This window comes from Streptomyces xanthochromogenes (assembly GCF_014650455.1).
GTDB lineage: Bacteria > Actinomycetota > Actinomycetes > Streptomycetales > Streptomycetaceae > Streptomyces > Streptomyces xanthochromogenes.
This window is the reverse complement of sequence record NZ_BMUZ01000002.1, coordinates 30,125-86,914: the sequence shown is the minus strand read 5'-3', so window position 1 is coordinate 86,914 and position 56,790 is coordinate 30,125. Positions and strand designations below refer to the sequence as shown.

51 protein-coding genes and 3 tRNA genes (1 of these 54 running past the window's edge) are annotated in these 56,790 nt (G+C 71.6%); 27 read left to right on the top strand and 27 right to left on the bottom strand.

The features are described from left to right. Nucleotides 1-621, bottom strand: partial view of an MFS transporter gene (locus IE267_RS04230; protein WP_161252045.1) — the 5' portion only. Its footprint begins 618 nt before the window's first position; only the first 621 of its 1,239 coding nucleotides appear in the window; its start codon is at nt 619-621; its stop codon lies off the left edge, out of view. Between the two features lie 443 nt (nt 622-1,064). On the opposite strand from IE267_RS04230, the gene IE267_RS04225 reads away from it, so the two are divergent. Continuing rightward, nucleotides 1,065-1,244, top strand: coding sequence for a hypothetical protein (locus tag IE267_RS04225; RefSeq protein WP_189762212.1), 180 nt, complete (start codon nt 1,065-1,067; stop codon nt 1,242-1,244). 729 nt (nt 1,245-1,973) lie between these two features. On the opposite strand, the gene IE267_RS04220 is transcribed toward IE267_RS04225, so the two are convergent. The 3 genes from IE267_RS04220 to IE267_RS04210 form a co-directional block, all read right to left on the bottom strand. After that, nucleotides 1,974-2,047 (bottom strand) — tRNA-Ile (locus IE267_RS04220). Nucleotides 2,048-2,212: 165 nt separating this feature from the next. After that, a tRNA-Asn gene (locus IE267_RS04215) sits at nt 2,213-2,285 on the bottom strand. Nucleotides 2,286-2,290: 5 nt separating this feature from the next. Beyond that, nucleotides 2,291-2,363, bottom strand: a tRNA-Asn gene (locus IE267_RS04210). Between the two features lie 171 nt (nt 2,364-2,534). Here IE267_RS04210 and IE267_RS04205 point away from each other — a divergent pair. From IE267_RS04205 to IE267_RS04190, 4 genes are all read left to right on the top strand, one after another. Continuing rightward, nucleotides 2,535-2,834, top strand: coding sequence for a YtxH domain-containing protein (locus IE267_RS04205; RefSeq protein ID WP_161249030.1), 300 nt, complete (start codon nt 2,535-2,537; stop codon nt 2,832-2,834). Nucleotides 2,835-2,991: 157 nt separating this feature from the next. Then, entirely contained in the window at nt 2,992-4,437 is a 1,446-nt protein-coding gene (locus tag IE267_RS04200) for an FGGY family carbohydrate kinase (protein WP_189762211.1), read from the top strand. A 129-nt stretch (nt 4,438-4,566) separates the two neighbouring features. After that, nucleotides 4,567-6,300 (top strand): ABC transporter ATP-binding protein, encoded by a 1,734-nt coding sequence (locus tag IE267_RS04195; RefSeq protein ID WP_161249024.1) that lies wholly within the window; start codon nt 4,567-4,569, stop codon nt 6,298-6,300. Next, complete coding sequence (locus tag IE267_RS04190) at nt 6,297-8,231, top strand: ABC transporter ATP-binding protein (RefSeq protein WP_161249022.1); 1,935 nt, start codon at nt 6,297-6,299, stop codon at nt 8,229-8,231. The genes IE267_RS04195 and IE267_RS04190 overlap by 4 nt, the downstream gene beginning before the upstream one ends. A gap of 52 nt (nt 8,232-8,283) precedes the next feature. On the opposite strand, the gene IE267_RS04185 is transcribed toward IE267_RS04190, so the two are convergent. From IE267_RS04185 to IE267_RS04165, 5 genes are all read right to left on the bottom strand, one after another. Then, a complete protein-coding gene (locus IE267_RS04185; RefSeq protein ID WP_161249020.1) occupies nt 8,284-9,534 on the bottom strand; it encodes an RNA polymerase sigma factor in 1,251 nt (416 codons plus the stop codon). A gap of 130 nt (nt 9,535-9,664) precedes the next feature. Continuing rightward, entirely contained in the window at nt 9,665-11,560 is a 1,896-nt protein-coding gene (gene dnaG / locus IE267_RS04180) for a DNA primase (protein WP_189762210.1), read from the bottom strand. Nucleotides 11,561-11,589: 29 nt separating this feature from the next. Continuing rightward, complete coding sequence (locus IE267_RS04175) at nt 11,590-12,852, bottom strand: NAD(P)/FAD-dependent oxidoreductase (RefSeq protein WP_189762209.1); 1,263 nt, start codon at nt 12,850-12,852, stop codon at nt 11,590-11,592. A 109-nt stretch (nt 12,853-12,961) separates the two neighbouring features. Next, nucleotides 12,962-14,242, bottom strand: coding sequence for a deoxyguanosinetriphosphate triphosphohydrolase (locus IE267_RS04170; RefSeq protein WP_167153424.1), 1,281 nt, complete (start codon nt 14,240-14,242; stop codon nt 12,962-12,964). A gap of 58 nt (nt 14,243-14,300) precedes the next feature. After that, entirely contained in the window at nt 14,301-15,089 is a 789-nt protein-coding gene (locus IE267_RS04165; protein WP_229860694.1) for a sirohydrochlorin chelatase, read from the bottom strand. Nucleotides 15,090-15,153: 64 nt separating this feature from the next. Here IE267_RS04165 and IE267_RS39410 point away from each other — a divergent pair, with 64 nt between their 5' ends. The 3 genes from IE267_RS39410 (at nt 15,154) to IE267_RS04155 (ending at nt 17,104) form a co-directional block, all read left to right on the top strand. Continuing rightward, entirely contained in the window at nt 15,154-15,438 is a 285-nt protein-coding gene (locus IE267_RS39410) for a hypothetical protein (RefSeq protein WP_229860692.1), read from the top strand. 196 nt (nt 15,439-15,634) lie between these two features. Continuing rightward, nucleotides 15,635-16,303, top strand: coding sequence for a nucleotidyltransferase domain-containing protein (locus IE267_RS04160; protein WP_229860691.1), 669 nt, complete (start codon nt 15,635-15,637; stop codon nt 16,301-16,303). 114 nt (nt 16,304-16,417) lie between these two features. After that, nucleotides 16,418-17,104: a SanA/YdcF family protein gene (locus tag IE267_RS04155; protein WP_167153420.1), complete on the top strand. Its 687-nt coding sequence runs from the start codon at nt 16,418-16,420 to the stop codon at nt 17,102-17,104. A gap of 26 nt (nt 17,105-17,130) precedes the next feature. On the opposite strand, the gene IE267_RS04150 is transcribed toward IE267_RS04155, so the two are convergent. After that, on the bottom strand, nt 17,131-17,586 hold the full coding sequence (locus IE267_RS04150; protein ID WP_189762207.1) for a gamma-glutamylcyclotransferase family protein: 456 nt from the start codon (nt 17,584-17,586) through the stop codon (nt 17,131-17,133). Further along, nucleotides 17,583-17,912 carry a divalent-cation tolerance protein CutA gene (cutA, locus tag IE267_RS04145; protein WP_189762206.1) on the bottom strand — a complete coding sequence of 110 codons (330 nt, stop codon included), beginning with the start codon at nt 17,910-17,912 and terminating at the stop codon, nt 17,583-17,585. The genes IE267_RS04150 and cutA overlap by 4 nt, the downstream gene beginning before the upstream one ends. Nucleotides 17,913-18,113: 201 nt before the next feature. Here cutA and IE267_RS04140 point away from each other — a divergent pair, with 201 nt between their 5' ends. Together IE267_RS04140 and IE267_RS04135 are read left to right on the top strand one after the other, a co-directional pair. Beyond that, nucleotides 18,114-18,854 (top strand): hypothetical protein, encoded by a 741-nt coding sequence (locus IE267_RS04140; RefSeq protein ID WP_189762205.1) that lies wholly within the window; start codon nt 18,114-18,116, stop codon nt 18,852-18,854. Further along, nucleotides 18,851-20,314: an ATP-binding protein gene (locus tag IE267_RS04135; protein ID WP_229860689.1), complete on the top strand. Its 1,464-nt coding sequence runs from the start codon at nt 18,851-18,853 to the stop codon at nt 20,312-20,314. Before IE267_RS04140 ends, IE267_RS04135 begins: the two co-directional genes overlap by 4 nt. 85 nt (nt 20,315-20,399) lie before the next feature. Here the strand turns inward: IE267_RS04135 and IE267_RS04130 are convergent, their stop codons facing one another. Next, nucleotides 20,400-20,999 carry an NADPH-dependent FMN reductase gene (locus IE267_RS04130; protein WP_167153416.1) on the bottom strand — a complete coding sequence of 200 codons (600 nt, stop codon included), beginning with the start codon at nt 20,997-20,999 and terminating at the stop codon, nt 20,400-20,402. 147 nt (nt 21,000-21,146) lie between these two features. Here IE267_RS04130 and IE267_RS04125 point away from each other — a divergent pair, with 147 nt between their 5' ends. The 3 genes from IE267_RS04125 (at nt 21,147) to IE267_RS04115 (ending at nt 23,509) form a co-directional block, all read left to right on the top strand. Further along, a complete protein-coding gene (locus IE267_RS04125) occupies nt 21,147-21,935 on the top strand; it encodes an aminotransferase class IV (protein WP_229860687.1) in 789 nt (262 codons plus the stop codon). A gap of 173 nt (nt 21,936-22,108) precedes the next feature. Further along, nucleotides 22,109-22,819, top strand: coding sequence for a GVDTG sorting domain-containing protein (locus tag IE267_RS04120; protein ID WP_189762203.1), 711 nt, complete (start codon nt 22,109-22,111; stop codon nt 22,817-22,819). A 45-nt stretch (nt 22,820-22,864) separates the two neighbouring features. Beyond that, nucleotides 22,865-23,509: a class F sortase gene (locus tag IE267_RS04115; RefSeq protein ID WP_189762478.1), complete on the top strand. Its 645-nt coding sequence runs from the start codon at nt 22,865-22,867 to the stop codon at nt 23,507-23,509. 230 nt (nt 23,510-23,739) lie between these two features. Here IE267_RS04115 and IE267_RS04110 read toward each other — a convergent pair whose 3' ends face one another. From IE267_RS04110 to IE267_RS04085, 6 genes are all read right to left on the bottom strand, one after another. Beyond that, complete coding sequence (locus IE267_RS04110) at nt 23,740-24,519, bottom strand: sulfite exporter TauE/SafE family protein (RefSeq protein WP_189762202.1); 780 nt, start codon at nt 24,517-24,519, stop codon at nt 23,740-23,742. Nucleotides 24,520-24,556: 37 nt separating this feature from the next. Next, the gene (locus tag IE267_RS04105; protein ID WP_161249518.1) at nt 24,557-24,751 is read right to left on the bottom strand and encodes a hypothetical protein; all 195 of its coding nucleotides are present in this window, start codon (nt 24,749-24,751) and stop codon (nt 24,557-24,559) included. 110 nt (nt 24,752-24,861) lie between these two features. Next, nucleotides 24,862-26,505 carry a ferredoxin reductase family protein gene (locus IE267_RS04100; RefSeq protein WP_229860686.1) on the bottom strand — a complete coding sequence of 548 codons (1,644 nt, stop codon included), beginning with the start codon at nt 26,503-26,505 and terminating at the stop codon, nt 24,862-24,864. A gap of 138 nt (nt 26,506-26,643) precedes the next feature. Further along, on the bottom strand, nt 26,644-27,297 hold the full coding sequence (locus tag IE267_RS04095; protein ID WP_189762201.1) for a response regulator: 654 nt from the start codon (nt 27,295-27,297) through the stop codon (nt 26,644-26,646). Between the two features lie 90 nt (nt 27,298-27,387). Beyond that, nucleotides 27,388-28,686 carry a sensor histidine kinase gene (locus IE267_RS04090; protein ID WP_189762200.1) on the bottom strand — a complete coding sequence of 433 codons (1,299 nt, stop codon included), beginning with the start codon at nt 28,684-28,686 and terminating at the stop codon, nt 27,388-27,390. A 26-nt stretch (nt 28,687-28,712) separates the two neighbouring features. Next, entirely contained in the window at nt 28,713-29,456 is a 744-nt protein-coding gene (locus IE267_RS04085) for a sensor domain-containing protein (RefSeq protein WP_189762199.1), read from the bottom strand. 374 nt (nt 29,457-29,830) lie between these two features. On the opposite strand from IE267_RS04085, the gene nirB reads away from it, so the two are divergent. The 5 genes from nirB to IE267_RS04060 all read left to right on the top strand — a co-directional run bounded on the left by nirB (nt 29,831) and on the right by IE267_RS04060 (nt 35,179). After that, nucleotides 29,831-32,299, top strand: a complete 2,469-nt coding sequence (gene nirB, locus IE267_RS04080) for a nitrite reductase large subunit NirB (protein ID WP_229860800.1) — start codon at nt 29,831-29,833, stop codon at nt 32,297-32,299. Further along, nucleotides 32,296-32,634 (top strand): nitrite reductase small subunit NirD, encoded by a 339-nt coding sequence (nirD, locus tag IE267_RS04075; RefSeq protein ID WP_167153402.1) that lies wholly within the window; start codon nt 32,296-32,298, stop codon nt 32,632-32,634. The genes nirB and nirD overlap by 4 nt, the downstream gene beginning before the upstream one ends. Nucleotides 32,635-32,643: 9 nt before the next feature. Next, nucleotides 32,644-33,228: a TetR/AcrR family transcriptional regulator gene (locus IE267_RS04070; RefSeq protein WP_189762197.1), complete on the top strand. Its 585-nt coding sequence runs from the start codon at nt 32,644-32,646 to the stop codon at nt 33,226-33,228. Between the two features lie 215 nt (nt 33,229-33,443). Next, entirely contained in the window at nt 33,444-34,208 is a 765-nt protein-coding gene (locus IE267_RS04065; protein WP_189762196.1) for an SDR family NAD(P)-dependent oxidoreductase, read from the top strand. A gap of 47 nt (nt 34,209-34,255) precedes the next feature. Further along, entirely contained in the window at nt 34,256-35,179 is a 924-nt protein-coding gene (locus IE267_RS04060; RefSeq protein WP_189762195.1) for an oxidoreductase, read from the top strand. 134 nt (nt 35,180-35,313) lie between these two features. Here the strand turns inward: IE267_RS04060 and IE267_RS04055 are convergent, their stop codons facing one another. Continuing rightward, nucleotides 35,314-35,718 (bottom strand): VOC family protein, encoded by a 405-nt coding sequence (locus tag IE267_RS04055; RefSeq protein WP_161247907.1) that lies wholly within the window; start codon nt 35,716-35,718, stop codon nt 35,314-35,316. Between the two features lie 234 nt (nt 35,719-35,952). Between IE267_RS04055 and IE267_RS04050 the strand changes: the two genes are divergently transcribed. The 4 genes from IE267_RS04050 (at nt 35,953) to IE267_RS04035 (ending at nt 41,048) form a co-directional block, all read left to right on the top strand. Further along, nucleotides 35,953-37,818: an APC family permease gene (locus tag IE267_RS04050; protein ID WP_189762194.1), complete on the top strand. Its 1,866-nt coding sequence runs from the start codon at nt 35,953-35,955 to the stop codon at nt 37,816-37,818. A gap of 184 nt (nt 37,819-38,002) precedes the next feature. After that, nucleotides 38,003-39,256 (top strand): ABC transporter substrate-binding protein, encoded by a 1,254-nt coding sequence (locus tag IE267_RS04045; RefSeq protein ID WP_189762193.1) that lies wholly within the window; start codon nt 38,003-38,005, stop codon nt 39,254-39,256. A gap of 5 nt (nt 39,257-39,261) precedes the next feature. Continuing rightward, nucleotides 39,262-40,170: a carbohydrate ABC transporter permease gene (locus IE267_RS04040; RefSeq protein WP_229860684.1), complete on the top strand. Its 909-nt coding sequence runs from the start codon at nt 39,262-39,264 to the stop codon at nt 40,168-40,170. Further along, nucleotides 40,170-41,048 (top strand): carbohydrate ABC transporter permease, encoded by an 879-nt coding sequence (locus tag IE267_RS04035; protein ID WP_167153389.1) that lies wholly within the window; start codon nt 40,170-40,172, stop codon nt 41,046-41,048. Before IE267_RS04040 ends, IE267_RS04035 begins: the two co-directional genes overlap by 1 nt. Here IE267_RS04035 and IE267_RS04030 read toward each other — a convergent pair. From IE267_RS04030 to dusB, 3 genes are all read right to left on the bottom strand, one after another. Continuing rightward, the gene (locus IE267_RS04030) at nt 41,006-42,046 is read right to left on the bottom strand and encodes an ArsR/SmtB family transcription factor (protein WP_161247913.1); all 1,041 of its coding nucleotides are present in this window, start codon (nt 42,044-42,046) and stop codon (nt 41,006-41,008) included. The genes IE267_RS04035 and IE267_RS04030 overlap by 43 nt on opposite strands. A gap of 556 nt (nt 42,047-42,602) precedes the next feature. Beyond that, nucleotides 42,603-45,326, bottom strand: a complete 2,724-nt coding sequence (gene ppdK / locus IE267_RS04025; protein WP_189762192.1) for a pyruvate, phosphate dikinase — start codon at nt 45,324-45,326, stop codon at nt 42,603-42,605. 420 nt (nt 45,327-45,746) lie between these two features. Next, on the bottom strand, nt 45,747-46,892 hold the full coding sequence (gene dusB / locus IE267_RS04020; protein ID WP_161247917.1) for a tRNA dihydrouridine synthase DusB: 1,146 nt from the start codon (nt 46,890-46,892) through the stop codon (nt 45,747-45,749). A 125-nt stretch (nt 46,893-47,017) separates the two neighbouring features. Between dusB and IE267_RS04015 the strand changes: the two genes are divergently transcribed. Next, on the top strand, nt 47,018-48,478 hold the full coding sequence (locus tag IE267_RS04015) for an MFS transporter (RefSeq protein WP_189762191.1): 1,461 nt from the start codon (nt 47,018-47,020) through the stop codon (nt 48,476-48,478). Nucleotides 48,479-48,540: 62 nt separating this feature from the next. Here IE267_RS04015 and IE267_RS04010 read toward each other — a convergent pair whose 3' ends face one another. Further along, nucleotides 48,541-49,416: an MmyB family transcriptional regulator gene (locus tag IE267_RS04010; RefSeq protein WP_161247919.1), complete on the bottom strand. Its 876-nt coding sequence runs from the start codon at nt 49,414-49,416 to the stop codon at nt 48,541-48,543. Between the two features lie 111 nt (nt 49,417-49,527). On the opposite strand from IE267_RS04010, the gene IE267_RS04005 reads away from it, so the two are divergent. Then, nucleotides 49,528-50,991, top strand: coding sequence for an MFS transporter (locus IE267_RS04005; protein WP_229860682.1), 1,464 nt, complete (start codon nt 49,528-49,530; stop codon nt 50,989-50,991). A gap of 93 nt (nt 50,992-51,084) precedes the next feature. Here the strand turns inward: IE267_RS04005 and IE267_RS04000 are convergent, their stop codons facing one another. Continuing rightward, complete coding sequence (locus IE267_RS04000; RefSeq protein ID WP_161247923.1) at nt 51,085-51,273, bottom strand: DUF6243 family protein; 189 nt, start codon at nt 51,271-51,273, stop codon at nt 51,085-51,087. A gap of 180 nt (nt 51,274-51,453) precedes the next feature. On the opposite strand from IE267_RS04000, the gene IE267_RS03995 reads away from it, so the two are divergent. Together IE267_RS03995 and IE267_RS03990 are read left to right on the top strand one after the other, a co-directional pair. Further along, nucleotides 51,454-52,470, top strand: a complete 1,017-nt coding sequence (locus tag IE267_RS03995) for an aldo/keto reductase (RefSeq protein WP_189762189.1) — start codon at nt 51,454-51,456, stop codon at nt 52,468-52,470. 101 nt (nt 52,471-52,571) lie between these two features. Beyond that, entirely contained in the window at nt 52,572-53,165 is a 594-nt protein-coding gene (locus IE267_RS03990) for a TetR/AcrR family transcriptional regulator (protein WP_161255382.1), read from the top strand. A 46-nt stretch (nt 53,166-53,211) separates the two neighbouring features. Here the strand turns inward: IE267_RS03990 and IE267_RS03985 are convergent, their stop codons facing one another. The 3 genes from IE267_RS03985 to IE267_RS03975 are packed head-to-tail and all read right to left on the bottom strand — an operon-like array spanning nt 53,212 to nt 56,047. Further along, the gene (locus IE267_RS03985; protein ID WP_189762188.1) at nt 53,212-54,159 is read right to left on the bottom strand and encodes a DUF4097 family beta strand repeat-containing protein; all 948 of its coding nucleotides are present in this window, start codon (nt 54,157-54,159) and stop codon (nt 53,212-53,214) included. After that, the gene (locus tag IE267_RS03980; protein ID WP_229860681.1) at nt 54,156-54,812 is read right to left on the bottom strand and encodes a response regulator; all 657 of its coding nucleotides are present in this window, start codon (nt 54,810-54,812) and stop codon (nt 54,156-54,158) included. The genes IE267_RS03985 and IE267_RS03980 overlap by 4 nt, the downstream gene beginning before the upstream one ends. After that, nucleotides 54,800-56,047: a sensor histidine kinase gene (locus tag IE267_RS03975; protein WP_167153377.1), complete on the bottom strand. Its 1,248-nt coding sequence runs from the start codon at nt 56,045-56,047 to the stop codon at nt 54,800-54,802. Before IE267_RS03975 ends, IE267_RS03980 begins: the two co-directional genes overlap by 13 nt. Nucleotides 56,048-56,225: 178 nt before the next feature. Between IE267_RS03975 and IE267_RS03970 the strand changes: the two genes are divergently transcribed. Continuing rightward, on the top strand, nt 56,226-56,657 hold the full coding sequence (locus IE267_RS03970) for a hypothetical protein (RefSeq protein ID WP_189762187.1): 432 nt from the start codon (nt 56,226-56,228) through the stop codon (nt 56,655-56,657). Nucleotides 56,658-56,790: the final 133 nt, after the last annotated feature.

Sequence of the window (56,790 nt, the reverse complement as noted above, 5' to 3'; positions counted from 1 at the left end):
GCCGGCGCTCCGCTCGGGCAGCATCGCGGGCAGCCGCCACATCGCGTACAGGGAGGCGGCGAAGGTGACCGCGTCGATGAGGTACGCCGTCTTGTACCCGGCGAAGCCGACGACGAGGCCGCCCAGCATGGGTCCGACGAGCGTGCCGGTCGTCATGACCATGGAGTTGAGCGCGTTGGCCGCGGGCAGGTGCTCGGGCGGCAGCAGCCTGGGGATCATGGCCGAGCGGGCGGGGCCGTTGAGCGCCTGGCAGACGGACTGGAGCGCGATGACCGCGTACAGGAACCACACGTTCGCGACCCCGGCGAACGTCCCGGCCGAGAGCGCGGCGGAGAGTACGGCCGAGCCGAGCGCGCTGTACAGGCCGAGCTTGCGGCGGTCGACGGTGTCGGCGATGGCGCCGCCGTAGAGACCGAACGCGACCAGCGGTACGAGGGTGAAGATGCCGACCAGGCCGACGTAGAAGCTGGAGCCGGTGAGGTCGTAGACCTGGAGGGATATCGCCAGGGCCGTCATGGCGCTGCCGACCCACGAGACCATGTTGCCGAACCAGAGCCTGCGGTAGTCCGCCGATATCCGGAACGGCGTGAGGTCGGCGAATATGCGGCGCCGCACGGCCATTCCCCCGGCGGTCCCGGCTCCGGTGGTGGGGGTGGCGGGGACGGGTGCCGCGGGGGTGTCGGTGGGCTGCTCGGCTTGTTCGGTCACGCGGGATGCTAACCCCCGCCGAGAGCACCGAGGTAGGGGCCACCTCACAGCGGGGCCGGGCCCGGCCGGAGGGGGCGTGCGGGGCGTCCGTCCCCCGGGCGGGTCAATGGGCCGGACAACAGTTTCGGTACCAATGCCCGGCGGCTCGAAACCGGCCACGGAGCGAGCGCGCACCCATCGCCTCAGGTCGGAGGCGTGGGGGCCGAAACCGGTTGCGGTGGCCACCTTTACGCCACGCCTACATGCGCGCGCCGAAGCCCCCGGGCGCCGCTACGCTTCCCCCGATCAGTAAGCGTCGTCGCCGCCCCCGCCTTCATCAGGCGGGGGCGGCGACGCATCTCGCCGAAAGGCCCACCATGAACACCCTGATCTCCGCCGCCGCCCGCAGCACCGCCACCCCGACGTCCACCCGACGCGTCCCGCTCGCCGCCCGCGCGGCGGCCCAGCACGCCGGCCGCGTCCCCACCGCCCTCGAACGCGTCACCACGGCCGCCGCCAACGTCCCCAGCGCATCGGCGTTCCAGTCCGCCCTGTGAAGGCCTCGTAGGCCACGGTCCCAACCCGGAAGACCCCCGGCAGCCGCACGCCTCGTGCTTGCCACCGGGGGCCTTCGTCCGTGCGCGGCCCACCGGGACCATCACATATGTGCTCGTCCCGCAGTCGGCCCGGACGTGAACTCGTGTCCCCATAGGCTCAGTTGACCAGCGACGTCAGGTCAACCGGCAGGAAGCTCCGGACATTCACGCCCGGAAACGGGTCGGGCATCCACCAAAACACCCACGACGGGCGGCAGTCGATACCCCTGGAAATCTCAACCAGCGACGCCGACTTCACCCGTCCGCCACGAAGTGGGCTCCTTCTCCGGACGCCCCTGCCGCTGCCCCCGGCGAGAGCGAGTCCGGTCGGCCCGGGCCACTCGACCAGTCGCGGTGGTCCCCCGCCCCGGGCGCGTCGCCGCCTTCGACGAACTCCGCCCCGAAGGTGCCGAGGGACGGCCGGCGGAGGCGCCGCGGGCGGCGGTGACGACGGGGATGCCGGCGGCACCCAGGACCCCGCCAGGCCGTCGACACGGATCGCGCAGACCCCCTCTGCGCCCGCGCCGCGACACGCACGCCAGGGTCAACAGGGCCGTGCGGGTGATCACTCGAAGGAGGTCGGCGGACAGGTGGCCGAGGCCGGTTCGGCCGGGCGGGGCCGCACCCGGCGCGCACCTGCGGAAACGCCAAAGGCGCAGGCCAGATCGTTTCTGCACCTGCGCCTCGTAGTGGGGCGGGTGGGACTCGAACCCACGGCCGACGGATTATGAGTCCGCTGCTCTAACCGGCTGAGCTACCGCCCCTAACGGCGCGTCGCGCACATTTGTGCGCGCCGTCTGCCGCAGCATAGCCGCTCATACGATCTCCTGCCTCGGATGGTCGGCATCGCACGCCCATGAGGACTTCGCGGGGATCTCCGCGGTTCCACCGGATACGAAAAAGGACCCCGAAGGGTCCTCTTCCGCTTGCTCTCCCGACTGGACTCGAACCAGTAACCTGCCGGTTAACAGCCGGCTGCTCTGCCAATTGAGCTACAGGAGACCGAGCTCCCCCGACTGGACTCGAACCAGTAACCTGCCGATTAACAGTCGGCTGCTCTGCCAATTGAGCTACAGGGGAATGTCTCGTTGCGTCGAACGTACCCACCTGGGGTGCTCCCGGGCGGCGTGCGTTCGCTGCGACACATACATTAGCGCAAGCAGGGGGGTGCTCCGCCAATCGGTTCCGCCCTGGGTGATCACAGGGCCGCGCGGGTAGGCGCGGCACACACGCTAGGGAAGGGTGACCACCATGCGATACCGGCTCACGTTCGTCGCCGGACTGGCCCTCGGATACGTGCTCGGCACCAAGGCCGGCCGCGAGCGCTACGAGCAGTTGAAGAAGTCCGCACGTCAGGTGGCCCAGAACCCCGCGGTGCGGAACACCGCCGAATCGGCCGCGCAGACCTCGCGCCAGGTCGCGGGCAAGGCCTTCCACGCGGTGAGCGACAAGGTCGGAGACAGGGTGCCCGCCTCCGTCGCGGACCGGGTGCGTTCGCTGCGCGAGCGCGGTCAGGGCACCGCGGACGACTGGGGCACCAGCAACACCTGACCCACGGGCCACCCCTGCCGCGGGCCGCGACCCGGGCCCGGCGCCCAGCACCCGGCGCCGGATGCCCGATGCCCGATGCCCGATGCCCGATGCCCGACAGCGTTGTCCTGACCACCGCCGTCCCAGCAGCCCCGCGCGTGCGGCAGAATCGTCAACCATGGGGATAGTCGCCGGGCTGGACAGCTCTTCCGCCTTCACTCGCATCGTCGTCTGCGACACCGACACGGGTGCCGTGCTGCGGCAGGGGTACGCCCCGCACCCGCTCGAACCCAAGGCGACGGAGGTCGATCCGCAGGCCTGGCTGCTCTCGCTGGGCGAGGCCGCGACCGGCGGGCTCCTGGAGGGCGTCCAGGCCATCGGTGTCTCCGCGCAGCAGCACGGACTAATACCGCTGGACCGCCAGGGCAACCTGGTCCGGGCCGCGCTGACCGGCAACGACAAGCGGGCGCAGGTGGCCGCCGCCGATCTCGTCGACGGACTCGGCAGCCGGGAGGCCTGGGCACAGGCCGTCGGGTGTGTGCCGCAGGCCGCACAGGCGGTGTCCAAGCTGCGCTGGCTGGCGCGGCACGAGCCGGAGGCCGCCAAGCGCACCGCCGGCGTGCTGCAGGCCCACGACTGGCTGGTGTGGCAGTTGCTCGGCCGGCCCGCCCGGCGCACCACCGACCGCGGCGCCGCCTCCGGCACCGGGTACTGGTCCGCCGCCACCGGCTTCTACCGCCCCGACCTGGTCGAGCTCGCGCTCGGCCACCAGGTGGCGCTGCCCGAGGTGCTCGGGCCGTCCGACGCGGCCGGCACCACCCCCGAGGGGCTGCTGATCTCGGCCGGCACCGGCGAGACGATGGCGGCCGCGTTCGGTCTCGGCGTCGGCGCGGGCGACGCCGTGGTCTCGCTCGGCGCCTCGGGCTCGGTCATGGCCGTGCATCACGAGGCGCTGGCCGACCCGAGCGGGATGATTACGTCCTTCGCCGACGCGACCGGAATGCATCTGCCGGTCGTCCATACGAGCAATGCCGTGCGGGCCCTGCGCGGCACCGCCGAGATGCTCGGCGTCGAGGACCTCGCCGAACTCGGCGAACTGGCCCTGAAGTCCACCCCCGGCGCCAGCGGTCTCGTCCTGCTGCCCTACCTCGAAGGCGAGCGCACCCCCCGCCTTCCGCACGCCGCGGGCACCCTGGCCGGTCTGCGCCGCGAATCGATGAAGCCCGAACACCTGGCGCGGGCCGCCTTCGAGGGGATGCTCTGCTCGCTCGGCGACGCCCTGGACGTGCTGCGCGGGCGCGGCGTCGAGGTGCGGCGGGTGTTCCTGCTCGGCGCCGCGGCCGAACTGCCCGCCGTGCAGGCGGTGGCGCCGGCCCTCTTCGGGACGCAGGTCGTGGTGCCGCAGCCCGCCGAGTACGCGGCGCTCGGCGCGGCCCGGCAGGCGGCTTGGGCGCTCGGCGTCTCGCAGGGCACCCTCGCCACGCACACCCCGCCGGCCTGGCAGGGCGCGTCCGCGCAGGTCTTCGAGCCGGGCGAGGACCTGGCGGTCGGCCAGGCGGTGCGTCAGCAGTACATCGCCACCCGTGACGAGATCCACCCCGGGGCCTTCGGCCAGGGTGCTTGACGCGGGCGGCACCTACGCTCTTTGCTATTCCTTTTGACTCCGGCTCGATAATCGCTTGAGCTTCCAGGGGTGGAGTGTCGCAAGATGGGGGGTCGAACCCCCGATCTTGCCGACCCGGAGAGCCTGCGCGTGCTCATACGACTCCTGCGGTCCCACCTAGGGCCGTACAAGAAACCGATTGCCCTGCTGGTGCTGCTGCAACTGCTGCAGACCAGCGCCACCCTTTATCTGCCCACCCTGAACGCGAACATCATCGACAACGGTGTCGTGAACGGGGACACGGGTTACATCCTGGGCCATGGCGGCATCATGATCGCCGTCAGCCTCGTCCAGGTGTTCTGCAACATCGGCGCCGTGTTCTACGGCGCCAGGACCGCGGCGGCCCTCGGACGTGACGTCCGGGCCGCCGTCTTCGCGCGTGTGCAGTCCTTCTCCGCCCGCGAGGTCGGGCACTTCGGGGCGCCGTCCCTGATCACCCGCACCACCAATGACGTCCAGCAGGTCCAGATGCTGGTCCTGATGGCGTTCACCCTGATGGTGTCCGCGCCGATCATGTGCGTCGGCGGCATCATCATGGCGCTGGGCCAGGACGTGCCGCTGTCCGCGGTGCTCCTCGCCGTCGTCCCGATCCTCGGCATCGCGGTCTCGCTGATTGTGCGCAGGATGCGCCCGCTGTTCCGGACCATGCAGACCCGCCTCGACACCGTGAACCGGGTGCTGCGCGAGCAGATCACCGGCAACCGCGTGATCCGCGCCTTCGTGCGCGACGAGTACGAGCAGGAGCGCTTCCGGGGCGCCAACACCGAGCTCACCGACGTCTCGCTGGCCACCGGCCGCCTGATGGCACTGATGTTCCCGACCGTCATGACCGTCGTGAACGTCTCCTCGGTGGCCGTGGTCTGGTTCGGCGCGCACCGCATCGACAGCGGCCACATGCAGATCGGCCAGCTCACCGCGTTCCTGGCGTACCTCATGCAGATCGTGATGGCCGTCATGATGGCCACCTTCATGTTCATGATGGTGCCGCGCGCCGAGGTCTGCGCCGAGCGCATCGAGGAGGTCCTCGGCACCGACACCAGCGTCGTACCCCCCAAGGCCCCGGTGCTCGAACTGCGCCGGCACGGCCATCTGGAGGTGCGCGGCGCCGACTTCAAGTACCCCGGCGCCGAGGCCTCCGTGCTGCGCGGCGTGGACCTGGTGGCCCGCCCCGGCGAGACCACCGCGATCATCGGCTCGACGGGCAGCGGCAAGTCGACGCTGCTCAGCCTGGTGCCCCGGCTGATCGACACCACCGACGGGCAGGTCCTGGTCGACGGCGAGGACGTCCGCACCCTGGACCCCGTCCTGCTCGCCAAGACCGTGTCCCTCGTCCCGCAGAAGCCGTACCTCTTCTCCGGGACCGTGGCCACGAACCTGCGGTACGGCAACCCCGACGCGAGCGACGAGGACCTCTGGCACGCCCTCGAAGTGGCGCAGGCCAAGGAGTTCGTCGGCAGGCTGGAGGGCGGCCTGGACGCGCCGATCGCGCAGGGCGGCACGAACGTGTCCGGCGGTCAGCGCCAGCGGCTCGCGATCGCCCGGACGCTGGTGCAGCGCCCGGAGATCTACCTCTTCGACGACTCCTTCTCGGCGCTCGACTACGCCACCGACGCGGCGCTGCGCTCCGCGCTCGGGCGCGAGACCGCCGAGGCGACGGTCGTGATCGTCGCCCAGCGGGTCTCCACCATCCGGGACGCCGACCGGATCATCGTCCTCGACGAGGGGCGGGTCGTCGGCACCGGCCGCCATCACGAACTGATGGCGGACAACGAGACATACCGGGAGATCGTGCTCTCCCAGCTGACGGAGGCTGAGGCGGCATGAGCGGGCCCGGTGGACGCATGATGATGGGCGGCGGCCCCGATCAGCGGTCCCTGAACTTCAAGGAATCCGGAAAGCGGCTGGTCAAACGGCTGGCTCCGGAAAAGGCGCTCCTGAGCGTGATGCTGGTCGCGGTGGTCATCAGCGTCGGCCTCTCGGTGGTCGGGCCGAAGATACTCGGCCGGGCGACCGACCTGGTCTTCGCCGGTGTCATCGGCAGGACCCCGCAGATGCCGGCCGGGATCAGCAAGGCGCAGGCCATCCAGGGCCTGCGCGACCGCGGCCAGGGCGGCCTCGCCGACATGCTCTCCGGGGTCGACTTCACCCCCGGCAAGGGCATCGACTTCGGCGCGGTCGGCAGCATCCTGCTCGTCGCCCTGGCCGTGTACGTGGGCGCGGGGCTCATGATGCTGGTGGCCACCCGGCTCTCCAACCGGGCCATCAACAAGACCGTGTTCCGGATGCGCGAGGACATCCAGACCAAGCTGTCGCGGCTGCCGCTGTCGTACTTCGACAAGGCCAAGCGCGGTGAGGTGCTCAGCCGCGCCACCAACGACATCGACAACATCTCGCAGACGATGCAGCAGACGATGGGCCAGCTCATCAACTCGCTGCTCACCATCGTCGGCGTCCTGGTGATGATGTTCTGGATCTCGCCGCTGCTCGCGCTCGTGGCGCTGATCACCGTGCCGCTGTCGATCGTGGTGGCCACGAAGGTCGGCAAGCGCTCGCAGCCGCAGTTCGTCCAGCAGTGGAAGTCCACGGGCAAGCTGAACGCGCACATCGAGGAGATGTACACCGGACACGCCCTGGTGAAGGTGTTCGGGCGGCAGAACGAGTCGGCCGAGGCGTTCGCCGAGCAGAACGACGCGTTGTACGAGGCGTCGTTCAAGGCGCAGTTCAACAGCGGCGTCATGCAGCCCCTGATGATGTTCGTCTCCAACCTGAACTACGTCCTGGTGGCGGTCGTCGGCGGGCTGCGGGTCGCGACGGGCTCGCTGTCCATCGGCGATGTGCAGGCGTTCATCCAGTACTCGCGGCAGTTCTCGATGCCGCTGACGCAGGTCGCCTCGATGGCGAACCTGGTGCAGTCCGGTGTCGCGTCGGCCGAGCGGATCTTCGAGCTGCTCGACGCGGAGGAGCAGGACCCCGACACCGCGTCCCCGGAGCGCCCCGAGGTGCTGCGCGGAGCGGTCGCGCTGGAGAACGTCTCGTTCCGCTACGAGCCGGAGAAGCCGCTCATCGAGGACCTCTCGCTGACGGTCGAGCCCGGCCACACGGTCGCGATCGTCGGCCCGACCGGCGCCGGCAAGACCACCCTGGTCAACCTGCTCATGCGGTTCTACGACGTCACCGGCGGCCGGATCACCCTGGACGGGGTGGACGCGGCGCGGATGACCCGCGAGGAACTGCGCTCCTCCATCGGCATGGTGCTCCAGGACACCTGGCTCTTCGGCGGCTCCATCGCGGACAACATCGCCTACGGCGCCGCGAAGGAGGTCACCCGCGAGGAGATCGAGGAGGCGGCGAGGGCGGCGCACGCGGACCGCTTCATCCGGACGCTCCCCGAGGGCTACGACACCGTCATCGACGACGAGGGCACGGGCGTCAGCGCGGGCGAGAAGCAGCTCATCACCATCGCGCGGGCGTTCCTGTCCGACCCGGTGATCCTGGTCCTGGACGAGGCGACGAGTTCCGTCGACACCCGTACCGAGGTGCTGATCCAGAAGGCGATGGCGCGGCTCGCGCACGGGCGCACGTCGTTCGTCATCGCGCACCGGCTCTCCACGATCCGGGACGCGGACGTCATCCTGGTCATGGAGAACGGGTCGATCGTCGAACAGGGAACGCACGACGAGCTGTTGGCGGCGGAGGGTGCGTATGCCCGCCTGTACGCGGCCCAGTTCGCCCAGGCGGTCGCGGAAGTCGACTGACGCGTACGACAGTCGGGGCCGGTGCGCGCACAGCGCACCGGCCCTTTCGCGTTCAGTCCAGGTAGCCCCGCAGCTGATCCGCGAACGCGTGGTCGCGGAGCTTGTTCAGCGTCTTCGACTCGATCTGACGGATTCGCTCGCGGGTCACCCCGAAGATCCGGCCTATCTCCTCCAGCGTGCGCGGCCGGCCGTCCGCGAGCCCGTAGCGCAGCTGCACCACCTTGCGTTCGCGCTCGCCGAGCGTGGAGAGCACGGCCTCCAGGTGCTGGCGCAGCAGCAGGAACGCCGCCGACTCGACGGGGGACGCGGCGTCGCCGTCCTCGATGAGGTCGCCGAGCGCGACATCGTCCTCCTCCCCCACCGGCGCGTGCAGCGACACCGGTTCCTGAGCCAGGCGCAGCACCTCGCCGACCCGCTCGGGGGTGAGGTCGAGTTGGGCCGCGACCTCCTCGGCCGTCGGCTCGTAGCCGCGCTCCTGGAGCATCCGGCGCTGGACGCGCACCACGCGGTTGATCAGCTCGACGACGTGGACGGGCACCCGGATGGTGCGGGCCTGGTCGGCGAGCGCCCGCGACATCGCCTGGCGGATCCACCAGGTCGCATAGGTGGAGAACTTGTAGCCCCGCGCGTAGTCGAACTTCTCGACCGCCCTGATCAGTCCGAGGTTTCCCTCCTGGACGAGGTCGAGCATGGTGAGCCCGCGGCCCACGTACCGCTTGGCGACGGAGACCACCAGGCGCAGGTTCGCCTCGATGAGGCGCCGCTTGGCCATCCGGCCCATCACGACCAACTTGTCGAGATCCAGGGCGAGTTGGGAATCCAGGTCGGGCGTGTTGCTCAGCTTCTCCTCGGCGAACAGGCCCGCTTCGACCCGCCGGGCGAGCTCGACCTCCTCGGCCGCGGTGAGCAGCGGGATGCGGCCGATCTCCCGCAGGTACTGACGGAAGAGGTCGGAGGACGGGCCGCCGGTGTCCGCCCGGCCCGGTCGCGGCTCGGGTGGCTCGGGGGCCTCCTCCTCGGGGACCGGTCCGGCCGCCGGGCCCGCCGACGGCCCGGCGGGTTCCGCCTCCGGGTGGTGTTCGGCCCGGGACTGCGGCGGTACGGCCGTGACGACGCCGTTGTCGGTCAGGGTCTGGGTCTGCACGGGGGCGACCTCCAGGGTGATCGCTGCCGGATCGGGGGCGTGCGGCAGCGGGACGGGGGCGGCCGGGCCGCTTTCCGTCCCGTACACGATGAGCGGATCCGCGGGGGTGAGGTGCCCACCTCCGAAGGTGGGCCGGCCGCGCTCCGAGGACTCAGGCACCGCAACCCAGTGTGGGGTACGACACAGCATCGCCGCGACGGGCGTGCGACGACTTTTTGAAGCCGGTGCGTGACCGGGCGGTTACCCGGACGGATATGCCACCCGGGGCGGCCGGATGGTCCGAGGGGCCCTAGAGGGCGGCCGCGCCCTTGTTGCGCAGGGCCTGGCCGTACTGCTGGAGGACCCACAACTCGTTCTGCACGGCGGCCAGTTGGGCCGGATCGCCGTGCTGGCCCAGGCGCGCCAGGGTGCCCTGGATGTCCAGGAGGCGGCGGTCGACGGCCCGGCGGCGCACGGCCACCAACTGCTCGCCCGCGTACGCCTCGTCGACCGTGCGGGCGTGGATGGCCTCCACGGCGAGCTCGGTGACCAGGGCGCGGACCACGTCGTTGGGCGCCGAGTCCATGACGGCCGGCAGATAGTCGGAAGGGGCGTCGGTGGCCCCGCCCGCGTCCTGGATGCACTGGCGGACCGCCGCGTAGGGCGGGGCGGTGAACTCGTCGATGCCGTACGCGTCGAACGCCGGGGAGACCAGGTGCGGGTGCTGCAACGCCAGCTTGAGCAGCTCGCGTTCGGTGCGGTGGGCGGGGCTGCGCAGGTTCAGGGCGGGACCGGGGGCCCCGGCGGGGCGTGGGGCCGCGTCCTCGTACTGCGGGCGGCGGCCCGCGGCGGGGGCGGGGCCCTTGCCGCCGCGGTCGCGGGCCCAGCGGGCGAGCTGGGCGACGCGCTTCACCACGAACTGGGTGTCCAGGATGCCGAGGATTCCGGCGAGTTGGACGGCGACCTCGTGCTGGGAGGCCACGTTCTTGATCCGGGCGACGATGGGTGCGGCCTCGTCGAGGGCCGCGGCCCGGCCCGCCGGGGTCTCCAGGTCGTAGCGGCCGACGATCTGGCGGATCGCGAACTCGAAGAGCGGGGTGCGGGGTTGGACCAGGTCCGCGACCGCCTCGTCGCCCTTGGCCAGGCGCAGATCGCACGGGTCCATGTTGTCGGGCGCGATCGCGATGTAGGTCTCGGCGGCGAACTTCTGGTCGTCCTCGAAGGCGCGCAGGGCCGCCTTCTGGCCGGCCGCGTCGCCGTCGAAGGTGAAGATCACGCGGGCCGAGCCGTTGTCCATCAGGAGGCGGCGCAGGATCTTGATGTGGTCGCCGCCGAAGGCCGTGCCGCACGTCGCGATCGCGGTGGTGACCCCGGCCAGATGGCAGGCCATGACGTCGGTGTAGCCCTCGACGACCACCGCCCGGCTGGACTTGGCGATGTCCTTCTTCGCCAAGTCGATCCCGTACAGGACCTGCGACTTCTTGTAGATCGGCGTCTCGGGCGTGTTCAGGTACTTGGGGCCGTTGTCGTCGTCGCGCAGCTTGCGGGCGCCGAAGCCGACGACCTCGCCCGACACGTCGCGGATCGGCCACATCAGCCGGCCGCGGAAGCGGTCGATGGGGTTGCGCCTGCTCTCCTGGGCGAGGCCCGAGGTCAGCAGCTCCTTGTCGGAGAAGCCCTTGCCGCGCAGGAAACGCGTCAGATGGTCCCAGCCGGCCGGGCTGTAGCCCACCCCGAAGTGGGCGGCGGCCGCCTGGTCGAAGCCGCGCTCGGCGAGGAACTTGCGGCCGATCTCCGCCTCGGGGCTGCCCAACTGCTCGATGTAGAACTGGGCCGCCGCCTTGTGCGCCTCGACGAGGCGGATGCGCTCGCCGCGCTGGTTCGACGGGTTGTAGCCGCCCTCTTCGTAGCGCAGCGTGATGCCCGCGGTGGCGGCGAGCCGCTCGACCGCCTCGGAGAACGACAGGTGGTCGATCTTCCGTACGAAGGCGATCGTGTCGCCGCCCTCCTGGCAGCCGAAGCAGTGGAAGAGACCCTTGCTCGGGCTGACCTGGAAGGACGGGGACTTCTCGTCGTGGAAGGGGCACAGGCCCTTGAGGTTGCCGCCGCCCGCGTTGCGCAGCTGGAGGTACTCGGACACGACGGCGTCGATCGGGACCGCGTCCCGTACCGCCTTCACGTCGTCATCGTTGATCCTGCCTGCCACGCGTGAAGTCTACGGGGACGCCACGACAGTCAGGGTGCGAGGGAGTCCAGCGGGACGCCCGGATCGGCGAGCGCCTCGGTGTCCACCTGGGCCCCGGCCCGGATCAGGGCCTGGATCGGCTCTGTGACATCCCACACGTTCACGTTCATGCCCGCCAGGACGCGGCGGTCCTTCAGCCAGAACGCGATGAACTCGCGCTTGCCCGCATCGCCCCGGATGACCACCTGGTCGTAGGAGCCCGGCGGCGCCCACCCCGAGTATTCGAGCCCGAGGTCGTACTGGTCGGAGAAGAAGTACGGCACCCGGTCGTACGTCACGTGCTGGTCCAGCATCGCGCGGGCGGCGGCCGGTCCGCCGTTGAGCGCGTTGGCCCAGTGTTCGACGCGGAGCCGGGTGCCGAGCAGCGGGTGCTGGACGGCGGCCACGTCACCGGCCGCGAAGACGTCGGGGTCGGAGGTGCGCAGCGAGGCGTCCACGGCGATGCCCCCGCCGTCCGCCCGGTCGGCCAGGGCGAGGCCCGCGTTCTCGGCGAGCGAGGTGCGCGGCGCGGCGCCGATCGCGGCGAGCACGTCGTGGGCCAGGTGCTCCTCGCCGTCGTCGGTGCGGGCCGCCAGGACCAGGCCGTCCTGGCCGACGATCTCGGTAAGGCGGGCGCCGAAGTGGAAGCGGACGCCGTGCTCGGCGTGCAGGTCGGCGAAGAGCTGGCCGAGCTCGGGGCCGATCACGTTGTGCAGCGGGGTGGCCTCCGGCTCGACGACGGTGACCTCCGCGCCGTAGCCCCGGGCCGCGGCCGCGACCTCCAGGCCGATCCAGCCGGCGCCCGAGATGACGAGGTGCCCGTTGTCCCGGCCGAGCGCTTTGAGGACGTGCCGCAGCCGCTCGGAGTGGGCCAGGCGGCGCAGGTGGTGGACGCCCGCCAGGTCGGTGCCCGGAACGTCCAGGCGGCGCGGCTCGGCGCCGGTGGCGAGCAGCAGCCGGTCGTACTGGATGACGGTGCCGTCGCCGAGCCGGACCGTCTTGGCCGTGCGGTCGATGGTGGTGACGGTCTGGCCGAGGTGCAGCTCGATGTCGTGCTGCGCGTACCAGGCGTGGTCGTGCACGAAGACGCTGTCGCGCTCGTCCTTGCCGGACAGGAACCCCTTGGACAGCGGCGGGCGTTCATAGGGGTGCTCGCGCTCGTCGCCGATGAGGATCACCCGCCCGTTGAATCCCTCGGACCGGAGCGTCTCGGCGGCTTTCGCCCCCGCGAGTCCGCCTCCGACAATGACGAATGTCCGATCTGCGTCGACCACTTGATGCCTCCTCGGTGCTTGCTGCGCGGCGCCGCCAACTGCGAGCGTCCCGCACGGAGCGTGATGGGGGAAGAGGGCTCGCTCCGTCGGGACACGCGGGCGGCCGGGATTACCGGTGGTGCACGGTGAGTCTGGAGTGCAGCGAGCGGGCCGCCGCGTCGGTGAGCGAGGCGATCTGATCGACGATCACACGCTTCCTCGTACGGTCGTCGTCCGCCTCGTCGTACAGCGCCCGGAACTGCGGGTCGAGCCCCTCGGCGGGGGCCCGGGCGGTGAGCGCGTCGGCGAGCTCGGCGAGCACCACGCGCTGGTCGGCGCGGAGCCGCTCCTGCTCGTCACGCTGCATCACATAGCGGTCGGCCACCGCCTTCAGCACGGCGCATTCGTTGCGGGCCGCACGCGGCACGACCAGCTCCGCGCCGTAGCGCGTCAGGTGCCCGGTGCCGAACGCGGCGCGCGTGGCGCTCTCGGCGGCCAGACAGAAGCGGCCGATGAGCTGGCTGGTGGCGTCCTTGAGGCGGGCCTGCGAGACGGCCGAACCGTCGTAGCCGTGCGGCCACCAGTCCTGTGCGATGAGCCGCTCCAGGGCCTCGGTCAGCTCCTGCGGATCGGTGTCGTCCGGCACGTACCGCCCGATGGCGACGCGCCAGATGTCGGCCCGCTCGAATGCGGAGACCAGGGCGCCCGGGTCGATGTGCCCGGCGTGCAGGCCGTCCTCGAAGTCGTGGACCGAGTACGCCACGTCGTCCGACCAGTCCATGACCTGGGCCTCGAAGCACTTGCGGTAGGGGGTGGCGCCCTCCCTGACCCAGGCGAAGACCGGCAGGTCGTCCTCGTACACACCGAACTTCACCGACGCCGGGTCGGTGGGATGGCCGCCGCGCGCCCAGGGGTACTTGGTGGCGGCGTCGAGGGCGGCCCGGGTCAGGTTGAGGCCGACGCTGACGGGCTCCCCGGTCCCCGACGACCGTACGAACCGCTTCGGTTCGAGCCGGGTCAGCAGGCGCAGCGACTGGGCGTTGCCCTCGAAGCCCCCGATGTCCTTCGCGAAGTCGTTGAGTGCCTGTTCGCCGTTGTGGCCGAACGGCGGGTGGCCCATGTCGTGGGCGAGGCAGGCCGCTTCGACGAGGTCGGGGTCGCAGCCGAGGGCCGCGCCCAGCTCACGGCCGACCTGGGCGCACTCCAGGGAGTGCGTGAGCCGGGTGCGGGGGCTGGCGTCCCAGGCCTGGCTCCGCGAGCCCGGCGTGACCACCTGCGTCTTGCCGGACAGGCGGCGCAGCGCCCCCGAGTGCAGCACGCGTGCCCGGTCGCGCTGGAAGGCGGTGCGGCCGGGCCGCTTGTCGGGCTCGGCGGCCCAGCGTTCTGTGTCGGCCTCGGCGTAGAACTCCATGCACCGACAGTAAACGGAGTCACCGACAAGTGGGCTCAGGGGTGGGTCGAGGATCGTCTCAGGCCGGGACGAGGGCGGAGGTCACGGCCTGGTCCGCGGGGGTCGGCGCGGCCTCGCCCGTCCCTGCCCACGGATGCGTCAACGCCTCTTCGTAGCGGTGCAGTACGAGCCGGGCCAGGGCCGGATGCGCGCCCAGGGGCGCGGAGGCGATCCACGGCGCCCCGGCCGCGCTCCGGGCCGCGAAACGTCCCGGGGCGGTGAAGTACGAGGCGATCGCGATCCGGTGCCTGCCGCGTGCGGCGAGCGCGCGCAGCGCCTCGGGCACGGTGGGCGAGGCGGCACTGGCGTAGGCGGGGAGCACCGGGACCCCGCCGAGCCGCTCGCCGAGCAGACGCGCGGTACGGCGGGTGTCGGCGGCCGAGTCCGGATCGCGCGAACCGGCCGCCGCGAGGACGACTCCGGTGCCGCGCACGCTGCGGGCGTCGAGCTGCCAGCCCGCTTCGACGAGCCGCCCGTACAGCGCCTCGACGAGCAGCGGATGCGGGCCGAGCGGGGCCGCGACGCGGGCCCGCAGATGCCGGCCCGCCGTGGCGAGGGTGCGGGGGATGTCGTGCTTGACGTGCTGCCCACGGCCCAGGAGCAGCGGTACGAGGACGGCTTCCCCGCACAGTCCGGCGAGGGTGTCGGCCAGGGGCGGCCGGTCGATTTCGATGTGCCCGAGCCGCACGTCGAGTCCCGGCCGCAGCTCGCGCACCCGCTCAAGGAGCGCGGTGACCGTCCGCAGCGCGCCGGGGTCGCGACTCCCGTGCGCGACGGCGACGAGGGCGGGGCGGGCGGCGGGCGTCATGGGGGTGCGGGTTCCGTCCAGTCGTACGCGGCTGAGCTGACTGCTCAGTTGGACCGTGATGCGGGTGACGAGCTGCGCGGTGCTGTCGAGCGGAAGGGGGTACTCCGGCGCGGACGGCGCGGCTGACGCGGACGGCGCGGGAGGCGCGGGAGGCGCGGACAACGCGGGTGACGCGGACGGCGCGGCTGACGCGGACAACGCGGCTGACGCGGACAACGCGGGAGGCGCGGGAGGCGCGCTGTACTGGGGCGCCCGGCGCGGCGAAGGGGAGTTGCTCGGTTCCGGCTCCGTCATGAACCGATACTGGCGGGCGTGCGTTGCCGCGGCGTTGCGCGGGGGTGACGGGTGATTTCCACGGACTCACTGACTCACGGGCTCACGGGCTCACGGGCTCACGGGCCGGGTGCGGGCCGCCGCCGACGGGGATGGCCGGATTTCGACACCGGGCGCGCCGGGGAAGGGCGGATTCCGGCACCGGGTCCGCCGGGGGTGCGGGAGACTCCGGGGGCGATGCGACGTTCCCTCACTCCCGGTGGAGGCAGCCCGTGGATGCCCTGGATGGCCTGGATGGCCTGAATCCCGTGGTCCGTGGCGCGTTCGCGGACGCGGTTCTCGGCGCGCTCCGCGCCGGCGCACCCGGTTCGGACGCCGCTCTGCGCGGCTCGCTGGCACGGGGGACCGCGGATGCGTACAGCGACATCGACGTGGCCTGGACCGTGCCGGACGCGGAGTTCGGCGCGGCGTCGGGGCGGGTGCCGGGGATTCTGGGCGGGGTCCGGCCGCTCGCCTCGTTGCGGGTCGATCCTGAGTTCCGGGGCTCGCCCGACCGCAGGCTGTTCTTCGCCTCCTTCGTGGGGCTGCCCCTGTTCTGGCGGCTCGACCTGGACGTGCGGGCCGCGTCGGCGGCGGGCTCCGGCACCCCGGGCCCGTGGCGCGCGGCGGCCCCCGACCCCGACTGGTCGCCCGCCGCGAGCGCCCTCGCCAACGGCGTGGCCGCGGTCAAGGCCGTCCTGCGGGAGCGCCCCGACACCGCGCGCGGCCTGCTGGAACGCGGCTTCGCCCGGGTCGGCGCGCAGGCCTCCCCCACCGGCGGCCGGCCGGCCGACATCACCCGGCTCGCGGACGCGGCGGCCCGCGCGGAACCGGCCCAGCGCGCCCTGGCCGAGCAGGTGCGGACCCTGGCGGTCGAGTACCTCACTCCGAACAGGACCTGAGCCGGGGCCGGTCGGCCGTGTCACGGAGTCGTCCGCGGATGCCGGCCGGCGAACCGGCGCGCGGGCCCCCGCGTCCCTCCCGTCGTACACCGACCGAGATCACCGGGGGAACACGTGCAACGCATCCGATGGAAGCGACCGCGTCCGCCGCGCACCCGCGCGGGCCGACGGCGCCTGGTGCAGGGCCTCGTCGCCGGGTGTGTGCTCGCACTCGCCCCCGCCACCTGGCTGTACACCAGCACGGGCGGCCGCATCGGCACGGTGGCCGACGCCCCCGCCACCGGGGTCGCGGTGGTGTTCGGGGCCGGTCTGCGCGACGGGCAGCCCTCCCCCTATCTCGCCGACCGCCTGGACGCGGCCGTGCGGCTGTACCGGGCGGGCAAGGTCAAGGCGGTCCTGGTCACCGGCGACAACAGCCGCCCCACCTACGACGAGCCCGACGCGATGCGCGGCTACCTCGTCCGGCACGGCGTACCGGACAAGAGCGTGGTCAGCGATTTCGCGGGCTTCGACACATGGGACTCGTGCGCTCGGGCCAGGAAGGTCTTCGGCGTCGACCGGGCCGTCCTGGTCAGCCAGGGCTTCCACATCCGGCGTGCGGTGGCCCTGTGCGAGGCCGCGGGCGTGCGCTCCTACGGCGTCGGCGTCGACGCCCCGCACGATGTGACCTGGTACTACGGCGGCACCCGCGAGATCTTCGCGGCGGGCAAGGCCCTGCTGGACGCCGTGTTCCGGCCGGACCCCACCTTCCTCGGCCCGAAGGAGCCCGGGGTCGCCCGGGCGCTCGCGGCCGCCGGATGAGGCCGGAACGGCCCGGTCGGCCCGTCTCACGGCGTGCGCGGTACCGGTGGAGCGGGCCGGGACGGCCGGGTCAGCCAGTCTCCGCCCGGGATCGGGGTGCCGCTCGCGAGCAGTTCGCGGGCCAGGCGGGGGGCCGCGAGGTAGACCCAGGACCGTACCGGCCGACCCTCGACGAGTGCCTCGCGCACCAGCCGGTCGTAGAGGTTGCGGGGATGGCCGGGCCCGACGTACTCCTCCAACTCGTCCAGTGCGGCCAGGAGTTGGGGGTGGTCGGCGGGTTCGAGCTCGATGAGGGTGCCGGTGATCGTGCCGTCGCCGGGTAGGGCGTACGGGTAGCCGGGGCCGTCGTACAGCAGCGCGCCGGTGAGCAGCGCGGGCCGGTCCGAGCGCGTACGGCCGTCCAGGAAACGCCGGTGGTAGCGCTCGCCGGGGCGCAGCGTGCCGTAGACGAAGAGGGGGAGCGGGGGCTCGGCGCCGGTCACCGGGCGACCGTCTCCGCCGTGATCCAGGACAGGTACGCGGGGCTCCCGGCCACCACCGCGGTCGCGATGATCTCGGGGGTCTCGTAGTCGTGCGCGGACAGCAGATGGCGTTCGAGCGCCTGGTAGCGGGCGGCGGTGGTCTTGAAGAGCACCTGCCACTCCTGCGTGGTCTCGATGCCACCCGCCCAGTGGTAGACGGACGTGACCGGCCCCGCGATCTGCGCGCACGCCGCCAGCCGGGCCTCCACGGCGCCGCGGGCGAGCGCCGTCGCCTTCTCGGCGCTGTCGGTCGTGGTCTGCACGGTCAGCGTTTCGGCCGATGCCACGGCGTCCTCCCTCGGTGATCCGGCCGGGTGCGGCCGGGATGTACGGTGCCGTCCGGCAGGGTCCTACGTCCCGAACCCGCCGGCCGGTGGGGAGCGTACGCACGGCTGTTACCCGTTGTCCCGAATTCCGTGATGGTCCGCTCCTAGTGTCGAAGGCCGCGGCCGATGTCCCCGCCGCCCTCCCCGACCCCGGCACCCACCATGATCCAGACCTTCAGGACGGTCCGCGCCACAGCCCTCGCGGCCATCGCCGCCCTCGGCATCGCCGCGGTGGTACTCGCCATTTCCGGGTGCGGCGAGCGCTCGGGCCTGGTGGAGGGCGACCGCGCTTCCCCCGTCGCCCTCCAGCCCGGCCCCGAGGAGCTGTGGCCCGCCTGGTACACGAGCGAATCGCGGCGCGAGGGCGTGACGGCGTCCGGCCGCGGCGAGGCGCCGGCCCCGCTCGACCGTGCGCCGAAGGTGCCGAAGGACGGGCTGCGCGGCGTGGACCCGATGGCGGTGCTGAAGGCCGACCCGCGCGGCAGGCCGCTCACCCGGCTCCCCCTGATCCACGGCCCCGGCAAGGCGGGCATCCGGCCGCCGGCCTTCCACGACCTGACCGGCGACGGCGGCCCGCCCGAGATGATCATCGCGGCGGATCTGGAGAACCGCCGCACGGCGGTCATCGTCTACTCGGTCCGCGACGGCCGGATCGTCCCGATCCTCTACACGACGGGCAGCCGGCTCGCGGTGGAGGCCGTCGGCACCGACCTCGTGACGCGTGGCGCCGCGGTCGACGGCGCCGAACAGGTCGTCCGCTACCGCTGGGACGGGGTCCGGCTGTCCCCGGTACGGGACGACAAGACGTACAAGGACACCGCTCCCGGGGCTCGGGGCCGGGCGGGCGCACCGGGTTCCCGGGGCACGCCCGGGCCCGCGGACGGGGCCGGGGGCACCTCGTGACCAGCGCCCTAAGCCGCCGAACCGCCGCCCTCGGCCGTCGGGCGGGAGCCCTGTGCGCACGGGCCGGCGGGCTGAGCCGGGGGCTGAGCCTGCGGGTCAAGATCGCCGTGCTGCTCGCGGCCGGCTGCGCCCTGGTGGCCGTCGCCATCGGTCTGCTCATCCACCAGTCCCGGGCCGCCCAGATCGCCTCGAACGCCCGGGAGTCCGCGACCTCCCAGCTCATCCGCGTACGGCAGCTGTACGAGCTGACCGGGCAGGTGGACCACGACGGCACGGAGGCCGCGCTCGACCACCCCGCGCTTCCCGAGCCCCTGCGGAAGTCCGCCAAGGACGGCAGGCGCAGCACCTATCTGGACCTGAGCGGCCCGGATCCGGCCGTGTGGGCCGCGCGGCCCGTCGGCGACCGGGTCCTCTCGGTACGCCGCCCGCTGAACACGGCGGTGGACCAACTCCACGAGTTGGACGGCCACTTGGTGGCCTGGGGCGCCGTAGTCGTCGGGCTCGCGGCGCTCGGCGGCGCCGGAATCGCCAGCAGACTGAGCCGCCAGCTGCGGACCGCCGCGGCCACCGCACGCCGGATCAGCCTGGGCGACCTCGACGCCAGGATCGGCCGGACCCCGGCCGGGCGCCAGGACGAGGTCGCCGAACTGGCCTGCGCCGTCGACACGATGGCGGCCTCGCTGCAGAGCCGTCTGGAGGCCGAGCAGCGTTTCACCGCGGACGTGGCGCACGAGCTGCGCACCCCACTGACCGGCCTGCACACGGCCGCCGAACTGCTCCCGCCGAGCCGCCCGACCGAGCTCGTACGGGACCGGGTCGCGGCCCTGCGCACCCTGACCGAGGACCTCCTGGAGGTCGCCCGGCTCGACGCGAATGCCGAGGAGCCCCATCTGGAGGTCCTCCCGCTGGACCGCACCGTGGAAAAGATCCTCCAACGCTGCGGTCTGGCGGTGGAGTTGGGCCGAAGCGAGGCCTCCCGCGGGCCGGACCCCGACGGGACCAGCGGGACCGACAGGGCCGACGGAACCGCCGGGACCGACAGGGCCAACGGAACCAGGACCAACGGGACCAACGGGACCGGCAGGACCGGCAGGACCAACGGGAACGACGAGAGCGACGAGACCTACGGGACCGAGGCGCTCGTGCGCACCGACGCCCGCCGTCTGGAGCGGATCGTCGCCAACCTCATCGCCAACGCGCGGCGGCACGGCGCCGAGCCGGTCGAGGTGACGGTGGACGGCACCTCGGTCCGCGTCCGCGACCACGGGCCGGGCTTTCCCGAACGCCTCCTGCAGGACGGCCCCCGGCGCTTCGTGACCGGAGCGAAGGAACGCGGCCAGGGCACCGGCCTCGGCCTCACCATCGCCCTGGGCCAGGCCCAGGTCGTCGGTGCGCGGGTGACGCTGAGCAACGCGGAGGGCGGCGGCGCGCTCGCGGTGGTGAGCCTGCCCGGCGCGTGAGTTGCCGGCCCGCCCCGCCGTCGCACACGGCCGGGTCCCGCCGCGAGGCTCCCGGCCGCCCCGCCCCCGCATACGGTCCTGGTGCTCAACCCGCGTACGGGCGGGCCTCCTTGGCGTCGCGCAGAGCCTGCGCCCACCACGCCACCTGGTCGAGCATCTTCTTCACGGCCGCGTCCGCCTGGGAGGGTTCGCGGTGCTCGCCGTCCTCGTCGAACAGGCCGTGCACGTGCGGGAAGCTGACGGTGTCCCGCACGGTGACGGCGTGCAGCTCGGCGAAGACCTGCCGCAACTGCTCGACGGCCCGCAGACCCCCGGAGATCCCGCCGTACGAGACGAAGCCGACGGGCTTGGCCTGCCACTGCACGAAGTGCCAGTCGATCAGGTTCTTCAGGGAGGCCGGGAAGGAGTGGTTGTACTCGGGGGTGATCACGACGAACGCGTCGGCGTCCGCCAACTTGGGCGTGATGAAAGCGAGTTGGGCCGCCACGGCGGGAGACGGGTCACGGGAGAGGGCGGTGGGCAGTTCGGTGTCGGCGAGGTCGAGCACCTCGATGTCGAGGCCGTGGTGTTCGCGGGCCCGGGCGAGGAACCAGTCGGCGACGACCGGCGCGAACCGGCCCTCGCGGTTGGAGCCGATGACGACGGTGACCTTCAGAGCGGCCTGTTCGGCCGTGGTGATGTCCATGCCCAGAAGGATTCAACCTCAAGGCAACTTGAGGTCAAGCCCGGTCGAGCCCCCAACAGTGGCGCGGGGCCACCCGGGGGCACCCGGGGCCACCGGAGTCACCGGGGCCACCGGAGTCACCGGCTCCGGCGAACTATGTTGAGGTCCATGACACTTCCGTACGTCGAGATCGACGGCCGTCCCGCCGATGCCGAGAACCTGCTCGTCCCCACGCTGACCGGCGCCTACGGACACTTCACCGCCCTGCAGGTGCGCGACGGACGGGTCCGCGGACTCGCCCATCACCTGACCCGCCTCGACCGGGCGACCCGCGAGCTGTTCGGGCCCGGCCTGGACGGCGAACGGGTCCGCTCGCTGATAGCGCGCGCCCTCGCCGCCTGCGGCGCGTCCGACGCGGCGGTACGGGTCTATGTGTACGGGCCGGCCGACGCGCCCACCCCGATGGTCGTCGTGCGCGACCCCGTCGACATGCCGTCCACCACCCAGTCGCTGCTCTCCGTGCCCTACGAGCGCCCGGTCGCCCACATCAAGCACCTCGGCGGCTTCGCGCAGGCCTACTACGGGCGGCTCGCGGAGCGCCGGGGGTTCACCGAAGCCCTGCTGACCGGGCCGGGCGGCGTCGTCGCGGAGGGCGCGGTCACCAACATCGCCTTCTGGGACGGCACGTCGGTGGTGTGGCCGGACCGTCCCGCGCTGCTCGGTGTCACCAAGGCGGTCCTCGAAGAGCGGCTCCCGGCGTACGGCCTGACGTCGGTGCACCGCGAGGTGACCCTGGACGGCCTCGATGCCTACAGCGCCGCGTTCGTCACGAACTCGCGCGGGATCGCCCCGGTCGGCCGGGTCGACGAGCGCGAGTTCGCGGTCGACGCGGAACTGATGAAGAGGGTGTGGCGGGCGTTCGAGGAGGCCCCCTGGGACGTGATCGACCCGGGGTGAGGCCGGAGGGGAGGTTCGGCGGAAGAAGGCGATGCGAGGACGTACCCGGTCCATCGACGGGTCACCCGTACGGCCCGCCCGCCGTCACTCGTTCGCCCCCCGCCGAGGGGCGCGGCGGCCACCGGCCCTCTTAGGTCGAAGGCAGAAGCTCTGCCCGCGTCCCCGGAGGATCCATGCGTACAGCCCGACTCCTGACCAGTGCCCTGCTGGCGGCCGCCGCCGCGCTGGGTCCGGCGGCGTCGCTCGCGTACGCCAACAACGATCCGGGCGCGGCGGGGTCCCTCGAACTGTGGCCGACCAGCGCGTCACCGGGCGCCACGGTGACCGCAAACACCACGGCCTGCGGGTCGGCGGGGCGCGCCACGGGCGACGCGAACGCAGTGGGCGCGGGCGACTTCCAGCTGACCACGTCCACGCACAAGGAAGTGCTCGCCGGCCAGTTCCAGGTCGCCTCGCACACCAAGCCGGGCAGCTTCCGCATCAAGGTGAGCTGTGAGAACGGCAAGACCGTCGAGGCGCAGCTCACCGTCGCGGCGGGTGGTGGCGACCGGGACCACGAGCGGTGGGGCAAGGACGGCCAGGGGGACGGCCAATGGCACGGCCAGGGGAACAAGGACCCGTGGTCCAAGGACAAGCCGTGGGACGGCGGCGGCCAGTGGACCAAGGACAAGTCCTGGGACACGAACGACCGGAGTGACCAGTGGGGCCGCGACAAGTCGTGGGACGGCCACGACCCGCACGGCCATGTGAAGACCGGCGTCGGCGGCAGCATCCGCCCCGACACCACCTTGATCGCGGCGGGCGCGGCGGTACTGACCGCGGCCGCCGTGGGCGGCACCTGGCTGCTGCGTCGCCGGGCGAGCGGCACGCAGGGCCGGGGCTGACCGCCCTTGTCGACCCCTGCCGCACGTCGCAACGCGGCCTGGCTGATGGTGGTCGCCGCGTTCGCCGGCCTGTGGCTGGTGGAGCGGGGCTTCGACTCCGTGGAGCCGCCCCGGCCCTCCGCCGCCGAGGCGTTCACGGGTGGCCCGGCCTCGCACCGCGGCGGCCCGGCCAGCCGGAGCCCGGCCGAACTCCCGCCCGCCGGGGCCCTGTCGGCCTCCGAGCCCGTACGCATCAGGATTCCCTCGATCCGGGTGGACGCCCCCGTGATGCGGCTCGGGCTCGGCCCCGACCACGGCCTGGAGGCGCCACCGCCGGGGAACACGAACGTGGCCGGCTGGTACAAGGACGGCACTCCCCCCGGCGTCCGCGGCACCGCCGTCATGGCGGGCCACGTCGACGACGCCCGGGGCCCCGCCGTCTTCTACGCGCTGGGCGCCCTGAAGAAGGGCAGTCGCATCGAGGTGACCCGCAAGGACGGCAGCACCGCGGTCTTCGACGTCGACGCGGTCGAGGTGTACGACAACGACGCGTTCCCCGACGCCAAGGTGTACGGCCCCGCCACCCGCCCGGAACTACGCCTGATCACCTGCGGCGGCTCCTTCACCAAGGCATCCGGCTACCAGGCCAACGTAGTGGCCTTCGCCCACCTGACAGCAGCAGTCCCCCAGCCCCAGCCCCGCCCCCTCTGACCCCCCAGAGGCCACACGATCCCCCCCGGCACCCGGACGCCCCGGGGGCGCGAGGAACGGCGCGAGCAACCACCCACGGCCCGCGGCCGTAGCCGGGGTTGAAGGGGCGCTGGGAACTGCCCGAACGGCCCCGCCCGGCCCGCACACGGAACCGGGGCTGAAGGGGCGCGGGGAACGGCGCAGAGCCAGATGCGGCCCGCACCGATGAACTCGCCCCCGCAGCGGAGCGCCTACGCGTTCCACTGGTCGAACCCAAGCTTGGCCACCAGCGAGAAGACCACCACCAGCAGCACCCCCCGCACGAACTCGCTCCCCTTGCGCAGGGCCATGCGCGCCCCCAGCATCCCCCCGGCGAGGTTGAACACCGCCATGATCCCGGCCAGTTGCCACATCACATTGCCCTGGTAGGCGAACATCGCCAACGCCCCCGCGTTGGTGCAGACGTTCACGATCTTCGCCGTGGCACTCGCGGTCACCAGATCGAGATGCAGCACGGCCGTGAGCGCAAGGACCAGGAACGTACCGGTACCGGGCCCGAAGAGCCCGTCGTACAGCCCGATCCCACCCCCGACCAGCACGATCGCGGTGACCGTACGGGCCCGGGTGACCGGCTGCGCGCCCGCCCCCGTACCGAACGCGGGCCGGAACATGACGAACCCGGCGACGCCCAGCAGCACCACCAGGATCACCGGCCGCAGCACCGCGCTGCTGATGCCCGCCGCGAAGAACGCGCCCGTCATGGAGCCCGCGAGCGCCGCGAGCCCGATCCGCACCGCCGTCCTCACCCGCACCGGCGCCCTGCGCGCATAGGTCACCGCGGCACCCGACGTACCGACGATGGCGACGGCCTTGTTGGTCCCGAGGACGTGGGCCGCCGGCACGTGCGGCAGCCCGAGCAGGAGCGCGGGGAGCATCAGCAGCCCACCACCGCCGACCACCGCGTCGATCCACCCGGCAGCCCCCGCGGCCAGGCACAACACGATGAGCACGGTCAGCGATATGTCGGGCATGATCGCGACTTTAAGGAGCGGCGGCCCGGTGCGTCCATTACTTTCCGGATGCTTGAGCGAGATCTGAGCCGGCGGCGCTCGGAGCCCGGTCGGGGGCGGGCGGCGCGGCCGGGGTGACGGCGGTGGCCAGGAAGGTCGCCGCCAGGGCGCTGGCGGCGGTGAGACCCGCGGCGAGCCGGCGCCGGGCGCGGTCGAGGGGGACGGGGGTGGCGCACTTGCGGTGACGGGCCATGACGGGTCGATTCCTCGGGGCTCGGTTCCTGGGGCGGGCGGGGCCGGAAACTGGGGCGAACACGAAGGCGGATGTGAAGGCGGACGCCGGCTGTACGCCGCGGCGGGGGCTCAGAAGCTGAACTGCTCGGTGTGGATGTGCTGTTCGGGCACACCCGCCCTGATGAGCGAGGCGGTTGCCACGGCCGCCATCGGGCCGGGCCCGCACAGATAGACGTCGTGCTCGGCCAGATCGGGGACGAGGTTGCGCAGGGCCTGCGGCGCGAGCGGGTCGAAGGACGCGTCGGAGGGGCCGAGCAGATAGTGCAGCGCGGCGCCGCGCGCAACGGCAATGGCCTCCAGCTCGTCGCGCAGCACCAACTGCGCGGCGTTGCTCGCCCGGTAGAGCAGGGTCAGATCACCGGGCGCCGCGGGCAGCGTTTCGAACAGGACCCGCATCGGGGTGATCCCGACCCCGCCCGCGAGGAGCAGCACCTTGCGGCGGGTACGGCGGTGCGCGGTCATCGCACCGAAGGGACCGGTGGCCAGAACCCGGGTGCCCGGCCGCAGCCGCCGCATCCGCCGGCTGTGCACACCGAGCGCCTTGACGGTGATCCGAACGGTGTCGTCCCTGACCGGCGCGGACAGCGAGAACGGCAGCGAGGTGTGCCACAGCCTGCGCTGCACGAACCGCCAGCGCAGGAACTGCCCGGGCTCGGCGCGCAGCGCGTCAAGCCCGGTGCCGCGCATGACGACGGAGACGACGTCGGGGCTCTCGTCACGCACCTCGACCACCCGCAGACCGTGCCGCAGCGCCTGCCGCACGGGGACGACACCCCGGTACCAGACGATCAGCACCGCGACCGTGGCGTGCAGCATCGCCCAGGCCCACACGGTGAGCGGACTGCCGGACACATCGGGGCCGACGAGCTGATGGGCGAAGGCGAGCGCGGCCCCGAGGTAGGTGAGGAAGTGCAGGGCACGCCAGGTCTCCTGGGAGATCCGCGCCCGCGCGGCCCGCACCGAACTCACCCCGGCGGCACCGAGCGCCAGCGTGCCGAAGGCCGCGGCCACAATGCCTCCGTAGCCCAGCAGTTGGCCCGTCGCCCGCAGCAGATCGGTGCCGGTGTACGCGGCGTATCCGCACAGCGCGAGCACCACATGCGCACCGACGAGGCTCAGGACGTAACGTCCGCCGAGCGAGTGCCAGCGGGCGAGCCGGTCGGCACCGACGCCGTGCTCGACCGCCGGTACCCGGGCCATGAGCAGCAGCATCACCAGGATTCCGTAGCCGGCGAGCAGCCCCGACAGATGGGCCGCACCGGCGAACAGTGCGTCCAGGCGCGCGGACGGCTCGGCCTGGCTGCCCCACAGCAGGCTCACCGCTCCGGCCCCCGCGACCATCCCGCGCCGCATGACCCGGGGCCGGATTCGAAGTGCCCGCACCGGAACCGCCTCGGCCACCGGCGCCGCCGCCTCCTCCTCGACGACCTCCCGCGCGGGGCCGCTGTGCTCCGGATTCGGCTGCGGTGGTTCCCATGGCGGGGGCGGTCCGCTCGCGAAGGCCGGATTCGGATCGGGCGGGCAGCTCGGACGCGTCGGGTAGGTCGGAAAGGTCGGCCGAGCCTGCTGGGACTGCTCGGCGAGCTCGGCGAACTCGGGCTGGGCGGGTTGACCGGGCTGGGCGGGTTGGTCGGGTTGCTGGGACTGGTGCGCGAGATAGGCGGACAGCGCTGGGTACGCGGCAAGCTGCGGGTCGGTGGCCTCGATCGTCACGCCCGGCAGCCTAGGTCGGCCGGACCGCCGAAAGGCCCTGGTCAGAGGCTGATTCGGGATCCTTAAGGTCCCCTTGAGGATGGGCTGACCGCCGATTAAGCCGGGCCGGTCGGGTCAGTCAGGTCAGGTCAGGTCAGGTCAGCGTGCGGACCGGTCCAGGTAGCGCAGCACCGCGAGCACTCGCCGGTGCCCCGACTCGGACGGCGGCAGGTCCAGCTTGCTGAAGATGTTCGCGATGTGCTTCTCCACCGCCCGCTCCGACACCCCGAACCCCTCGGCAATGGCGTGGTTGGTGCGGCCCTCCGCCATCAGCCCCAGCACTTCCCGCTCACGCGGGGTGAGTGCGTCCAGCGCGGCGGCCCGCCGGCTCGCGCCGAACAGCTGGGCCACCACCTCCGGATCCAGCGCGGTACCGCCCGTGGCCACCCGCTCCAGCGCATTCACGAACTCGCCGATGTCCACGACGCGTTCCTTCAGCAGATACCCGACCCCCGCCCCGCCGTCCCCGACGAGCTGCTCCGCGTACTTGGTCTCCACGTACTGCGAGAAGATCAATACCCCGGTGCCCGGAGCCGTCCGCCGAATCTGCACGGCCGCCCTCAGCCCCTCGTCCGTCTGCGTCGGCGGCAGCCGGATGTCCACCACCGCCGCGTCCGGCCGGTGTTCGGCGACCGCGGCAAGGAGCGCCTCGGCATCCTGGACCGCGGCCAGCACCTCCACTCCCCGCATCTCAAGGAGCTGCACGAGCCCGTCGCGCAGGATCGAGGAGTCCTCGGCGATCACGACCCGCATGAATGACCCGCCCCTTTCTCGGTGTTCCGCTGTTGTCGATGTGCCGCTGCCGTGTTGTGGGTGGGCCACTGCTGTCGGCGTTCGCGCCGCTCATCGCAAGGGCAGCAGCACGCTCACCACCGTAGGCCCTCCAGGCGGGCTGTCGCAGTTCAGCGAGCCGTCCACGGTACGCACCCGGGCCCGCAGCCCGGCGAGCCCACTGCCCGCGCCGACCACCGCTCCCCCGCGCCCGTCGTCCTCGACGGAGAGCAGCAGGATCTTCGCGTCGCCGTGCACCGTGACCCACACCTGTGAAGCCCCGCTGTGCTTGGCCGCGTTGGCCAGCAACTCCGCCGTGCAGAAGTAGGCGATGGACTCGATCGCGGGACTCGGTCTGCCCTCGATCCCGCAGTGCACCCGCACCGGCAGCGCACTGTCCGCCGCGAGCGTGGCGAGCGCGGTGTCCAGCCCCTGGTCGAGGACGGGGGGATGGATGCCCTTCACCAGATGCCGCAGATCGGCGACGGCCTGCTTGGCGTTGCCCTGCGCCGTCTCGACCACTTTGAGGATCTTGTCCTGCTCGGCGCCGCCCGCCACCAGCTCGCGGATCATCGTGAGGTGCATGCCGAGGCCCACCAGCCGGGCCTGGGTCCCGTCGTGAAGGTCGCGTTCTATACGGCGCAGGGTGGCCGCCGCGTCGTCCACAGCCTGGGCCCGGGTCTCCTCCAGTGTGCGGATGCGCTGGTCCGCCCGGTCCGGCCCCAGCAACGCGCCGAGCAACAACCGGTGCGGGACCAGGGCGTGGCGGACCAGCCACGGCGCCACGTACAGGAGCAGCAGGCCGACGGCGAAGGGCACCAGCCATCGCGGCCAACTGTCGAACTCCACGCCCCCCACCTCCAGTCCCACATGCCGTACGGAACCGTCGGGCTCCGTGACGGTGAAGTTGTTCCAACGCTTGAGCAGGGGATGCAGGGTCAGCAGCACCCCGTTCACGTAGCCGACGTAGAAGGCGCCGATCGGCAGCAGGGCGGTCAGCGGGGCCACCAGGGCGCATGCCACCGCCCGCCAGCCGGCTCGTCCGCCGAGCAACGAGCGCCGCCAGTCGAACACCCCGCTCGTCTCCGGCTGCTCCGGCGGGTCGATCTCCAGGCCCAACAGGCGCCTGGCCAGGACCCGTTGAAGGTCCCCCAGGGCGAGGGCGGCCCGTAGAGCGGCGGCGATGAGCCAGAGCCCCAGCGCCGTCCACGACAGCACCGCTCCGATCAGCAGGACCGCGACGACCAGGACGAGGCCGGCCAGGGCGAGGGGCAGCGCGATCAGCGGGTAGAGCGCGGCGCGGGCGACCGGGCCGCGCCGCTCCCGTCGGTAGGGGAACTCCCAGGAGCCCGGAAGGCGCAGGCGGTGCATGAGCGACAACCCTAGGGGTGGGCCGGTCAGAGCTGGTGGATCACCGGTATGGACAGGAGCGCGCAGAGCGCGGTCACTGCCAGCGCGATCCCCGTGGCCTTGAGCAGCCCCGCCCGGTCGGCTCCGAGGAAGCCCTCGACCAGGCGGGCCTGAAGCAGGGTGAACCCCTTCATCACCCAGGGCGTGATGAACAGGAACGACAGGCCTCCGCCTATGCCGTGCACCGCCCACGCCCCGGCCATCGTGGGGCCGCCCCAGGCCTGGGTCGGATCGCTGTCGGGCCGCAGCGGGTAGGCCAGGTTGATGACGACGACCGTCCAGAAGTAGGCCGACACCGTGAGCGCCACCAGGTTGAGCGGCAGGCTGATCACGGCATGGGCCAGGGCGAGCGGGCCGGTGCGCCGGGGCTCCGCCACCTCCACGCCGAGCAGTCGCCGGGCGAGCCCCCGCTGGATGCGGCCCGCCGGGCCGCCGACCAGGGCTATGGGGACGCACAGGATGCCCACGGGCAGGGCGAGCAGGAGGTAGGCGAGCCGCAGCCAAGTGGCGGCCGTGAACGGCTCCCGGAGTATGCCCTTCCAGCCCGCGCGGGCGGCATCGCGGTGCCGGGCGTGCTGGTCGGTCCCGGCCGGGCTCGCGGCCGTGGCAACCGGGCCGGAAGCCGCTTCGGCCCGGCCCCTGCCGGTGGTGGCCGAGCGGCCCGGGTCCGCCACGGGGCGGGCCGGCGTGTGGTCGGGGGCGGGGGCGGGGTGTCGCTGCGCGAGGTCCATGCGTCAAGGCTCCCGCCCCGAGCCCGCCGTTTCGATCGTGCCAGCACGGATCTTCAAGGTTCGGTTTACCCCACCCCCGGGCCGGCTCACCGCTCGCCTCGCCCCCCGGCCTCACCCCTCGCCTCCCGCCCTGCTGAGCGCAGCGTTCCCCCGTCGAAACCGGCGGGATGCGACCGGGTAACAGCCGCCGCGCACGCTGGGCCCACGAGTGCGGACATCCGTGCCGAGCGGCGGCGGCACGGCGGGCGCCGGTCCGGCCGGGCCCGTCCCGGTGGCCGGCACCGGCGAGGAGGACCGCGCCGCACCACCCACGACCGGAGGTTCCTGACGTGCCCCACGAACACCTTTCCACGATCGTGGTCGTCGGCCACGGCATGGTCGGCCAGCGCTTCCTGGAGGCGCTCGCCGAGCGCGGCGCGGCCGGCCGGACCCGGGTGGTCGTGCTGTGCGAGGAGCCCCGGCCCGCCTACGACCGGGTCCGCCTCACCTCCTACTTCACCGGCACGACGCCGGACGAACTCGGCCTCGTACCAGCCGACTTCATGCGTCGTAACGCGATAGAGCTGCACATCGGTGACCCCGCAGAGTCGATCGACCGGGCCGCACGCACCGTCACCGCCCGCTCGGGGCGCACCTTCCCGTACGACACGCTCGTCCTGGCGACCGGCTCGTTCCCCTTCGTACCGCCGGTGCCCGGCAAGGACCTGCCCGGCTGTTTCGTCTACCGGACGATCGAGGACCTGCTCGCCGTCGAGGCCTACGCCAAGACGGCGACGACCGGCACCGTGGTGGGCGGCGGACTGCTCGGCCTGGAGGCGGCCGGCGCACTGAGCGGGCTCGGACTCGACACCCACATCGTGGAGTTCGCGCCCCGGCTGATGCCCGCGCAGGTCGACGAGGGCGGCGGCGCGGCCCTGCTCCGCACCATCGAGAACATGGGTCTCACCGTGCACACGGGGGTCGGCACCCGGGAGATCACCGCCGACGACGACGGTCACGTAAGGGGAATGACACTTTCTGACAGCTCTCATCTGTCGACCGATCTGGTGATCTTCTCTGCCGGAGTCCGCCCCCGCGACCAGCTGGCCCGCGACTGCGGTCTCGCGGTCGGCGAGCGCGGCGGCATCGTCGTCGACGCGCAATGCCGCACCAGTGACCCCGCCGTGTTCGCGATCGGCGAGTGCGCGCTGGCCGCCGACGGCCGGGTGTACGGCCTGGTCGCACCGGGCTACGACATGGCGGAGACGGTGGCCGACACGATCGTCGACACGGGCGAACGCGCCTTCACCGGGGCCGACTTGTCGACGAAACTGAAGCTGCTCGGGGTGGACGTGGCCTCCTTCGGCGACGCGCACGGCACGGCCGAGGGCTGCCTCGACGTCGTCTATTCCGACTCCCGTTCCGGGGTCTACAAGAAGCTGGTCGTATCCCGCGACGGCGTACTGCTCGGCGGCGTACTGGTCGGCGACGCGGACGCGTACGGCATGCTGCGTCCGCTCACCGGGCACGTGCCGCCGGTCGCCCCCGAGCAGCTCGTGCTGCCCGCGGGGCTCGGCGGCCCGGCCTTGCTCGGCCCGGAATCGCTGCCGGACGACGCCGTCATCTGCTCCTGCCACAACGTCACCAAAGGCGCGATTTCCGCCTGCTCCTCGCTTCCCGAGGCCAAGCAGCGCACCAAAGCCGGTACGGGGTGCGGGAGTTGCGTCAAGACGATCGGAACGCTTCTGCCCCGGTCCGGCGATGGCGGCCTGTGCGGCTGCTTCGCCCGGACCCGCCAGGAGCTGTACGAGATCGCGCTCGCGCTGCGCATCTCCAGCTTCACCGAACTCCTCGACGGACACGGCCGCCCGGCGGCGCGCGGCGGCGAGGGCTGCGAGATCTGCAAACCGGCCGTCGCCTCGATCCTGGCGGGCCTCGGCAACGGGCACATCCTCGATGGCGAGCAGGCCGCGCTCCAAGACACCAACGACCACTTCCTCGCCAACTTGCAGCGCAACGGCTCCTATTCGGTCGTACCACGCATCCCCGGCGGCGAGATCACCCCGGACAAACTCATCGTGATCGGCGAGGTGGCCCGGGACTTCGGCCTCTACACCAAGATCACCGGCGGCCAGCGCATCGACCTCTTCGGCGCCCGCGTCGAACAACTCCCGGCCATCTGGGCCAGGTTGGTGGAATCCGGCTTCGAGTCCGGGCACGCGTACGGAAAGTCGCTGCGCACCGTCAAGTCGTGCGTGGGGCAGACCTGGTGCCGCTACGGGGTGCAGGACTCGGCGCGGATGGCGATCGATCTGGAGCTGCGCTACCGCGGCCTCCGCTCACCGCACAAACTCAAGTCGGCGGTCTCGGGCTGTGCCCGGGAATGCGCCGAGGCCCGGTCGAAGGACTTCGGCGTGATCGCCACGGCCGGCGGCTGGAACCTGTACGTCGGCGGCAACGGCGGGGCGAGCCCCCGCCACGCGGACCTGCTGGTCCAGGACCTGACGGATGACGAACTCGTCCGGCTGATCGACAGATTCCTCATGTTCTACATCCGCACCGCCGACCGCCTGGAGCGCACCTCGGTCTGGCTGGAGCGGATCGAGGGCGGTCTCGCCCATGTCAGGGATGTGGTGGTGGACGACTCGCTCGGCATCTGCGCCGAGCTGGAGGCCCTGATGGCCGCGCATGTGGCGGGCTACCGCGACGAGTGGGCCGAGACCCTCGACGACCCCGAGCGGCTCGCCCGCTTCGTGTCCTTCGTGAACGCGCCCGGCGCGCCCGACCCCTCGATCCGGTTCGTCCCCGAGCGCGGCCAGATCAAGCCCGAACTCCCCCTCCTCACCTTGGGAGCCACCCGATGACGACGGTCCAACTCAGGCTGGAACAAGGCTGGTTCACGGTCTGCGCGACCGCTCGCCTCGCCCCCGGGCGCGGTGTCGCCGCCCTCCTCCCCGACGGCCGCCAGGCCGCCGTGTTCACCGACCGGCGCGGCCGTACGTACGCGATCGACAACCGCGACCCGTTCACCGGGGCCTACGTCCTCTCCCGCGGGCTGCTCGGCTCCACGCCGGAGGGCCGCCCCTACGTGGCCTCGCCGCTCCTCAAGCACCGCTTCGACCTGGAGACGGGGGTCTGCCTCGACGACGAGACGCAGACCGTCCAGACTTACTTGACCGGACGTTCCAGTTGGTTCTAGGGTCCTGGTGTGGCCAGGACCAAGGAATTCGACCCGGACGCCGCGCTGCAGTCGGCCCTTGAGCTGTTCTGGCAGCGCGGCTACGAGGCGACGTCGATGGCGGACCTCGTCGAGCACCTCGGCATCGGCCGCGCCAGCATCTACGCGACGTTCGGCAACAAGCACGAGCTGTACCTGAAGGCCCTCGACCGCTACGCCGAGAACCGCGACCCCGTGCTGCTCGCCGAGCTGTCCGCCCCCGGACCGGCGCTGCCCGCCGTGCGCGGCGTGGTGCGGCGCTTCGCCGCCGAGTCGATGGTCGACGGCTCCCGCCTGGCCGGCTGTTTCGTCACCAACACCGCGGCCGAACTGGCCTCGCACGACAGCACCGCCGCCCGGCGGGTCGAGCTCAGCTGGCAGCACATCGAAACCCTGCTGCACTCCGCGCTCGTCCGCGCCCAGGCCCAGGGCGAGCTGCCCACGAGCCGCGATCCGCGCGGACTCGCCCGGATGCTGCTCGTCTTCCTCCAGGGCGTACGAGTGGTCGGCAAGGCATCGGGAGAGCCGGGGCGGGTACGGGACGCGGCCGAACAGATCCTGACGTTGCTCGACTGACGCCCGGCGAGCGATATCTGACATCGCGTTGACAGTTTTCCCTTTTCCCTTTTCCAACCACTCCCCCACCACCATTCCCCCCCCGTTCCCCTGCCCCTGCCCTGCCCTGCTCTGCTCTGCTGCCTCTGCCCTGCCCCTCCCTGCTCCGCCCTCTTCTTCCCTCCCTCTCCTCCCACGTTTCACATCCCTCGATAACAGAACGATTGGTCAAGAATATGTCTGCTCGTTTCACGCACAAGACCGTTCTCGTCACCGGTGCCGGTTCCGGTCTGGGCCGGGCCGTCGCGCTCGCCTTCGCCGCCGAGGGCGCGCGGGTCGCCGTCGCCGGGCGAACGGCCGCGTCCCTCGACGAGACGGTCGCGTTGATCACCGAGGCGGGAGGCGAGGCGGCCGCGTTCATCGCCGACGTGTCCCAGTCACCCGCCGTGCGCGCCCTCGTGGCGGACGTGGTCGAGCGGTTCGGCTCCCTGGATGTCGCCGTCAACAACGCCGGGGTGTTCCGTGGCGGCGCACCCCTCGTCGAGCTGTCGGAAAGTGACTGGCAGACTTTGATATCCGTCAACGTCACCGGCGTCTTCCACGCTCTCCAGGCCGAGGTCGCCCACATGCGCACCCAGCAGTCGGGCGGCGCCATCGTCAACATCGCCTCCAACCTGGGCGCCCACCGCCGCGCCCCCGGCCTTGCCGCGTACATCGCGTCCAAGGCCGCCGTCAGCGCGCTGACCAGGGGCGCCGCCCTCGACCACATCCAGGACGGGGTCCGCATCAACGCGGTGAGCCCGGGCCCGCTCGCCACCAGCATGTCGCTGCGGCCCGGCGAGAGCGAGGCCGAGCGGGCGGTCCGCATGAAGGGGGTCCAGCCGCTCGGCCGGGTTTCGACGACCGCGGAGGCGGCCGCGGCGGTGCTGTATCTGGCGTCCGACGACGCCGCCTCGGTCGTCGGCGCCGACCTCGTGGTCGACGGCGGTGCCTCAGCCTGAGTCCCCATCCGACCCCACCCCGGCATACCCACCGGTACGGTGGGGGCATGACTCAGGGCTGGAGCGCTCAGGACATCCCCGATCAGAGCGGCCGTACGGCCGTCGTCACCGGGGCGAACAGCGGCATCGGGCTCGTCACGGCGCGGGAGTTGGCGCGTCGGGGCGCACGCGTGGTGCTCGCCTGTCGCAGCGAGGCGCGCGGCCGGGAGGCCGAGGAGCGCGTCCGGAGCGAAGTGCCGGACGCGCGGGCCGAGTTCCGGACGCTGGACCTGGCCGATCTCGGCTCGGTGCGGGACTTCGCGGCGGAGCTTCCGTACGAGCGGCTGGATCTGCTGATCAACAACGCGGGTGTGATGGCGCTTCCGTACGGGCGGACGGTGGACGGGTTCGAGACCCAGTTCGGCGTCAACCACCTGGGGCACTTCGCGCTGACCGGGCTGCTGCTGCCCCGGCTGCGGGCGGCCGCGGCGGCGCGGGTGGTGAGTGTGTCCAGCGGGATGCACGCGTTGGGCAATGTCGATCTGCGCGACCTCAACAGCGAGCGGCGCTACCGGCGTTGGGTCGCCTACGGTCGGTCCAAGTCGGCGAATCTGTTGTTCATCCACGAGCTGGCACGGCGACTCGGGGCGGCGGGCTCGGATGTGGTCGCGGCGGCCGCGCATCCCGGTTATGCCGCGACCAACCTGCAGACGCAGGCGGTCCGGATGGAGGGCCGCCGCCGGGCCGAGCGGCTCGTGGAGCTCGGCAACCGGATCATGGCGCAGCCGGCCGAGGCCGGTGCGCTGCCCACGCTGTTCGCGGCGACGGCGCCCGGGGTGCGGCCGGATTCGTTCACGGGGCCGTCCGTGATGATGTGGCGCGGGTCGCCCGCCAAGTCCTGGCGGGCGGGCTGGACGTTGAACGACGTCGCCGGTGAGCGGCTCTGGGCGGCTTCGGAGCGGCTCACCGGCGTGGCGTACGGGGCTGCGTGACGTATGTAGGGGCTGCGTGACGTACGCGGGGCTCTGTGGCGTCGCCGGGGTTCGTGACGTCGACGGGGCCGGCTGGCGCGAGGCCGCCGACGCGACGCCGGGGTCTGCGACGAACGAGGGGGCGTTCGGGGTGCTCAGGCGTTGACCGCGGCCGGGTCCATGTACATGACCTCCCAGTGATGCCCGTCCGGGTCCAGGAAGGAGCGGCCGTACATGGGCCCCTGTTCCATGGTCTCCTGGGCGGGCGCGCCGCCGGAGGCGAGGGCGGTGTCGACGAGGCGGTCGACCTCTTCGCGGCTGTCCGCGCTGAGGCAGACGATGGACTCGACGGTGGTGGCGGTGTCGGCGATCTCCCGCTGGGTGAAGCCCTTGAAGAACGGCTCGGTGAGCAGCATGGCGTAGATCGTGTCGCTGATGACCAGGCAGCCAGCGTTCTCGTCGGTGAACTGGGGGTTGAAGGAGTAGCCCAGCTTGCCGAAGAAGGTCTTCGAGCGTTCCAGGTCCTTCACCGGCAGGTTGACGAAGATCATGGTGGGCATGTCGTGCTCCCTCGTGGGTGATGGCCTTGCTTACGAGGGGTAGACGGCGGCCGTCCCGGGAACTCATCGCCGGGCCGGGATTTCTCTTTCGGCCCTCGACGCCGCCCGCGCCCCCTGCACCGCCTGCACCGCCCGCACCGCCCGCGTCAAGAGTGCGTATGGATGCGGGGGCCGCCCGACAAAGGGGCGCCAAGGGGGGCCGGGAGGTGGCCGGGCGGGTCGCACGCTGGGCGCATGCTCACCACGTCGAAGGCCGTCGTCAGCGACGCCGCCCCCGAAGAACCCCCTGGAGTGGTCGACCGGCATCGGCTGACCGCGACGCAGGGTCTGGCCGCGCTCTCCCTGGACGCGATGGCGTCGGTGGCATACGGACCGGAGGCGGTGGTTCTGGTCCTCGCGTCCGCCGGTGCGTACGGGCTCGGCTTCACGTTGCCGGTGACGTTGGCCATCGCCGGGCTGCTGGCGGTGCTCGTCGCCTCCTACCGGCAGGTGATCGCGGCCTTCCCGAACGGCGGCGGTTCGTATGCGGTGGCGCGGCGGCATCTGGGGGCGCGGGCGAGTCTGGTCGCGGCGGCGTCGCTGATCCTGGACTACGTCCTGAACGTGGCCGTCTCCGTGACGGCGGGCGTGGCGGCGCTGACGTCGGCGTTCCCGGGGCTCTACGGCGACCGGCTGGTCATCTGTCTCGGGGTGCTGGTGCTGGTCACGGCGGTGAATCTGCGCGGCATCGTCGATTCGGCGAAGGCGTTCATCGTGCCGACCGCGGTGTTCGTCGCGGCGATCCTCGCGATCGTGGTGGTCGGTCTGTTCCGTTCGGTGCCCGCGTCCACCCATACCGCCGACGGACATGCCTCGGTGCTGGCGGGGAACGCGACGGGGGTGGGGGCCCTGTTGCTGCTCAAGGCCTTCGCGGCGGGCTGTTCGGCGCTGACGGGGGTCGAGGCGGTCGCGAACGCGGTGCCGTCGTTCCGGGCTCCGGCCGCGCGGCGGGCTCAACGCACGGAGGTGGCACTCGGCGGGCTGCTCGGGATCATGCTGATCGGGCTTTCGGTCCTGATCGGCCGGTTCCATCTCCAGCCGGTGGAGGGGGTGACCGTGCTGGCGCAGCTCGCGGACGCCTCGCTGGGGCACAACTGGGCTTTCTACGTGGTGCAGTTCGCGACCGTGGTGCTGCTGGCGCTCGCCGCGAACACGTCCTTCGGCGGGTTGCCGGTGCTGATGTCGCTGCTGGCCCGGGACAACTATCTGCCGCACGTCTTCGGCCTCAAGGCGGACCGGCAGGTGCACCGGCACGGGGTGCTCGCGCTGGCGGCGGTCTCGGCGGTGCTCCTGCTGTTTTCCGGCGGTGACACCAACACGCTGGTTCCGCTGTTCGCGATCGGTGTGTTCGTCGGCTTCACCATCTGCCAGACCGGGATGGTGCTCCACTGGCGCGGGGAGAGCGCTCCGGGGCGCCGTTGGAAGGCTGTCCTCAATGGTTTCGGCGCGGTTCTGACGGGGGTCGCCGCGGTCGTGGTCACGGCCACCAAGTTCGCCGAGGGTGCCTGGCTGATCGTGATCGCGCTGCCGCTGCTGGTGCTCGCCTTCGAGGCGGTGCACCGGGCGTACGGGCGGATCGCCGAGCGTCTGGACCTCGGCCGGGTGCCCGAACCGCCGCGCCGGGACCGGTCGTTGGTGATCGTGCCGGTGTCGCATCTGTCCCGGCTGACCTGTGAGGCGCTGAACGCGGCCGTGTCGCTGGGCGACGAGGTGCGGGCGGTGACGGTGAGCCATCCGGACGAGGAGGACCGCCGGGACATGGAGGCGCTGCGCCGCGACTGGGAGCTGTGGAACCCGGGCGTCGAGCTGGTCGAGCTGACGTCGCAGCACCGGAGCCTGGGGCGTCCGGTCGCCGACTATGTGCGCCGCGTGCACACGTACCATCCGCGGACCCGGGTGACCGTTCTGATACCGGAGGTGGAGCCGGCGCACATCTGGCAGCGGGTGCTGCAGAACCAGCGGGGTGCGGTCCTGGCGCATGCTGTGCGCAGGGACACGGATGCGGTGATCTGCCGGCTGCGGTTCCGGCTGGGCCCGGCCCTCGTGCGCCACGACGCCTGAGCGCGCTCCCGGAGCTGCCCGGCCGGGGGCCTGCCCGGGCGGGCGGCGCACCGGCACTTCTCGGCCGAGTCGGACGTGCGCGGGCCGATGAGGCCGACACACCGTCGCAACACCCCTGTCGTAATCCCCCTGCATGGTTGATCGTTGAGCCGTACAGCGGGATGACAAACAGGGGGCGTACGCCATGACGATCAGCCGCCGGACACTGCTCGCGAGCGGGGCCGCACTGGGCCTTCTCACGGCGTGCGGCTCCAACACCGGCCGGGACGAGGGCAGTTCGCCGGACGGGAAGGTCGCGCTCGGCCACTGGTACCACCAGTACGGCGAGGCCGGGACCGAGGCGGCCGTGCGCCGCTATGCGGCCGCGTACGACCGGGCGAAGGTCAACGTCCAGTGGCGGCCGGGCAATTACGACCAGCAGACGGCTGCCGCGCTGCTCACGGATTCCGGTCCGGACGTCTTCGAGGTCAACGGGCCGACGCTGGACCAGATCCGGGGTGGCCAGGTGGTCGACCTGACGGCGCTGCTCGACGGCGTGAAGGACGACTTCAACCCGGCGGTCCTCGCGCCGAAGACGTACGACGGCAGGATCTGGGGCATCCCCCAGGTCGTCGACACGCAGTTCCTCTACTACCGCAAGAGCCTGCTCGCCGCGGCGGGTGTGCAGCCGCCGGTCACGCTCGACCAACTGGTGGACGCGGCAAGGGCGTTGACGCGGAACAAGGTCAAGGGGCTCTTCCTCGGCAATGACGGCGGGGCGGGCGTGCTGGGCGGTACGCCGCTGTACGCGGCGGGGCTGAGCCTGGTCACCGCCGACGGCGCGGTGGGTTTCGACGATCCGTCCGCCGCCCGCACGCTCGGCAAGCTCCACCAGTTGTACGCCGACAAGTCGCTGCTTCTCGGTGCTCCCTCCGACTGGTCGGATCCGGCCGCGTTCACCCAGGGCCTCACGGCGATGCAGTGGTCGGGTCTGTGGGCGCTGCCCGCGGTGCAGCAGGCGCTCGGCGACGATTTCGGGGTGCTGCCGTTCCCGAAGGACGGGCCGGGCGGGAAGCCGGCGGTGCCGGTCGGGGCGTACGCCGCCGCCGTGTCCGCGCGCTCGCGGCACCAGGCGGAGGCGAAGGCGTACGTGAAGTGGCTGTGGGTCGAACGGAGCGATTTCCAGGAGGACTTCGCGCTGTCCTACGGCTTCCACATTCCGGCGCGGCTCTCGCTGGCCAGGAAGGCGGCCAAGCTGCGCCAGGGTGCGGCGGCCGATGTGGTGACGTTCGTGACGGACCACGGGTACGCGCAGCCGTTGCTGTGGACGCCGGCGCTGCAGACGGCGTATCAGGACGCGCTGAACCGGATCATCAAGGACGGGGCGAGCCCGGACAGTGAGCTGAAGGCGGTCGTGCGCAGGACGAACGACGAGCTTCAGCGGGTGAAGAAGCGCTGATCGCCGTGCGACGACGTGGTGCGGACAACACCCTGTGGTTCTGGATCTTCGTCGGCCCCTTCGCCGCGGGTCTGGCGCTGTTCACCTATGTGCCCCTGCTGTGGAGCGTCTGGCTCAGCTTCTTCGACGCCCACAACACGGTGTCGCCGACGGACTTCGTGGGGTTCGGCAACTACACGGCGATGCTGCGCGACGGTGCGTTCACGTCCAGTCTGGGAACGTTCGCGGTGTTCTCGGTGTTCATCGTGCCGGCGACGTACGCCCTGTCGCTGGGTCTTGCGCTGATGGTGCACCGGGTCCGGCGGTTCCAGGCCTTCTTCCGGTCGGTGTTCTTCCTTCCGGCGGCCTGTTCGTATGTGGTGGCCGCGCTGATTTGGAAGATGTCGCTGTTCAGCGGGGTCCGGTTCGGGCTCGCGAACACGGTGCTCGGCTGGTTCGGGGTGGATCAGACGGCGTGGCTGTCGACGACGCATCCGCCCTGGTACTGGCTGGTGATCGTGACGGTGCGGCTGTGGCTGCAGGCCGGGTTCTACATGGTCCTGTTCCTGGCGGGGCTGCAGCGGATCAGCCCCCGGCTGTACGAGGCGGCGGCGGTGGACGGGGCGCGGCCGGGCTGGCAGGTGTTCCGGCACATCACGTTTCCGCAGTTGCGCGCCACGTCGGTCGCCGTGGTGCTGCTGCTTGTGATCAACGCGTTCCAGGCGTTCGACGAGTTCTACAACCTGCTCTCCGATGCCCGCGGCTATCCGCCGTACGCGCGGCCGCCGTTGGTTTACCTGTACTACACGGCGCTGGGGCAGGGGCAGAACCTGGGGATGGGCAGCGCGGGTGCGGTGATCCTGGCGTTGATCATCGCGGTGGTGACGGTGTTCCAGGCCCGCTGGTTCGGTCTGGGCCGGAAGGAGGCCGACTGATGGGCGGGTCGCGGAGGGCCGGTGCGGGGCGCGCGCGGCGGCCCGAGGACGCGTTGGTGCGGGTGGGGCGCGCGCTGCGCTGGGTGATCCTGGTGGCGTTGGCGCTGCTGTTCCTGGTTCCCTTCTATCTGCTGGTGCGCAACGGGCTGTCGGCGGAGCGGGACATCACGTCGCCGTCCTGGACGTTCTTCCCGTCGAGCGTGCACTGGTCGAACGTGCGGGAGCTGTTCGACGATCCGGCGGTGCCGATGGCGCGGTCGTTGCTCAACTCGGCGCTGATCGCGGTGGCGACGACGGTGGGCACGCTGCTGCTGGCTTCGCTGGCGGGGTACGGGCTGGCGCGGATTCCGTACCGGTTCGCCAACCAGGTCTTCTACGCGGTGATCGGCACGCTGATGGTTCCGGCGGCGGTCACGTTCGTCCCGAGTTTCGTTCTCGTTTCGTCCCTGGGCTGGGTGTCGAGCTTGCGCGGGCTGATCGTCCCGACGCTGTTCTCCGGGTTCGCGTGCTTCGTCTTCCGCCAGTTCTTCACGGGATTTCCACGAGAGTTGGAGGATGCGGCCCGCGTCGACGGACTTGGATATTGGCGGACGTACTGGCGGATCGTCGTGCCCAATGCGCGTCCGGTCTTCGCGGCGGTCGGCACCATTGTGTTCATCGGTGCCTGGAATTCCTTTCTGTGGCCGCTGGTCATCGGCCAGGACCGGGACGCCTGGACGGTGCAGGTGGCGCTCTCCACCTTCACCACGGCCCAAGTGGTCAACCTGCACGAGCTGTTCGTGGCGGCCGCCGTGTCCATCGTCCCGCTGGTCCTGGTCTTCCTGCTGCTGCAGCGCTACATCGTGGCCGGCGTGGAGCGTTCCGGGATCGACGACTGAGGCGCCTGGCGCGGCCGGGGCACGCGCGGGGTTCCGCCGCACAGCAGGGCGGAGCCGAGCGGGGTCAGCGTATGCAATACGGAGTTGCCGTGCCGCAGCGTGACCAGCAGCCCGGCGTCGCGCAGGACGCCTGCGTGCTGGCTCGCGGAGGCGAGCGATACGCCTGCCCTGCGGGCGAGTTCACTGGTGGTGCAGCCGTTGCCGATGGCCCCGAGGACGCTGGAGCGGGTGTGTCCGACGAGCCGGCCGAGCGAGGTGGTGCGGTCGGGGCCGGGCGGGGATTCGTAGGGCGCCTGGGTGTGGGTGACCGGGTAGACGAGTACGGGCGGCAGCTTCGGGTCGTGGAGGGCGACGGGGGTGCGGCGGCAGAAGAACGAGGGCTGGAGCAGTAACCCCCTTCCGTTCAGGTGGAGTTCGCGGTCCACCGGATAGTCGGCCTCCAGGACGGGGGCGCGCCAGCGCAGCATCGGCGGCAGGGAGGCGAGGAGTTCGCCGGCCCCGCCGTCGAGCAGGGCCCGGCCGCGGGCGGCCCGGTCGGCGTCCACCCGGGTCTGTATGTGGGCCCAGTACGGGGAGACGGCCGCCTGGTGGTAGGCGGCCAACGCATCGGCCAGGCGGCCGAGTTGGGTGGTGCAGCCGTCGGCGAGGGCGGCGGCCCAGCCGGTGGTGGGGCGGCCGCCGGGGAGGCGGGAGAGTTCGGCGTCGAGCCGTTCGGGCCCGGTCTCGCGAATTCGCATCAGCCCGGTGTCGAGGGAATGCGGGCCGTGCGGCGGGGTGAGAAAGTCGGGGAAATACCCCCGGCACGGAACGACTGCGGAGAGCAATCGCGTTTCTCCGCTCAATCGGCCGCGAGTTTCCTGTCGCCATTCACCGAATACGGAGGCGCCCCGCCGGTCCCTCAAACGGTGAAAGCTGAGAATCGTTTCCCACAGCGTGTCGGGACCCGGCGCCATACGGAGCCGGGCCAGATCCTCGCCGGTGAAATGAATGCGCAGCACCGAAACCCCACCTGTCCACTGTCTGCAACCTGTTGCCTTGTTGTTGCATCCGCAATTGATCCCCCGACCGACTCGACTGAGTATGCCTCCCGTCACTGCCCGTGACCACGGGCCTTTCAGCCACAGTTGAAAGGCCTCGCGGAAGGGGTGCCCGGGACGAAAGGCTGTACCTCGTCGGGCACGACACCGGGCCAACCGGAAAGATTCTGCGAAGACCGTGGGGGGCTTCACAGTGTCTGGCGGCGGTGGGCGTAGGTGGCGGCTCCGTGCTCGGCGTGGTTGACAGAGTGCGGTTCACGGGTGGGGATCCGTGAACCGCACTCTGTATTTCCGGCCATGACCTCGTTAAATGTCCGCCCTTCAACAGGAATTAAGCGCTCGCACACCTGGGGCGTGTAGCGCGTTGCCTCCGGGGCAAACGCTTACTTCCTCCCGGAGGGTCCGTGAAGGCAAAAGGGGCAGCACCCCCGCACAGGGTTGCTGCCCCTTCTTGGTGTTCCGGAGCCGCCGCCGGATCGGTGGTGAGGGTCGGGGACCCGACGGCGGCTCCGGGGCTCTAGCGCGAGTCGCTGCCCTTCGACTCGGCGGCCGCGCGGCCCGCTTCGAGGCGGGCGACGGGGATGCGGAACGGCGAGCAGGACACGTAGTCCAGGCCCACCTCGTGGAAGAAGTGCACCGACTCGGGGTCGCCGCCGTGCTCGCCGCAGACGCCGAGCTTCAGGTCGGGGCGGGTGGCCCGGCCGGCCTCGACGGCGGAGCGTACGAGCGAGCCGACGCCGTCCTTGTCGATGGTCTCGAACGGCGAGACCCCGAAGATGCCCTTCTCCAGGTATGCGGTGAAGAAGCTGGCCTCGACGTCGTCGCGGGAGAAGCCCCAGACGGTCTGCGTGAGGTCGTTGGTGCCGAAGCTGAAGAACTGGGCGGCTTCCGCGATCTGACCGGCCGTCAGGGCGGCGCGGGGCAGTTCGATCATGGTGCCGATGGTCAGCTTGAGCTCGGTGCCGGTGGCGGCCTCGACCTCGGCGATGACGGCGTCGGCCTCCTCGCGGACGATCTCCAGCTCCTGGACGGTACCGACCAGCGGGATCATGATCTCGGCGCGGGGGTCGCCCTTGGCGTTCTTGCGTTCGGCGGCCGCCTCGGCGATCGCCCGTACCTGCATGGCGAACAGGCCGGGGATGACCAGGCCGAGGCGTACGCCGCGCAGGCCCAGCATCGGGTTCTGCTCGTGCAGCTTGTGCACGGCCTGGAGCAGGCGCAGGTCGTTCTCGTTGGCGTCCTTGCGGGACTCGGCGAGTGCGACGCGGACCGACAACTCCGTGATGTCGGGCAGGAATTCGTGCAGCGGCGGGTCCAACAGGCGCACGGTGACCGGGAGTCCGTCCATCGCCTCGAAGAGCTCGACGAAGTCCTTCTTCTGCAGCGGCAGCAGGGCACGGAGTGCCCCTTCGCGCTCGTCGTCGGTGTCCGCGAGGATGAGCCGCTCGACCATTTCGCGGCGCTCGCCGAGGAACATGTGCTCGGTGCGGCACAGGCCGATGCCCTGGGCGCCGAAGCGGCGGGCCCGCAGGGCGTCCTCGGCGTTGTCGGCGTTCGCCCGCACCCGCAGCCGGCGCACCCGATCCGCGTACGCCATGACGCGGTGCACGGCGCCGACCAGCTCGTCGGCGTCGTCGGCGCCGGCGTGCATGCGGCCCTCGAAGTACTCGACGACCGGGGACGGCACGACCGGGACCTCACCGAGGTAGACCTTGCCGGTGGAGCCGTCGATGGAGACGACGTCGCCCTCTTCGATGACGGTGCCGGCCGACGTGGTCATGCGGCGGCGCTTGGTGTCGACCTCCAGCTCCTCGGCGCCGCAGACACAGGTCTTGCCCATGCCGCGGGCGACGACGGCCGCGTGCGAGGTCTTGCCGCCGCGCGAGGTCAGGATGCCCTCGGAGGCGATCATGCCGTCCAGGTCGTCGGGGTTGGTCTCGCGGCGGATCAGGATGACCTTCTCGCCGGAGCGGGACCACTTGACGGCGGTGTACGAGTCGAAGACGGCCTTGCCGACCGCGGCGCCGGGCGAGGCGGCGATGCCCCGGCCGATCAGGTCGCTCTTGGCGGCGTCGTCGAAGCGCGGGAACATCAGCTGGGCGAGCTGGGCGCCGTTGACGCGCTGGAGCGCCTCGGCCTCGTCGATGAGGCCCTGGTCCACGAGCTGGGTGGCGATGCGGAAGGCGGCGCCCGCGGTGCGCTTGCCGACGCGGGTCTGCAGCATCCACAGCTGGCCGCGCTCGATGGTGAACTCGATGTCGCAGAGATCCTTGTAGTGGGTCTCCAGGGTCTCCATGATCTGCATGAGCTGGTCGTAGGACTTCTTGTCGATCCCCTCCAGCTCGGCCAGGGCCACGGTGTTGCGGATGCCCGCGACGACGTCCTCGCCCTGCGCGTTCTGCAGGTAGTCGCCGTACACGCCCTGGTGTCCGGAGGCCGGGTCGCGGGTGAAGGCGACGCCGGTGCCGGAGTCGGGGCCGAGGTTGCCGAAGACCATCGAGCAGATGTTGACCGCGGTGCCGAGGTCGCCGGGGATGCGCTCCTGGCGGCGGTAGAGCTTGGCGCGGTCGGTGTTCCACGACTCGAAGACCGAGCGGATCGCGAGGTCCATCTGCTCGCGCGGGTCCTGCGGGAAGTCGCGCCCGGCCTCGGTCTTGACGATCTTCTTGAACTGCTTGACCAGCTTCTTCAGGTCGGCCGCGTCGAGGTCGGTGTCGACGGTGACCTTCTTGGCCGCCTTGGCGTCCTCCAGTGCCTCCTCGAAGAGCTCACCGTCCACGCCGAGCACGGTCTTGCCGAACATCTGGATCAGGCGGCGGTAGGAGTCCCAGGCGAAGCGCTCGTCGCCGGCCTGGACGGCGAGGCCGGCCACCGACTCGTCGGAGAGCCCGATGTTGAGGACGGTGTCCATCATGCCGGGCATCGAGAACTTGGCGCCGGAGCGGACGGAGACGAGCAGCGGGTCGTCGGCCTGGCCGAGCTTCTTGCCCATCGTCTGCTGGAGGGCGTCGAGGTGCGCGCTGACCTCGTCCCGCAGCTCGGCCGGCTCGTCGCCGCTGTCGAGGTAGACCTTGCACGCCTCGGTGGTGATCGTGAACCCGGGAGGGACCGGGAGACCGAGGTTGGTCATCTCGGCGAGGTTCGCGCCCTTTCCGCCGAGGAGGTCCTTGAGGTCCCTGTTCCCCTCGGTGAAGTCGTAGACGAACTTCTGGGTGTGCTGGAGGTCTTTGTCTTCCGACACGGGTCTCGACTCCTCGAATCCGCGGTGGCTGCCCTGACGGCGAGGAACATACCCAGATCGAAGGTGTCTGGGTACGTCTACTTGCGCGTCACGGGGTCGTAACCACTCGTCCGCCACCAGATCGAAAGTGACTGGCGCGTAACGAACGGCCCCACCCTGCCTTCATCACTTGAACGGAGTAGGTCAAGAAAGGGTTTGGATCTTCTCATGTGAGCGGCTGCTTCTTCAGGTGAGTTCACTACTTGAACGCGAAAGGGGTGGCACTCAGTGCCACCCCTTTCAAAGATGCAGCCACCCGAAAATCGCTCATCTGAGCGCAACCCCTATCAGGGGTGGCGAGAATCACGCGCTCGATCGAGCGGGATTCCAGCCTTCGGACGCCTTTTTGGACGGCTGCGGGTCGGTCCGCGACGACGCCGATCAGCCGCCCGAGGTGTCCAGCTCGGCTTCCATGCTGATGCCCGAGCAGTCGTACGGGTCCTTCAGCCAGCCGTCGGGCAGGACGACCCGGTTGTTTCCGGACGTTCTGCCGCGCGGGCCGTCCGCGCCGTCCGGCCACGACTGGTCCAGGTCGAGCTCGCTCAACTGAGCACCCAGTTCGGCCAAGGAGGAGGTGACCGCCAGGCTCTTGCGCATCTCGGAGCCGACCGCGAAACCCTTCAGGTACCAGGCGACGTGCTTGCGGAAGTCGATCACACCGCGGGTCTCGTCGCCGATCCACTCACCCAGCAGCGTCGCGTGCCGCAGCATCACCTCGGAGACCGTGCGCAGCGTGGGGCGCGCGAAGGAGTCGGTGCCCTCGAAGGCGGCCACCAGGTCGCCGAAGAGCCAGGGCCGCCCGAGGCAGCCGCGGCCGACCACGACGCCGTCGCAGCCGGTCTGCTTGACCATGCGCAGCGCGTCCTCGGCGGACCAGATGTCGCCGTTGCCGAGCACCGGGATCTCCGGGACGTGGTCCTTGAGGCGGGCGATGGCGTCCCAGTCGGCGGTGCCGCCGTAGTGCTGGGCGGCGGTGCGGCCGTGCAGGGCGATGGCGGTGACGCCCTCCTCGACGGCGATGCGGCCGGCGTCGAGGAAGGTGATGTGGTCGTCGTCGATGCCCTTGCGCATCTTCATGGTGACGGGCAGGTCCCCGGCGCCCGTGACGGCCTCGCGCAGGATCGCGCGCAGCAGCGGCCGCTTGTAGGGCAGGGCCGAGCCACCGCCCTTGCGGGTCACCTTGGGCACCGGGCAGCCGAAGTTGAGGTCGATGTGGTCGGCCAGGTCCTCGGCGACGATCATGCGGACGGCCTTGCCGACGGTGACCGGGTCCACTCCGTAGAGCTGGATCGAGCGCGGGGTCTCGGTCTCGTCGAAGTGGATGAGCTGCATGGTCTTCTCGTTGCGCTCGACCAGCGCCCGCGTCGTGATCATCTCGCTGACGAACAGGCCCTTGCCGCCGCTGAACTCGCGGCACAGGGTGCGGAACGGAGCGTTGGTGATGCCGGCCATGGGTGCGAGCACCACGGGCGGCTGCACGGTGTGCGGGCCGATGGAGAGCGTGGTCATCTGTTCATTGTCGCGCATGCGGGCCGTGGCCCGTCCGGGGCTGTGGACAACGCGGGCGCGAGACCCGGTAGCGCCGGTACCGGGACCGTCGCCACCCGGGTCGCACGGACCGGGGGTCATTAGTTAGGCGTACTATCGAAGCCATGTCCGAGCCCACCCACCGCCGACGGATGCTCATCCTGGCGATCTGCTGCATGAGCCTGCTGATCGTCAGCCTCGACAACACCGTCCTCAATGTCGCCCTCCCCTCCATGCAGAAGGAGCTGCACGCCGACGTCTCCGGCATGCAGTGGACGATCGACGCCTACACCCTGGTCCTCGCCTCGCTCCTGATGCTGTCGGGCTCGACCGCCGACCGGATAGGGCGCCGCCGGGTCTTCAAGGCGGGCCTGATCCTGTTCACCATCGGCTCGGTGCTCTGCTCGCTCGCCCCCAACCTGGAGTCCCTGGTGGCCTTCCGGATGGTGCAGGCGGTCGGCGGCTCGATGCTCAACCCCGTCGCGATGTCGATCATCACCAACACGTTCACCGACCCGCGCGAACGCGCCCGTGCCATCGGCGTCTGGGGCGGCGTCGTCGGCATCTCCATGGCCGCGGGCCCCATCGTCGGCGGCGTCCTCGTCGAGACGGTCGGCTGGCGCTCGATCTTCTGGCTCAACCTGCCCGTCGGGCTGCTCGCCCTCTTCCTGACCTGGCGCTACATCCCCGAGTCCCGCGCCCCCAAGCCGCGCCGCCCCGACCCGGTGGGCCAGCTCCTGATCATCGCGCTGCTCGGTTCACTGACGTACGCGATCATCGAGGTGCCCAGCGCCGGGTGGGCCTCGCCGCAGATCCTCGGCTTCGGCGCGCTCGCCCTCGCCTCGCTCGCCGCCCTCCTGGTGTACGAGCCCCGGCGTGCCGAACCCCTCATCGACCTGCGGTTCTTCCGCAGCGTGCCGTTCAGCGGCGCCACCGTCATCGCGGTCTCCGCGTTCGCCGCGCTCAGCGGGTTCCTCTTCCTCAACACCTTGTACCTGCAGAACGCGCGGGGCCTGAGCGCCCTGAACGCCGGGCTCTACATGCTGCCGATGGCCGCGCTCACCTTCGTGTGCGCGCCGCTGTCGGGCCGCCTCGTCGGCAGCCGGGGGCCGCGCCTGTCGCTGCTCGTCGCCGGGGTCGCGATGGCCGCGAGCGGGCTCCTGTTCGCGGTGTTCGACGCCGAGCGCACCACGGCGCTGCTGTTCACCGGGTACGTCCTGTTCGGCCTCGGCTTCGGCATGGTGAACGCGCCCATCACCAACACCGCGGTCTCCGGAATGCCCCGCTCCCAGGCGGGGGTGGCCGCCGCGGTCGCCTCCACCAGCCGGCAGATCGGCCAGACCCTCGGGGTCGCGGTGATCGGCGCGGTCCTCGCGGGCGGCATGGCGGGCGTGGCTCCCGGTGCGTACGCCGACAGCTTCCCCGGGGCCGCCCGGCCGGCCTGGTGGATCATCGCGGGCTGCGGTCTGAGCGTGCTGTGCGTGGGGCTCGCCACCAGCGGGCGCCGGGCGCGCGAGTCGGCGCGGCGGACCGCGGAGCGCCTGGAGGCGCCCGCCGTCCACACCCCGGCGGACGCCAACGCCTGACCCCCGGGGCCCGGCGGACACCGACAGTCGCCCGCGGTCCGGTGTCCGCCTCCGCCCGGTCCTCAGGACCGGGCGGACGCCAGCGCCTGGCCGGACTCCGTGAGCGCCTGCAACCGCTCCAGGCGCCGGCGGGTCTCCTCGTCGGCCGGTACGTACATGACCAGACGCGGGCCCGCCGCGGGGCCGAGCCACAGATTGGTGTGCTCGACGCGCAACAGGCCGACGTGCGCGTTGTCCAGGTACTTCGTCTTGCCGCCCTGCTTGACCACCTCGTGCCGGGCCCACACCTCGCGGAACTCCGCGGACGCGCCCTCCAGACGGGTGAGCAGCGCCTTCCAGGCCGGCTCGGTGAGGTGCTCGGCCATCGAGGCGCGGAACTTGGCGGCCATCATCCGGTTCATCTCGGCGGAGTCCACCACCGAGGCCCGCCAGTCGGGGTGGGTGAAGGCCAGCCACAGGGAGTTGCGGTCCTCCGGCGCGAGGGCGTCGAGGTCGCAGTGCAGTCGCCCGTACGTGGGGTTGTAGGCGAGGAGGTCGTAGCGGCTGTTCTGGATGCAGGCCGGGATCGGACCGAGCTGGTCGAGCATCGCGCGCAGCGCCGGGGTGATGCTCGGGCAGGTCGCGTTCGGCGCCGGATCGAGGGCGGCGGCCAGCGCGAAGAGGTGGCTGCGCTCGCTCGGGTCGAGCAGCAGGGCGCGCGCCAGGGCGTCCAGGACCTGCGGGGAGACCTGGATGTCGCGGGCCTGTTCCAGCCAGGTGTACCAGGTGACTCCGACGGCGGAGAGCTGGGCGACCTCCTCGCGGCGCAGGCCCGGGGTGCGCCGGCGCCGGCCCGGGGGCAGCCCGACCTGTTCGGGGGTGATGCGTTCGCGGCGGCTGCGCAGGAATTCGGCCAGCTCATGACGGCGGACATCGCTCGCCGGTGCCACAGTGCTCATGGCTTCAGGGTGCCGTACGGGCCGATGCTTGTCAGCCAGTTGCCGGGTAGTAGTTGTACCAGGATAAGAAGACTCTGGTACCAGGCTAAAAACGGGAGGATCGTCTTCTCCGTGAGCGAAACAACGGTACGGACGACCTCCACCCCTTCCCCCACTTCCTCCTCTTCCCCCACTGTCCCGGTCACCCACCACGGGGCGGTGATCGGGCCGCTCGGGCTGTTCACGGTGCTGCTCGGCGCGGCACTCCCCCTGATCGACTTCTTCATCGTCAACGTCGCCCTGCCGTCCATGGACAGCGACCTCGCCGCGGGCCCGGCCCTGCTGGAACTCGTCGTCGCCGGATACGGCGTCGCCTACGCCGTGCTGCTCGTGCTCGGCGGCCGCCTCGGCGACATGGCCGGACGACGCAGGCTCTTCCTGACCGGCATGGCCGCTTTCGGCCTCACCTCGCTCGCCTGCGGCCTCGCACCCACCGCCTGGACCCTGGTCGGCGCACGCGTGGCACAGGGTGCCGCGGCCGCGCTGATGATGCCCCAGGTCCTCGCCACCATCCAGGCCACCACCCAGGGCCCGCGCCGCGCCAAGGCGATGAGCCTGTACGGGGCCACCGCCGGCCTGTCCATGGTCGCCGGGCAGATCCTCGGCGGCGTCCTGGTCGCGGCGGACGTGGCCGGGTCCGGCTGGCGCTCGGTGTTCCTGGTGAACGTGCCGGTCGTCGTCGTGGGTCTGCTCCTCGCGGCCCGCGCGATGCCGGAGACCCGCTCGGACCGGCCGGCCGGCATCGACGTGGCGGGCACCCTGCTCCTGGCGCTCTCGCTGGTCTCGCTGCTGCTTCCGCTGACCGAGGGACGGGCCGCGGGCTGGCCGCTGTGGACGTGGGTGTCGCTCGGCGTCTTTCCGTTCGCGGCCGTCGCGTTCTTCCTGGTGGAGCGGCGTGCGGACCGGCAGGGGCGGACCCCGCTGGTGCCGCCGAGCCTGCTCGACATCACGTCGCTGCGGCGCGGCCTGGCCATGGTGGTGCCGTTCTCGATCGGGTTCAGCGGCTTCATGTTCGTGGTCGCCGTGGTGCTCCAGCAGGGCCTGCGGATGGGGCCGGTCGCGGCCGGACTCGCCCTGGTGCCGATGGCGCTCGCGTTCTTCTCCGCTTCCCTCGCCGGGCCCCGGCTCATCGGCCGGTTCGGCACGCGTGTGGTGACGGCGGGCGGCGTGATCCAGGCGATCGGCATCGCCCTGCTCACCCTGACCGTGTGGCACGGCTGGTCCGGGCTCTCCGTCGCCGAACTCGCGCCGGGCGTCGCGGTCGCCGGCCTCGGCCAGGGCCTCCAACTCCCCATCCTCATGCGCCTGATGCTCTCCGACATCCCGGCCGACCGGGGCGGAGTGGGCGGCGGCGTGGTGGTCACGACCCAGCAGTCCGCGCTCGCCCTGGGCATCGCCACCCTGGGCACGCTCTTCCTGGCGCTGGCCCCCTCGGCGGGCATGCGCGACGCACTCGTGGTCACGCTGCTCGTGCAGCTCGGCCTGGTCGTGGTGACGGCACTGCTGAGCCTGCGGCTGCCGCGTGTCATGCGGTGAGCGGCTGAGTGCGCCGCACGAAACGGCGAAGGGCCCGGAACGTGTCTCACGTTCCGGGCCCTTCGCCGTCGGCCCCCGTCGGGCCGCTCCGGATCAGCTCTCGCTCGACTCCGTCACCGCGGGGTTGGCGCGCTCACGCATCTTGCGCAGCAGCTCCTCCTTCTTGTCCACGGCCGCCTTCCGGTCGGCCGCACTCCCCTGGACCGAGCCCTGGTCTCCGTTGCGGGACACCTTCTTGCGCTGTCCACCGACACCGAGCAGGTTGTTACGACTCTTAGCCATGAGGGCGACGGTACCCGGCCGGAGGGGGTGGCCCGTACCAGTTTTCTCGGCGCGGGGCGGCGCGACGCCGACGCGCGAGGCATGACAGATGACAGATATTGAAATCTGTCATCTGTCATGCCATGGTGGAGGCACACCCCCGATCCACACCCCCACCCCCGAACCCCAGGGAGCCCCCTCATGCGAACCCTCACCCTCGGCGCCAACGGCCCCCGCACCGCCGCGCTCGGCCTCGGCTGCATGGGCATGTCGGCGCTGTACGGAGAAGCCGACCGGGACGAGTCGATCGCCACCATCCACGCCGCGCTCGACGCGGGCGTCACCCTGCTCGACACGGGCGACTTCTACGCGATGGGCCACAACGAGATGCTGATCGGCGAGGCGCTGCGTTCCGCGCCCGCCGCGGCCCGCGAACAGGCGCTGACCAGCGTGAAGTTCGGTGCGCTTCGCGACCCGGACGGCGGCTGGTCCGGGTACGACGGCCGGCCCGGCGCGGTCAAGAACTTCGCGGCGTACTCGTTGCAGCGCCTGGGCGTCGACCACATCGACATCTACCGGATCGCCCGGATCGACCCGGACGTGCCCATCGAGGAGACCGTAGGCGCGATCGCCGAGCTGGTCCAGGCCGGACACGTACGGCACATCGGCCTGTCCGAGGTGGGTGCGGCCACCCTGCGCCGGGCGGCGGCGGTGGCCCCGATCTCGGACCTGCAGATCGAGTACTCGCTGATCTCGCGCGGCATCGAGGACGAGATCCTGCCGACCGCGAGCGAGCTGGGCATCGGCGTCACCGCGTACGGGGTGCTCTCGCGCGGTCTGATCAGCGGGCACTTCACGCGGGACCGGCAGTTGGCCGCGGGCGACTTCCGCGGCATGAGCCCGCGCTTCCAGGGCGAGAACCTCCAGCACAACCTGGATCTCGTGGACGCGTTGCGGAAGATCGCCGAGCAGAAGGGCGTCTCGGTCGCGCAGACCGCGATCGCCTGGGTGCTGGCGCAGGGCCCCCGGCACGGTGCGGACATCGTGCCGCTGGTCGGCGCGCGGCGCCGGGACCGGCTGGCCGAGGCGCTGGGCGCGCTCGATGTGGAGCTCACCGCGTCGGACCTGGCGGCGATCGAGGCGGCGGTGCCGGCCGGTGCGGCGGCGGGCGACCGTTACCCGCAGGCGCAGATGGCCCATCTGGACAGCGAGCACTGAGTCCCGGGCGGGGTCCTTCGCCCGGGACACGGCCTGTGGACAAGTCCGTCACCGGGGTTGTCCACAGGCCTGCCGGGCCGTTTCGAGCGGCAGGTAACGTCATGGCCATGAGTACGGAACCACTGACCGCCGAGCGCATCCTCGTGGCGACCGAGGAGGTGCTGCGCCGCCACGGCCCGGCGAAGGCCACGGTCGTCGACGTGGCGCGCCAGCTCGGGGTGAGCCACGGCAGTGTCTACCGCCATTTCCGTACGAAGGCCGCGCTGCGCGAGGCGGTGACGGAGCGGTGGCTGAACCGTTCGACGGATCTGTTGCGGGGCATCGCGGCCCGTCAGGATCTGGAGTCGGGGGTGGTGCTGCGGCTGTGGCTGAGCGAGCTGTTCCTGGCGAAGATGGCCAAGGCGGGTGATGATCCGGAGCTGTTCCAGACGTATGAGGTGCTGCTCCGGGAGAACAGCCGGGTCGTGGAGGAGCACATCGGTGAGCTGGTGGGCCAGCTCACGGCGATCATTCAACTGGGTGTGGAGCGGGGCGAGTTCAGGATTTCCGATACGCCGGGCAGCGCGGCGCGCGCGGTGTTCGACGCGACGGGCCGTTTCCATGATCCGGTGTATGCGGCGGAGTGGTCGCGTCCGTCGATCCGGGACGATTTCGGCGCGGTGGCGGATCTGATCCTGAACGGGCTGAGGCGCTAGGGCCCGTTCGATGATCCCGGCGTGCCGCCGCGGTTGTCGGCCGGGGTCAGCGGCCGGGGTAGCCGGGGTAGCCGACGTTCACCGAGCCGGAGCCGGTGGTCGCGTCGATGACGCGGTCGGAGGTGCCGTCGACCAGTTCGTCCTGGATGCCGCGGCCGCCCGATCCGGAGTGTCCGGTCACCCGGTAGCGGGCGTCCCGGGGCACGGTGATGTCGACGCTGCCGGACCCGGTCCGCGCCTTGACGTGCTGGGGCGCGGTGGCGAAGTCGGCTTCGACGGTGCCGGATCCGGCCTCCAACGAGGCTTCGGGGGAGGCGAGTTGGAGGGCCTGGAGTTCGCCGGAGCCGACCGTGGCCTTGACCGGGCCCTTGAGTCCGTACAGTTTCATGCCGCCGGAACCGCCGTGGAGGTCGACCGGTCCGGCCAGGTCGTGGACCTTGATCTCGCCGGATCCGCCGTGCACCGTGAGGCTGACCCCAGCGGGGACGGCGAGCGAGAGGTCGACCTGGCAGTTCTGGAGGTACCGGTCCACGAAGCCGACGCAGCGGGTCTTCACCTTGAGGGTGTCGCCGTCCCAGGTCTGCTCGACGACGGGCCGCTTCATCGTCCAGCTGAGGCTGCCGTTCATGGTGACGTGTCCGGCGGGGCCGCTGGTGACGGTGATCCGGGAGACTCCGGCGTCCACTTCGACGGCACTGACGGGGTGGGCGCGGCCGTTGTCGGGGCTCGCGTACGAGCTCGTGCGGCTGACGGCATCGGTCATCGCGTAGAAGGCGCAGGGCGCCACGACGCCCAGGGCGCCGATGATCGCCACGGCGATCCAGGCGCCGCGGCGGCGCGGCCGCTTCCTCGCCTCTTGGGTCTCCCCCGCCCCGTCCGCGTCGCGCGGCGGCCGCGGCTGCGCGGACCGGCTCGTGTCGTGCTGCCCGGCGGTGGTGTGCTGCGCGGTGGCGTCCTGCCCGGTGGCGGTGTCGTGGCGCCCGGTAGTGGTCACGCGGGGCCGCCGTTCAGGAAGCGCAGGACCGCGAGGACGCGGCGGTGGTCGCCGTCGGCGACGGGCAGGTCGAGTTTGGCGAAGATGTTGTTGATGTGTTTGGCCACCGCGCTTTCGCTGACGACGAGTTCGGCGGCGATCCCCGCATTCGAGCGGCCTTCTGCCATGAGCGCGAGGACTTCGCGTTCGCGCGGGGTGAGGCGTTCGAGCGGGTCGGGTCCGCCGCCTCGGCGCAGCAGCAGCTGGGCGACGACCTGCGGGTCGAGGGCGGTGCCTCCGGCGGCGACGCGTTTGAGGGCGTCGACGAACTCCTCGACGTCGGCGACGCGTTGCTTGAGGAGGTAGCCGATGCCGCCGGTCTGGGTGGCGAGCAGGTCGGCGGCGTAGCGCTCCTCTACGTACTGGGAGAGGAGCAGGACGGCCGTGTCCGGCCATTGCTGACGGATCATCAGCGCCGCGCGCACGCCTTCGTCGGTGAATCCGGGGGGCATCCGGACGTCGACGAGGGCGAGCCCGGGCCGGTGTTCCTCGACGGCCCGCAGCAGGCCTTCGGCGTCCTCGGTCTCGGCGGCGACGTCGAAGCCGGCCATTTCGAGGACTTTGACGAGTCCTATCCGCAGCAGTACCGAATCCTCGGCGATCACAGCCCGCACGGCAGCTCCACAGTGATGACGGTCGGGCCCCCGTGGGGGCTGTTGATCCTGATGGTTCCGTCGACCGACCCTACGCGCTTGCGCAGGCCGAGCAGTCCGGTGCCGCCGGCCGGGTCGGCGCCGCCCACGCCGTTGTCGCCGACGGTGATCGTCAGGAGCTGGGCGCGGCGGCGGACCTGGACGGAACAGCGGGTGGCGCGGGCGTGTTTGGCGACGTTGGCGAGGGTTTCGGAGACGACGAAGTAGGCGACGGCCTCGACCGTGGGGGCGGGGCGCTCGGGGAGGTCGACGGTGAGTGCGACGGGGAAGGGGGCGCGGGCGGCGATGCCGGAGATCGCGGCGTCCAGGCCGCGGTCCTCCAGGACAGCGGGGTGCAGTCCGCGTACGAGGTTGCTGAGTTCCTCGATGGCTTCCTTGGCTTCGCGGTGGGCCTCGTCGATGACGGCCCGGGCTTCGGGCGGCAGGTCGGTGAGGGTGGCGCGGGCGATGCCGAGGTTCATGGCGAGGGAGACGAGGCGTTGTTGGGCGCCGTCGTGGAGGTCGCGTTCGATGCGGCGGCGTTCCAGGTCGGCGGCGTCGAGGATGTCGGCGCGGCTCTCGGCGAGGTCCTCGACGCGGCGTTCGAGTTCCTTGGCCCGGTTGGGGCCGAGCAGGACGGTGGCGGCCCGGTTGTCGAAGTGGGCGATGAGGGCCGCGATCCAGGGTGTCGCGATGAGCAGGACGACGCCGAGGACGGTGAAGGCGGTGTACTGCTCCGTCCAGCCGGGCGGCCGGTAGTTCTCGGGCAGTGCCCACACCCAGGAGTAGACGAGGGCGCAGCCGGCGCCGGCGGCCCAGCCGAGGACGACGAGGGCGCCGCCGAGTGCGGTGAGCGGGGAGACGAGCAGGTGGTAGCCGTACTGCCGCCAGGTCGACTCGGCGCGCAGCCGGGGCAGGATTCCGTGCGGGTGGTACCAGCGGTGGGCCCAGGGGATCTTCGGGATGTCGAGCCCGGCCAGCGACCAGAGGCGGCTGCGCTGGAGGAGGGTGAGCAGTGGGCGCAGCAGGAGGACGCATCCGAGGGTCTTGAGGAGGTGCCCGGGGTCGGAGAACGTGTAGGCGAGGGCGAGCATCGCGGGGACCGCCACGGGTATGGACGCGGCCACGAGTGCGGTGTTGCGCCAGGCCCACGCCGACCACGGCGCGTGCGCGGCGCTCCAGTGGTACGCGCGCCGCAGCGGGCCGGGAGTTGCCATGCGGACAGGGTAGTTGGGCTGGTCAGGGCGTTGCCATCATGGTGGCGCCCGGTCGGGGGTATAGCTGGCACCACCTCGGGTTCGGACAGCCGCGTTACTGACCTGGGCGGCTCGGCGGGCGAGGGTGGTCCTGTGCTCGGGCGGAGGGTCCGCCGGGCTGGAGAAGGAGCCCGCCGCCATGACTCTCGTCGCCCCTCAGATCCGTACGAGCCGTTCGCCCCGTGCCGTCGCCGGGGTCGCGGGGGCGCTGCGCCGTCCGCGTCTGGCGACGGTCCTGACGGGGGCCGGTCTTGCGCTGGTGCCGTGGATGGTGGTGCTGGCCAGGACGCTTCCGCAGACGACGCAGGTGTCCAACTGGTCGACGGCGTGGGTGGGTCTGGACGCGCTGCTCGCGGTGGGTCTGACCGGTACGGGGGTGCTGTTGCGGCGGAACGATCCGCGCGCCGCGCAGGTGGCCGCGGCGACGGCGGCGGTGCTGCTGGTCGACGCGTGGTTCGACGTGACAACTGCCGCGCCGGGTAAGGAACTTGCCACGGCCCTGACCCTGGCCCTGACGGCGGAGCTGCCGATGGCGGTGACCTGTGCGGTGGTTGCGCTGCGGAAGCCCTGATGGCCTTGCCGGCCAAGGGCGAAGCCCCGGGTCCTGGTGGATCCCGGGGCTTCGCCGTTGCGCTGGGGGCGCGGGGAGGTGCGCGACCGGTCACGCATGGCCCGCGGCCGCGGTGCGGGGGTGGGGGGGGGGG

Bases quoted from the DNA above. Each gene is read 5' to 3' on its own strand.
- IE267_RS04225 (WP_189762212.1), top strand. From the start codon at position 1,065: ATGAACACCCTGATCTCCGCCGCCGCCCGCAGCACCGCCACCCCGACG.
- IE267_RS04205 (WP_161249030.1), top strand. From the start codon at position 2,535: ATGCGATACCGGCTCACGTTCGTCGCCGGACTGGCCCTCGGATACGTG.
- IE267_RS04200 (WP_189762211.1), top strand. From the start codon at position 2,992: ATGGGGATAGTCGCCGGGCTGGACAGCTCTTCCGCCTTCACTCGCATC.
- IE267_RS04190 (WP_161249022.1), top strand. From the start codon at position 6,297: ATGAGCGGGCCCGGTGGACGCATGATGATGGGCGGCGGCCCCGATCAG.
- IE267_RS04170 (WP_167153424.1), bottom strand. From the start codon at position 14,242: ATGGAGTTCTACGCCGAGGCCGACACAGAACGCTGGGCCGCCGAGCCC.
- IE267_RS04165 (WP_229860694.1), bottom strand. From the start codon at position 15,089: ATGACGCCCGCCGCCCGCCCCGCCCTCGTCGCCGTCGCGCACGGGAGT.
- IE267_RS04140 (WP_189762205.1), top strand. From the start codon at position 18,114: ATGATCCAGACCTTCAGGACGGTCCGCGCCACAGCCCTCGCGGCCATC.
- IE267_RS04130 (WP_167153416.1), bottom strand. From the start codon at position 20,999: ATGGACATCACCACGGCCGAACAGGCCGCTCTGAAGGTCACCGTCGTC.
- IE267_RS04125 (WP_229860687.1), top strand. From the start codon at position 21,147: ATGACACTTCCGTACGTCGAGATCGACGGCCGTCCCGCCGATGCCGAG.
- IE267_RS04120 (WP_189762203.1), top strand. From the start codon at position 22,109: ATGCGTACAGCCCGACTCCTGACCAGTGCCCTGCTGGCGGCCGCCGCC.
- IE267_RS04115 (WP_189762478.1), top strand. From the start codon at position 22,865: ATGGTGGTCGCCGCGTTCGCCGGCCTGTGGCTGGTGGAGCGGGGCTTC.
- IE267_RS04110 (WP_189762202.1), bottom strand. From the start codon at position 24,519: ATGCCCGACATATCGCTGACCGTGCTCATCGTGTTGTGCCTGGCCGCG.
- IE267_RS04105 (WP_161249518.1), bottom strand. From the start codon at position 24,751: ATGGCCCGTCACCGCAAGTGCGCCACCCCCGTCCCCCTCGACCGCGCC.
- IE267_RS04095 (WP_189762201.1), bottom strand. From the start codon at position 27,297: ATGCGGGTCGTGATCGCCGAGGACTCCTCGATCCTGCGCGACGGGCTC.
- IE267_RS04090 (WP_189762200.1), bottom strand. From the start codon at position 28,686: ATGCACCGCCTGCGCCTTCCGGGCTCCTGGGAGTTCCCCTACCGACGG.
- IE267_RS04085 (WP_189762199.1), bottom strand. From the start codon at position 29,456: ATGGACCTCGCGCAGCGACACCCCGCCCCCGCCCCCGACCACACGCCG.
- nirB (WP_229860800.1), top strand. From the start codon at position 29,831: ATGGTCGGCCAGCGCTTCCTGGAGGCGCTCGCCGAGCGCGGCGCGGCC.
- nirD (WP_167153402.1), top strand. From the start codon at position 32,296: ATGACGACGGTCCAACTCAGGCTGGAACAAGGCTGGTTCACGGTCTGC.
- IE267_RS04065 (WP_189762196.1), top strand. From the start codon at position 33,444: ATGTCTGCTCGTTTCACGCACAAGACCGTTCTCGTCACCGGTGCCGGT.
- IE267_RS04060 (WP_189762195.1), top strand. From the start codon at position 34,256: ATGACTCAGGGCTGGAGCGCTCAGGACATCCCCGATCAGAGCGGCCGT.
- IE267_RS04055 (WP_161247907.1), bottom strand. From the start codon at position 35,718: ATGCCCACCATGATCTTCGTCAACCTGCCGGTGAAGGACCTGGAACGC.
- IE267_RS04050 (WP_189762194.1), top strand. From the start codon at position 35,953: ATGCTCACCACGTCGAAGGCCGTCGTCAGCGACGCCGCCCCCGAAGAA.
- IE267_RS04045 (WP_189762193.1), top strand. From the start codon at position 38,003: ATGACGATCAGCCGCCGGACACTGCTCGCGAGCGGGGCCGCACTGGGC.
- IE267_RS04035 (WP_167153389.1), top strand. From the start codon at position 40,170: ATGGGCGGGTCGCGGAGGGCCGGTGCGGGGCGCGCGCGGCGGCCCGAG.
- dusB (WP_161247917.1), bottom strand. From the start codon at position 46,892: ATGCGCGACAATGAACAGATGACCACGCTCTCCATCGGCCCGCACACC.
- IE267_RS04015 (WP_189762191.1), top strand. From the start codon at position 47,018: ATGTCCGAGCCCACCCACCGCCGACGGATGCTCATCCTGGCGATCTGC.
- IE267_RS04010 (WP_161247919.1), bottom strand. From the start codon at position 49,416: ATGAGCACTGTGGCACCGGCGAGCGATGTCCGCCGTCATGAGCTGGCC.
- IE267_RS04000 (WP_161247923.1), bottom strand. From the start codon at position 51,273: ATGGCTAAGAGTCGTAACAACCTGCTCGGTGTCGGTGGACAGCGCAAG.
- IE267_RS03995 (WP_189762189.1), top strand. From the start codon at position 51,454: ATGCGAACCCTCACCCTCGGCGCCAACGGCCCCCGCACCGCCGCGCTC.
- IE267_RS03990 (WP_161255382.1), top strand. From the start codon at position 52,572: ATGGCCATGAGTACGGAACCACTGACCGCCGAGCGCATCCTCGTGGCG.
- IE267_RS03975 (WP_167153377.1), bottom strand. From the start codon at position 56,047: ATGGCAACTCCCGGCCCGCTGCGGCGCGCGTACCACTGGAGCGCCGCG.
- IE267_RS03970 (WP_189762187.1), top strand. From the start codon at position 56,226: ATGACTCTCGTCGCCCCTCAGATCCGTACGAGCCGTTCGCCCCGTGCC.